The organism is Glutamicibacter sp. 363, assembly GCF_052379505.1.
Lineage (GTDB): Bacteria > Actinomycetota > Actinomycetes > Actinomycetales > Micrococcaceae > Glutamicibacter.
On sequence record NZ_JBQSYR010000031.1, the window covers coordinates 1 to 41,120 of the forward strand.

Annotated in this window: 34 protein-coding genes and 1 pseudogene; 9 read left to right on the plus strand and 26 right to left on the minus strand. The window is 60.1% G+C overall.

What is annotated here, in order from left to right; genetic code table 11:
• On the plus strand, window positions 1–340 hold a 340-nt coding region (locus tag ACT3UA_RS16060), incomplete at its 5' end, for an FxLYD domain-containing protein (RefSeq protein WP_444617318.1).
• Window positions 341–973: 633 nt separating this feature from the next.
• Window positions 974–1,351, plus strand: a pseudogene (locus ACT3UA_RS16065) (AMP-binding enzyme); the annotation flags it as partial.
• A gap of 1 nt (window position 1,352) precedes the next feature.
• Here ACT3UA_RS16065 and ACT3UA_RS16070 read toward each other — a convergent pair.
• Complete coding sequence (locus ACT3UA_RS16070) at window positions 1,353–2,369, minus strand: FecCD family ABC transporter permease (RefSeq protein ID WP_444617320.1); 1,017 nt, start codon at window positions 2,367–2,369, stop codon at window positions 1,353–1,355.
• Window positions 2,366–3,313: a FecCD family ABC transporter permease gene (locus ACT3UA_RS16075; protein WP_444617322.1), complete on the minus strand. Its 948-nt coding sequence runs from the start codon at window positions 3,311–3,313 to the stop codon at window positions 2,366–2,368. Before ACT3UA_RS16075 ends, ACT3UA_RS16070 begins: the two co-directional genes overlap by 4 nt.
• A gap of 221 nt (window positions 3,314–3,534) precedes the next feature.
• Between ACT3UA_RS16075 and ACT3UA_RS16080 the strand changes: the two genes are divergently transcribed.
• Window positions 3,535–4,521 carry an ABC transporter substrate-binding protein gene (locus ACT3UA_RS16080; RefSeq protein WP_444617324.1) on the plus strand — a complete coding sequence of 329 codons (987 nt, stop codon included), beginning with the start codon at window positions 3,535–3,537 and terminating at the stop codon, window positions 4,519–4,521.
• 125 nt (window positions 4,522–4,646) lie between these two features.
• Here ACT3UA_RS16080 and ACT3UA_RS16085 read toward each other — a convergent pair whose 3' ends face one another.
• Window positions 4,647–4,775, minus strand: a complete 129-nt coding sequence (locus tag ACT3UA_RS16085; RefSeq protein WP_255248498.1) for a hypothetical protein — start codon at window positions 4,773–4,775, stop codon at window positions 4,647–4,649.
• Between the two features lie 342 nt (window positions 4,776–5,117).
• Between ACT3UA_RS16085 and ACT3UA_RS16090 the strand changes: the two genes are divergently transcribed.
• The gene (locus tag ACT3UA_RS16090; protein WP_444617326.1) at window positions 5,118–5,327 is read left to right on the plus strand and encodes a hypothetical protein; all 210 of its coding nucleotides are present in this window, start codon (window positions 5,118–5,120) and stop codon (window positions 5,325–5,327) included.
• Window positions 5,328–5,486: 159 nt separating this feature from the next.
• Here ACT3UA_RS16090 and ACT3UA_RS16095 read toward each other — a convergent pair whose 3' ends face one another.
• The 13 genes from ACT3UA_RS16095 to ACT3UA_RS16155 all read right to left on the minus strand — a co-directional run bounded on the left by ACT3UA_RS16095 (window position 5,487) and on the right by ACT3UA_RS16155 (window position 17,389).
• Window positions 5,487–5,690 carry a hypothetical protein gene (locus tag ACT3UA_RS16095; RefSeq protein WP_444617328.1) on the minus strand — a complete coding sequence of 68 codons (204 nt, stop codon included), beginning with the start codon at window positions 5,688–5,690 and terminating at the stop codon, window positions 5,487–5,489.
• A 422-nt stretch (window positions 5,691–6,112) separates the two neighbouring features.
• Window positions 6,113–6,433: a hypothetical protein gene (locus ACT3UA_RS16100; protein ID WP_444617330.1), complete on the minus strand. Its 321-nt coding sequence runs from the start codon at window positions 6,431–6,433 to the stop codon at window positions 6,113–6,115.
• Window positions 6,434–6,547: 114 nt separating this feature from the next.
• On the minus strand, window positions 6,548–7,813 hold the full coding sequence (locus ACT3UA_RS16105) for a Fic family protein (protein WP_444617332.1): 1,266 nt from the start codon (window positions 7,811–7,813) through the stop codon (window positions 6,548–6,550).
• Window positions 7,814–7,906: 93 nt separating this feature from the next.
• Complete coding sequence (locus ACT3UA_RS16110) at window positions 7,907–8,554, minus strand: DUF6308 family protein (RefSeq protein WP_105554613.1); 648 nt, start codon at window positions 8,552–8,554, stop codon at window positions 7,907–7,909.
• A gap of 831 nt (window positions 8,555–9,385) precedes the next feature.
• The gene (locus ACT3UA_RS16115) at window positions 9,386–10,594 is read right to left on the minus strand and encodes a hypothetical protein (protein ID WP_444617334.1); all 1,209 of its coding nucleotides are present in this window, start codon (window positions 10,592–10,594) and stop codon (window positions 9,386–9,388) included.
• 252 nt (window positions 10,595–10,846) lie between these two features.
• Window positions 10,847–10,975, minus strand: coding sequence for a hypothetical protein (locus ACT3UA_RS16120; RefSeq protein WP_255248468.1), 129 nt, complete (start codon window positions 10,973–10,975; stop codon window positions 10,847–10,849).
• A 143-nt stretch (window positions 10,976–11,118) separates the two neighbouring features.
• Complete coding sequence (locus ACT3UA_RS16125) at window positions 11,119–11,301, minus strand: hypothetical protein (protein WP_444617337.1); 183 nt, start codon at window positions 11,299–11,301, stop codon at window positions 11,119–11,121.
• Complete coding sequence (locus ACT3UA_RS16130) at window positions 11,298–11,819, minus strand: RES family NAD+ phosphorylase (protein WP_444617339.1); 522 nt, start codon at window positions 11,817–11,819, stop codon at window positions 11,298–11,300. The genes ACT3UA_RS16125 and ACT3UA_RS16130 overlap by 4 nt, the downstream gene beginning before the upstream one ends.
• A gap of 95 nt (window positions 11,820–11,914) precedes the next feature.
• On the minus strand, window positions 11,915–12,709 hold the full coding sequence (locus tag ACT3UA_RS16135; RefSeq protein ID WP_444617341.1) for a hypothetical protein: 795 nt from the start codon (window positions 12,707–12,709) through the stop codon (window positions 11,915–11,917).
• A 154-nt stretch (window positions 12,710–12,863) separates the two neighbouring features.
• Entirely contained in the window at window positions 12,864–14,429 is a 1,566-nt protein-coding gene (ffh, locus tag ACT3UA_RS16140; RefSeq protein ID WP_444617343.1) for a signal recognition particle protein, read from the minus strand.
• Between the two features lie 161 nt (window positions 14,430–14,590).
• A complete protein-coding gene (locus ACT3UA_RS16145) occupies window positions 14,591–15,154 on the minus strand; it encodes an RloB family protein (protein WP_444617345.1) in 564 nt (187 codons plus the stop codon).
• Window positions 15,154–16,482 (minus strand): AAA family ATPase, encoded by a 1,329-nt coding sequence (locus tag ACT3UA_RS16150; protein ID WP_444617347.1) that lies wholly within the window; start codon window positions 16,480–16,482, stop codon window positions 15,154–15,156. The genes ACT3UA_RS16145 and ACT3UA_RS16150 overlap by 1 nt, the downstream gene beginning before the upstream one ends.
• 712 nt (window positions 16,483–17,194) lie before the next feature.
• On the minus strand, window positions 17,195–17,389 hold the full coding sequence (locus ACT3UA_RS16155) for a hypothetical protein (RefSeq protein WP_444617349.1): 195 nt from the start codon (window positions 17,387–17,389) through the stop codon (window positions 17,195–17,197).
• Window positions 17,390–17,579: 190 nt separating this feature from the next.
• On the opposite strand from ACT3UA_RS16155, the gene ACT3UA_RS16160 reads away from it, so the two are divergent.
• Window positions 17,580–18,737 (plus strand): hypothetical protein, encoded by a 1,158-nt coding sequence (locus ACT3UA_RS16160; RefSeq protein WP_444617351.1) that lies wholly within the window; start codon window positions 17,580–17,582, stop codon window positions 18,735–18,737.
• A gap of 137 nt (window positions 18,738–18,874) precedes the next feature.
• Here the strand turns inward: ACT3UA_RS16160 and ACT3UA_RS16165 are convergent, their stop codons facing one another.
• Window positions 18,875–20,095: an ammonium transporter gene (locus tag ACT3UA_RS16165; RefSeq protein ID WP_444617353.1), complete on the minus strand. Its 1,221-nt coding sequence runs from the start codon at window positions 20,093–20,095 to the stop codon at window positions 18,875–18,877.
• A 249-nt stretch (window positions 20,096–20,344) separates the two neighbouring features.
• Window positions 20,345–21,088 (minus strand): hypothetical protein, encoded by a 744-nt coding sequence (locus tag ACT3UA_RS16170; protein WP_444617355.1) that lies wholly within the window; start codon window positions 21,086–21,088, stop codon window positions 20,345–20,347.
• A 45-nt stretch (window positions 21,089–21,133) separates the two neighbouring features.
• On the opposite strand from ACT3UA_RS16170, the gene ACT3UA_RS16175 reads away from it, so the two are divergent.
• Window positions 21,134–21,790 (plus strand): DNA-3-methyladenine glycosylase, encoded by a 657-nt coding sequence (locus tag ACT3UA_RS16175; RefSeq protein ID WP_444617357.1) that lies wholly within the window; start codon window positions 21,134–21,136, stop codon window positions 21,788–21,790.
• A 7-nt stretch (window positions 21,791–21,797) separates the two neighbouring features.
• Here ACT3UA_RS16175 and ACT3UA_RS16180 read toward each other — a convergent pair whose 3' ends face one another.
• The 5 genes from ACT3UA_RS16180 to ftsY form a co-directional block, all read right to left on the minus strand.
• A complete protein-coding gene (locus tag ACT3UA_RS16180; protein WP_444617359.1) occupies window positions 21,798–23,264 on the minus strand; it encodes a peptidoglycan DD-metalloendopeptidase family protein in 1,467 nt (488 codons plus the stop codon).
• 204 nt (window positions 23,265–23,468) lie between these two features.
• Window positions 23,469–24,152, minus strand: a complete 684-nt coding sequence (locus ACT3UA_RS16185) for a hypothetical protein (protein WP_444617361.1) — start codon at window positions 24,150–24,152, stop codon at window positions 23,469–23,471.
• Window positions 24,153–24,169: 17 nt separating this feature from the next.
• Window positions 24,170–25,768, minus strand: a complete 1,599-nt coding sequence (locus tag ACT3UA_RS16190; RefSeq protein WP_444617363.1) for an SH3 domain-containing protein — start codon at window positions 25,766–25,768, stop codon at window positions 24,170–24,172.
• A 329-nt stretch (window positions 25,769–26,097) separates the two neighbouring features.
• A complete protein-coding gene (locus ACT3UA_RS16195; protein WP_444617365.1) occupies window positions 26,098–28,236 on the minus strand; it encodes an acyltransferase family protein in 2,139 nt (712 codons plus the stop codon).
• A 534-nt stretch (window positions 28,237–28,770) separates the two neighbouring features.
• Entirely contained in the window at window positions 28,771–29,961 is a 1,191-nt protein-coding gene (ftsY, locus tag ACT3UA_RS16200) for a signal recognition particle-docking protein FtsY (RefSeq protein WP_105554597.1), read from the minus strand.
• A gap of 186 nt (window positions 29,962–30,147) precedes the next feature.
• On the opposite strand from ftsY, the gene ACT3UA_RS16205 reads away from it, so the two are divergent.
• Window positions 30,148–31,401 (plus strand): MFS transporter, encoded by a 1,254-nt coding sequence (locus ACT3UA_RS16205; RefSeq protein WP_444617367.1) that lies wholly within the window; start codon window positions 30,148–30,150, stop codon window positions 31,399–31,401.
• A gap of 107 nt (window positions 31,402–31,508) precedes the next feature.
• On the plus strand, window positions 31,509–33,692 hold the full coding sequence (locus tag ACT3UA_RS16210; RefSeq protein ID WP_444617369.1) for a cell wall-binding repeat-containing protein: 2,184 nt from the start codon (window positions 31,509–31,511) through the stop codon (window positions 33,690–33,692).
• 38 nt (window positions 33,693–33,730) lie between these two features.
• On the opposite strand, the gene ACT3UA_RS16215 is transcribed toward ACT3UA_RS16210, so the two are convergent.
• Window positions 33,731–35,086: a glycosyltransferase family 2 protein gene (locus tag ACT3UA_RS16215; RefSeq protein ID WP_444617371.1), complete on the minus strand. Its 1,356-nt coding sequence runs from the start codon at window positions 35,084–35,086 to the stop codon at window positions 33,731–33,733.
• A gap of 154 nt (window positions 35,087–35,240) precedes the next feature.
• Complete coding sequence (gene smc, locus ACT3UA_RS16220) at window positions 35,241–38,813, minus strand: chromosome segregation protein SMC (RefSeq protein WP_444617373.1); 3,573 nt, start codon at window positions 38,811–38,813, stop codon at window positions 35,241–35,243.
• 150 nt (window positions 38,814–38,963) lie between these two features.
• Between smc and ACT3UA_RS16225 the strand changes: the two genes are divergently transcribed.
• Window positions 38,964–39,797, plus strand: a complete 834-nt coding sequence (locus ACT3UA_RS16225; protein ID WP_444617375.1) for a serine hydrolase domain-containing protein — start codon at window positions 38,964–38,966, stop codon at window positions 39,795–39,797.
• Here ACT3UA_RS16225 and ACT3UA_RS16230 read toward each other — a convergent pair.
• Window positions 39,790–40,707, minus strand: a complete 918-nt coding sequence (locus tag ACT3UA_RS16230) for a hypothetical protein (RefSeq protein ID WP_444617377.1) — start codon at window positions 40,705–40,707, stop codon at window positions 39,790–39,792. The two genes, ACT3UA_RS16225 and ACT3UA_RS16230, sit on opposite strands and share 8 nt — an antisense overlap.
• Window positions 40,708–41,120 lie beyond the last annotated feature (413 nt).

Sequence of the window (41,120 nt, forward strand, 5' to 3'; positions counted from 1 at the left end):
TGAAATCCCTGCTAGCGCCAAGATTGATTTCACCGTTGCTTCTCAGCCTCTACAAGGTGATCCCTACTTTCAAGATCTAACGATTGATGAGGCGAACCTAGTAGGTGATGTTATAACAGGGCAGGCGACAAATAATTCTTCGTTTACACTCAATGGTCCCTACGGTGTTGAAGTGACATGTTTCGACAAAGAGAACAAAATACTGAGTAAAACTGGGGATTTTGCCACACCAGATGCCGACTTAGCACCTGGTCAGAGTGTAACGTTTCAGGCCAACCTTTATGACAACTCGTGCCCAAAATTCTTGGTCGGAGCTAGCGGTTACGGTCCGTTGTTTTAGTACATTTGCCGATAGGTTGCCCGTACCTCAGATCTAAGTAAAAACATAGGCAAGGTACAGATTAAATATTAAAAACCCTTTGTGCGGGCCGAATTAGAATCGCCGTCGACGCAATTCAGATCCGGCCCGCTCTCCCCCTTGAGTAATTTCAATCCTCCTATGAGAAAACTCCTTCCGTCGGAATTGACTCGGTTTCGTACAACCTCGTCTAGAAGCGCTGAATATATAGTCAATTTTGCTGTCCTATACGCTTCATACCCTTCGTAGTAATAAAAAATTCAATCAACACGGATCATCAGCGTGCATTCAAGAAGTGCGCAAATCGCTTGGCTTGTGAACTGATATGTTACCTACGCGATGGCTGAAATGAGTTATGCCGATAAATTCCAAGTTGACATGGTTCTCCTGCTGTCCAGACGCACCACATTCTTGTGAGGGCAATTGGATATCTTCGTTTTGTCTTCGCCTGATTTAACAGATCAGCCCAAGATTCAGCCCTAGCCAACACTTCTACACTCATCCTGTCAGTATTCGGCGATTCGGGCAGTTGCGACGCAAGGCCTGAGCTTTAGACGAAAAGTTAGGATGGTCGAGATGCTCGGATCGATCACCCTCTGTTCAATTACGTTCGCATTCAAGTCCAGCGACTACAAGCTCAGCCCCTTCGAGCTGGAATCGGTGCTGATCGAGCACCCCGGCGTCGGCGAGGCGGCCGTGGTCCCGGCGCCCGATGACCTGCGCTTGACGGTGCCCAAGGCGTATATCGTCCCGGCGGCGGGCTATGAGCCCTCCCCCGAACTGGCGGAAAGCATTCTGTGCTTCTGCCGCGAGCATCTGGCGGCCTACAAGCGCATCCGGAGGATTGAATTCGCCGACCTGCCCAAGACGATCTCGGGCAAGATCCGCCGGGTCGAGCTGCGCCGGGCCGAGGAGGACCGGCACCGCACCGGCGTGGTCGCGGGCACCGAATTCCGTGATTCGGACTTCCCCGCGCTGCGTCCGCGCGCCTAGCTCAGGCGCTGCGCACCCGCGACTGGCGGATCACCAGATAGATCAGGTACGGCGCGCCAATCACCGCGGTGGCCACGCCCGCGGGAAGCACCACGGAGAACAGCCGGGCCGCGGCCAAATCCGCGAGCAGCACGAAGATCGCCCCCACCAGCGCGCTATGCGCAACCGGCGGCACGGTGCTGCGCGCAATCAAGCGCGAGGCGTGCCCGCTGGCCAGCGCAACGAAGGCCAGCGGCCCGGCAATCACCGTCGCGGCCACCGCCAGCGCTGTGGCCAGGCCCAGCATGATGATGCGGTCCCGGCCCAGATTCATGCCCAGCGCGCGGGAGGTATCGGAATCCAGGGCGAGCACTTCTCGCTGGTTGCGCAGCGCCGCGGCCAGCGCGACGCCTATGGCGATGACCAGCGGGGCGATGGCCAGATCCGCCCAGGAGACGCCGTTGACGGTGCCCGCCATCCAGGTCAGTGCCTGCTGGGCGTTGTACACGTCGCCCAGGGTCAGCATCCACGAGGTCAGTGCGGCGCAGAGCCCGCTCATGCCCAGTCCCACGAGCACCAGCCGGTTGCTCTCCAGCGAGCTATGCCAGACCAGCGAGAAGACCAGCGCCGAGACGAGCAGGCCGCCCAGCGTGGCGGCGATCGGCAGCCCGTAGGCGTGCAGGAACATCGGCAGCCCTTGCACCTGGCTGGTGAGCGCCAGCAGCGCGACGGCGCCGAGCGCCGCGCCGTTGGTCACCCCGAGGATATCCGGGCTGGCCAGCGGGTTGCGCGCCACGGTTTGGGTCAGCGCACCGGCCACGCCGAAGCCGATGCCGGCGAATAAGGCCGCGAGGCTGCGCGGCAGCCGGAATTCCCTAATGGCCAGCTCGGTGCGCGGATCCGGGGATATGCCGAGCAGGCTGCTGACCACGTCGGGCAGCGGAATCGGGGTGCCGCCGATGGAAAGATGCAGGCAGAGCACCGCCAGCGCGGCCAGGAGCAGCAGCAGCGCCGTCGGCGCGGTGCGCCGGGCGCTCATACCGTGACCGGCTTGCGTCGCCGGGCCACATAGATGAAGAAGGGCGCGCCGAGCATGGCCACCACCACGCCGACCGGAAGCTCGCCGGGACGGGCCAGCATGCGCCCGAGCACGTCGGCCAACACCAGCAGCAGCGCTCCGCTGACCGCGGAGCCCGGGATCACCCAGCGGTAGTCCGCCCCGAAGATACGCCGCGCCACATGCGGTACCAGGAGCCCTAAGAATGCGATGGGCCCGGCGAGGGTGACGGCCAGGCCGGAGAGCATCACGATCGCCGCCAAGCCGATGCCGCGCGCCCGGGGCGCGGTGATGCCCAGGGCCCGGGCCGAGTCTTCACCGAGGGTCAGCGCGTTGAGCCCGCGCGCATTGGCCAGGGCGAGTCCGGTCCCGGCCAGCAGCAGCGGCCAGAGCACCAGGAACGAGTCATAGCCTTGGACCACGGAACCGACCTGCCAGAAGCGCAGCGTCTCCAACGCCGCCTCGCTGAGCAGCACGATGGCCGAGACTACTCCGGCGCACAGCGCGGTCACCGCCGCTCCGACGAGCACCAGGGTGATCGGCGAGGCGCCGCGTCCATCCACCCGGCCGATGCCGAAAACGATCAGCGACGCCGCCAGTGCGCCGCCCAGCGCCAGCAATGCCTGCGGCCAGGGCTGCAGCGGGCCGGAGAAGACCGCCACCGAGACGATGGCCAGCGCGGCTCCCTGGTTGATGCCCAGCAGGCCCGGTTCGGCGATCGGGTTGCGCGTATGGCCCTGGATCAGGGTTCCGGCCATGCCCAGCGCGGCGCCGGCGGCCAGCGCGGTGACGGTACGCGGCCAGCGGATCTCCCGGATGGCGATGTCGCTGACGCGCTCATCGGGGCTGAAGAGCGCATGGCGCAGTTCGGCGATGCTCGAGGTGCTGCTGCCGATCCAGAGGCTCAGCAGCACCGCGGCGAGCACACCGAGGGAAAGGGCGAGCAGGCTGGCGGCCCGTGCTGTGCTACGTGAAATGACTCATGACCCTTCGTGCGACGCGGGATGTTGCCCAAGTGGGCCAGAACCATGCTACTGTACATTTCGCAGATTGAGTTTACCCTTACCTAAGCTCGCGTCTAATAATTAGACTATGCGCCAATAAGTAAATCATCTTCACGGAAAGCACTCGCATGCATACTTCGCGCTTGATCGGCCTCACTGCAGCCTTGGCCGCCGCAACCCTCACCCTCGCATCCTGCGGCGGCGCCGCCACCTCCGAGACCCCCGCCAAGGAAAATTCAGCCGATAATGCCGGGTTCCCGGTCACCATCGAGCACTTCCGCGGTCAGACCGAGCTGGCCGAACGCCCGCTGCGCGTGGCGGCGCTGGATCCGTCCTATGTGGACGCCACGCTGCTGCTTGGCGCCGAACTGGTGGCGTACACCGAGTACCGCAAGTCCGGCAATCCCTTCCCCGAATACCTGGGAGATGTCACCGAGCTGACCGACGACGCGGTGAACGTGGGCACCACCACCGAGCCGGATCTCGAAAAGCTGTTGGCCGCAGACCCGGATATCATCGTCTCCGCCGATGTGCGCCAGGGCGGCATGTATGACCAGCTGAACAAGATCGCCCCGACCGTCTTCTCCGAGTCCACCGGACCGACCTGGAAGGAGAACGTCGTACTGCTGGGCGAGACGCTGGGCAAGAAGAGCGAGGCGGAGCAGGCAGTAGCCGACTACGAAACCCGCGCGGCTGCCGTGGGCAAGGAAATCCTCGCCCAGCAGGCCGATACCACCTATTCGCTGGTGCGCTTCGCAGGCGAAGACACCGCCCGGCTCTACGCCACGGATTCCTTCATCGGTGAAATCATGGCGGATATGGACATTCCCCGCCCCAAGGACGCTCCGGACACCACCGAGTCCATCTTCGTGCCGTTGTCCTCCGAGGAGATCCTGAAGGCCGACGCCGAGGTCATCTTCCAGTCCACCTGGGCACCGGAAGGCGCCGAGGGCGACGCCTCGCGGGATCAGGAAAAGAAGTTCACCTCCAACCCGCTGTGGAAGAAGCTCACCGGCGAGGTGCTGTCGGTGGACGACTCGATCTTCCTTTCCTCGGTCTCGCTCCAGGGCGCCAATGAGGTCATCACCCAGGTGGCCGAGCACTTCGACGTGGATCCGCAGCTCCCCTAAGTCTGCTTGCCGCCAACCCTGGCGGCAGAACGCCATCGAGCCCCTGCCCGGCGATCATTCGCTGCGGTACAGGGGCTCGATTGGTGTTTAGTGCTTAGTGCACAGCGCTCATGGCTGGCTCTTGATTATTTGGCTGACTTCCGCACCGGCTCGGTGGCCGTGTCAGCATGCTTCAAGCGCTTTTCGGCGCGCTTTTCCTTAATGGACTTACCGGGCTTTTTCGCATCGCTCTTGCGTGGTGACTTGTTCGACATAATGTGCCGTCCTTGCCGGAAATGACGGGCATTTCCAAAAATGGGGAGGGTACCCCGTTAGCCCTAGCCTAGGATAAGCGGCAGTTTTTCTCTAGCTTTCGTCCGCCAGCGAAATGCGAATGTACGGTGTTGCAGCTGGATACCGGAAAAGCAGTCCGTAGAAAAATTCCCATCCGGGATTCGGGCTCGGACCTGCATCGGCGGATTCAACACAAGACGCTAGCGAGTTCTTTCGCCAGGGGGATCCAGAATTCTTCGAGACCGTCGGGAAGATATCCCTAAGTGATAACCGGTGGATCACTTTCTATCAGATAACCGGATAAGCGATAGAAGGTACGCCACGTGGTCGCGCGCAACATGTCAACTCCCGTTTCTGCCGGTCTTCTGGCGGACATCGGCGCCTACCACCGCTGCCTCGATGCGTACCGCGATGGCAATCCCGAGCCGATCATCACGCTCTGCTCGGAAGCCTCATTCCGGGCAATCAGGAACGGCACACAACTTGCCGAGGACGTCACATCGATTGCAGACTTCTGGAAAGCCGAGCCGTGATAAATGCCGCGGTTCTGGAAGCAGAGCTGGGACTCGACTACCTCAGGTCCAAACGGGGCAGATTCTGGCTCGCTCCCGAGATGCTCAATGCCCTGGAAGCCTTCGCAGAACGGGCAGACCGCCGGCAGCAGTCGGGTTCCGTCTAGAGCGCCTGCGCGCTCAAAAGGACTGCATGAGCTGCGGCCGGATGCTATCAACCAGCTGTTCCTCAACCGAGCAACCGAGTTCATTTTCTATCCCGCGGGCGCCCACGCTGGCGATCGCGAAGTCCACCACTTCGCGATTCGAGCCGCAAAACGAGGCAAAAGAAAGTTTGCCCTCATCCATATGGGCAAGGTCTGAAATGGCAACAACTGTGAGCACGAGGCTTTGCCATCAAGCCGCGCCGAGGAGTTCATCGCCTCGATCAGGTTTGAAAGAGATGAAGCTGTCCGTCAGTCTTTAAAGCTTGTCGATACGATCTCATTCAGCGGACGTACCTGGGTTGAGCGGCAGCAGAAGTTCGCCGCGATCTACTTTCGGTTGGAAAGTTCTGCCGTGAATAACAGTCGGCACCAACCTCGGCGAAGTGAAGCTGCCCCATGCTTCCTTGGATGGGTTGATGCAGGCTCGGTTTTGGGATGAATGGGTTTGAGAGAATCAGTTGGCTATCGCATAGCTGCAGGACTGCCCAATGGGACCCAACCAGGACCCCTCAACAATCGAGAGGCCCGTCTCCTGACAGATCCACTGGTTCAACCTACGTAGCCGTTCACGAAGGACTTAGCGGCTTCAGCCACGTCCTTCTACCGCTCTTCGCGAATGGCTTTCGGAGGCAACTCGTAATCGAGCTGCTCGTTAACCGAGGTCGGCCATGCGGCAGCGATCTCCCGCGATTGGTTCTGGGCAATGCATGAAGCTTGATCCAGGAGGAAGCGAAGCCGGGCAGCGGACGCCGCAGTGGGCTTCAGCGCCCCACTGCTCCACTTGCGTACCTGGCCTGGGTCTTTGACTCCTGCGCCGGAAGCGATCAGCACCATGGGCAGGAAGCCAGCGAGTGCTTCAACGACCTCTGATTCTGCAGCCCGGACCGAGTGGCCACGCGCTGAAGTTGGCATGATAGTCATTGGGAGCCTCCCTCACCTAGGTTCGTCTCTCCGTCATACGCCGTTTTCCTCCCGTATGACACTCCTATGACTGGAATATTCCTGCATAGTCACTGCTAGGAGTCCTTCTGCGCTTCAACCGCGCGCGCGTCGGCCAGCTCTGGAGGCAAAGTTGTCCAACGCCTCAATGACCTTCGGTGCGACCCATACCCGGTGTCCGTTGATATGTCCCGAAAGCTTCAGGGCTCCCAATTGTTCCAGGCGATCGATATTGCGGTATGCGGCGCTGGAGGACTGCCCTGCAGTGTCACTGAGCATCTGGGCGGTGATGGCCGGCTCGCGCACGATCAGCTCGATTGCCCACTTCAGCCCTTCACCTGGGGTGCGTCCGAACCCGGTGTAGATCTCTTGGCGAATGATGCGGATGTCCTCTGCCAGTTGCCGCCCATTGGCGGTGGCCCGGAAGGTGGATTCGGCGAACATCTCCACAATCGGTTCAATCTGCCCCTCGCGGAAAGCTCCCAACGCATCGAAGTACGCCTTGGTGTCGGTCAGCAGGCCAGAAGAGACGGGAATGGTGACCTTCTCGGTAACCCCCTTGTTCCTCAGCATGGACCCAACCAATGCGCGTCCGGTGCGTCCGTTGCCATCCGGAAAAGGATGGATGGTCTCAAATTGAGCGTGGGCGATCGCCGCTTGGGTCAGCGCCGGGATGTCATCGCGCTGCATGAAGCTGATCAGGTCCTCCATGTCCTGCGGAACTCGTTCATGGCTAGGAGGCACGAACATGGCTGCGTGCGGGGAGTTGCCGCCGATCCACACCGCTTCGGTGCGGTAGCGACCCGCCATTTCCGGTTCAGAGCCAGCCATCAAGGCGCGGTGCATGGCCAGGATGTTGGTTTCATCCAGGTTGTCGGCCAAGTCGACTGCGGCCACCATCGCGGAGATGTTCGAGGCCGCCAGAGCTGCGTTGCTGCTGGAGCGGTCTCCTAATTGGGCCAATGCGATGCGTTTAGCCCCGACGGTCAGGTTCTCGATTTGGGAGCTGGCTGCGGATTCGCTTCGCAGGAGCAGGGCTGCGAATGGTGCGGTGTCGTCACCCAAGTCGCGGTCGAAGCGGACCGTTTCGATGGTCGCTTCCTCCACCAGCGCTGCGGCCTGTCCGGAGATTGCCGGGTTGGCGTTGGCGATGTTGGGGACGATGGCAGCTTGGTAGGGACCTCGTGCTCTCAGTCGCTGTCGTCGCGACTGGGCCGGATCGTGCTGTGCTTCCCATTGCTTTTCCTCATAGGCAATGGATGGCCATTCGGCTGCCGGTAGGCTGACTCCTGGTTCGGAACGGTGACGCTGAGCGAACTGCGCTCCAGAGCTGATACCTCGTGGGACACGTGGTTGATCCAAGGAGTCTCCCCTTTCTCGGGTGGGAATGCCTAGGTTCTATATTCCCACATTGTCAGATATATGGGAATACGAGCGGTAGCGACTACCACTTAGCTACTGCCGCCGAGGAGTACCTAAGTCCCACCCGACGATATCGAGGGCGCGCAGCGGTGTGATGGAGACCGCGGGGTCGGCCATGGCTACGATTTCTTGCCACACGGACATTTGTTGCACCACATCCCTTTGCAGTTCCGGCAGCCAGGCGATGGCGAAGTCACGATGAGTCCGCGACCCGATCGGTGGCACCGGTGCCGCGCCGATCAGGCTGTAGCAACGGCGAATGTTCTCGTCGAAGAGCGGGATGAGCTCAGGACGTTTGCGATGCAAGACCTTCAGCAACTTCGTCTTGCCTACCTGCGTCGTTGGCTTAGCACCCAGGATCCCAAAGAAGTCAGTGATGGTCTCCAGAGTTTCTAGCGAAGCTTCGGCAAACGGCTCGTCTTTTGGGAGTCGTGCTAAGACTTCATTCATATCCGGTATGCGGGACTGCAACCCGTAATAAATCGGGATCGGTTTCTGACCGGCGTTCAAAAGGCAAATAGCCAGCAAGTCAGCATCACCTACCTGATCGCTGTCAGTGCCGGGATAAGCATCATAGGCCGGATAAGCATACCGCCCAATGCCCCTCAAATAGTCTGCAGCGTACTCGAGCACTTCATCTCGCGGCTTTTCGGCTCCGCCAACCTTCACCATTTCGCTCATCCGAGAATCTTGGCATGCTTGCGCGTATCGCCGAGCTTTGATGAGCCGCTCCCCATCGAATCCAGAGAACCCAGATTTGTATAGGTCCACTTGCAGATCTACGAAGTCTTCGCTGCTCCTTCGCCTGGCAGTCCATCACGCACGCTCAATGGGTCTCCGATGCGTTCCGCTCAGGGCCGGTGCCGAGGTGAAAATGTTAAAGTCTAATGGAACAGTCCTAAGGCCCAGTGGACATGACGAAGCGGATCACCCGAAGATAGCTCGCCTCGCGAATCGCCATGCATCAGGAGTTGGTGATGTAATTCGAATGCGCCACCCCTGACAGGGCCCGGTTGATGAACGGGCTCAGCGACCTGCTCATGGTCCTGAAGAAGCCAGGCCCCGTCATGCTTGAGTACAGGAAGCGGCCGACCGGTAGAGCATCAATAAGTCCAGGTTCAGGCTGTCCTTTCGCATCAGCCGCTTCGCTCTGGGACGATGGCTCCGCTCTCGTCTGCAGCGCCCGGATTCGCCAATCCCTATTCCCGGTGCCGCGGCTAGTCGCAGGTACGTGGTTGCCGACGACCGAATAGATCTGCAGACCAGACCCACCAGCAAGCAACCGAGGGGGACCCCCGGCTGCCCACACACCGATTCGGACCATGGGTTGACCGGCCGCGGCCGCTGGGCTCGTTGCAGTGGTGGTCGATTTCGAAGGAATTTTTCCAGTACCGGTGTGAGCGCCGATTTCGGGTCCCACTGACTGCAAATCTTGCCTTCCAGTACTCACAGCTTCGCCACCCTTCTACCGGTGGCTAAATCAGGCTGGGGTGCGACGTCGAGCTCGTCGAGTCAGGAAGACTTGGCTTTCTGCAGTTTCGGTTCCAACGCTTCCTTGACTCCCCTGGCCAGGTAATACAGACCGTCCGAGTACCAGAAGAACATGAGGCCCCGGCGCAGCGGCTGAGGCACTCGGGACAGCCTTGGCGAAGTCTTCATGGCACGGTTTGCCATGGCTCCGGCGGCCAGGACGGCCACGCTGGAGAAAATCAACGCCCGGGGGCTCCACCCGGTGCGGGAGAGCAAACCCATCAGGCCGGTGGCCTCGCGTTCAAACTCTTCGAAGGTGACGCGGATCGAGTCCAGTACCCCATGGACATGGATTTCTCTTGCATCTTCGGGAACCGGGGCGCCCGAGACGAAGTCGATGCTCCGCGGGTCATAACCATGAAGAGTCAGGAACCTTTTGAGATTGTTCGCCGAGCGTGGCGCGCGCAGGATCGATTTGGCTTCCTCCCGCGCGGGGCCGGCTGCCAGCAGCTGATCCACCAGCTCATAGTCGTCCGAGAAGACGGCGTTGTTCCACTCGTCCATTGCATTCAACAGCAGCTGCGCATCACTGCCGGGACTGGCCTGAAGAATCCGCATGCGTTCCAGATCGATCTGGTAGGACACGAGGTCCGGGAAGAGCTGCGGCCGCAGGGGGCCCTTGGAGTGGATCGCCGCGGTGAGCACACTGCCGCTGCGCGTCAGCTCCAGGTACGGGCGGCTGGACCGCGAGATGTTGGGCTCTTCCAACGGAATACGGGGCAGGACCGTCAGCCCGGCGAGATTTCTGAACACCGTGAAGGTATTGCCTTCGACGCTCGGGGAAAGTGTCAGATCCGAGACTTTCAAGGTAGCGCCCTGAAATAGCTGCACGTCCGGAGCGTACTGGCCGAGCTGTTCTTCTCCCGGGACCGGGCCATCCAGTTCTTCGCCGTTGATCAAGACGAAGCGCGCACCGCTTGCCGCCTTGAGGTTGTGGGCCAGCTCCGTCAGCCGCGGGCCTTGGACCAGCGCATCGTCCGGGCCGATCTGACACAGCACCGGGTCTCTGGCATCGTTCAATGTCGCCAGTTCGGCGAGCACCTCCGTGGCATGCTCCCGGGATCTCGCACCGTCGATAGAACCGACGAGCCGGTGTTCGGCGAGGACGGCGTGGACATCCGCGGCGGCTTCAGGCTTTGAACCTGCGAAGATGAATTCAAGGTTGGCAAAGCTGAACTCGTTTTCGTCCACGGACCAGGACCCCTTTTCAAACTTTGAGCAGTCGATTTCCCACTAGTTTAGACATGGACGGAAGGCAGACGAAATCCACTCAAACGCGGGCCTGCCCTTCGGCCGAACCGGGGTCTTACCGCGCTAAGTGCCTGAGAAAACCTTGGGATGCAGGAAAGCCTCTGCCCGACGGTGGCTAACCGCGAGGCAGAGGCTTGGCTGGGCGCTGTCGCTATGCTGCCGGTGCGCTGCTCAAAGTTCTGGCGCTAAGGCTTATTTGGCGTTCTTGCGCGCTGATTCGGTGAGCGAATCAGCACTCTTCAGCCGCTTCTCGGCGCGTTTTTCCTTGATGGATTTTGCGGGCTTCTTCGCTTCGCCCTTGCGTGGTGACTTGTCGGACATGATGTGCCGCCTAGCTGGAAATGCCGTGCACTTCCAAAATACGGGGAGAGTACCCCTGCCTTCCATCCTACGGCGCGTGAACCGGGGCCGAAACCAATGGCCGCGCAAACCAACGTAGCGCAAAGAAAACTGCGCCCCGCGAGTCATTGTTTAATCGAATGGCTACTTTTCAATGTTTCGGCTTCCTGAGATGAAGTTCCCTTAATATTTCGATCCGCAGTGAAGCTGATATACATGCTTATTTCTCGCTGCGAAGTAAGAGCAGCGGTGTTGCTGCTTGGAATATCGTGCCGCGTGAAGCTCGAAGCTTGTCCGCTGATACTCATGGAAGCATGATGTCGATTCCCAATCCGGCAAGGTAATTACCCAGCCAGTCGAAGTCTGGACCGGCCGCAAAAATACGACCCCGATCACCCAAAGCAGTTAGGTCTCCGGGGATGACGCGGTCGCCGAAAAAGACGTAAGCCCTGTCGCTATTGCGCCGGTTGCTCATCCAAACCAAGCCCTCGAATCCTGCTTCGTGTGCGGCTTCAGCCCAACGAACGGTGCGGCTGTACTGCGAAGACGAGGTGCCGGTAACGTGCTTGGCTTCGGTTTGGAGCTTCCGCGGGCCGTCGCCCATGAGCGAAACGAGCCGTAGTTTTCGAGTGGGTGCCAACGGGGCGCAGATCTTGTCGGCAATACTGTCGTACATGACCCGTCCGGGCCCTGGCGGAACGTCATGCAGGATGGTCTCGCAGACTGCAGCTTCCTCAGTCTGCGCTGCATAAAGGACAGGGACTGAGGGATCCCCGAAGAAAGCGAATCTGGTGGCGGACCCGAAACCGGGATTGGATTCCGTCACGCCACCCGTCCTGGCGTTGCTAAATACGCGGTAGAGCGGCGTGCCGGACTCCAGGATGTGCTCCTCCGGCTCAAACGGTTGTCCCGGAACGTACCTCACCATTGGATTTCGAATGACTGCCGAGCCGCTTCCACGACTTTGCCGGGTTGAGAAGAAAGGTAGTCAACTGGACGACTTCCATCAAGGTAGCCTGTGCGGGAGGTCATCCACAGCGCCAGGCTTGCCTCGGAACGCCCAGCGGTATCAGCGACACCGATCAGCTCAGCGATAACCGGCAGGATGAAGTGCTCCACGCGGTCGAACTGGAAGCCCGGATAGCGCAGCCCCCCGGGACGCTTAACTGCGATCAGCCTCCCCTTGGAGTGCTGTTCAGAGGCGTAGCTGCGGTTGGGCGACTTGGAGCCAACGAGCGCGGATACTTCAAGGCTAGTGAATAGGCCGAATTCGGCTTCCAGTTCCCGCCAGGCGTTCTCTGTCGCCGCCAAATTGCGGGCCAACTGCGGTGACACGGGCGTCACCATTTCGGCAAGGGCCGGCGCCAACGCCGCGATGCTCTGTTCCATGTTCTTGGCAATGGACGTCAATGGATGCACATCGGAAGGCGGCGCCAGCAGTGGATCTATTTGGTCGCGGATCTCGGTTACGGCCTTTCCCAGCGATACGCTCAGACTACCCGTCGTGCCGCGCACTAGCTGAGGGCCAATCGGCATGTTTGATCGACCAAGCTCGAGTAGTTTCTTAATCGCGACGACCCCAGAAGTCGCTTCCGCTTCCAGAGCCCGCAGCCGTTCCGGCGTCATTGACTCTACTTGCAGGTTACTGCCGGTCCGGGGTTGCGCTTCAGCAGCGATTTCTCGTGCTGGTTTCCGTGCCTTTTTACCCTTGGTCATGCTCTTCTCCCTGACGGTTCCTACTTTTATTTTACGCGTCTGGTTCGTCAAAAGATAGGATCCAAGCCGAACCCTGCGCCGTCACGGCACATAGAAAACTGCGCCCCGCGAACCGAAAAGGTCCACGAGGCGCAGTCTGGTAAAAACCGAAGAACTACTTGTTGCCCAGGTACTTCTCAAAACCTGCTGGCAGGTTCAGGCTCGACGGATCGAAGTCCTGCTGGGCGCCCTGGCCGAAGGCCGAACCGGCAGGTGCCGCGGACTTCTTGGTCTTGGCTTCCAGCTCGGCCTGCGCGGCCTTGGCCGGGTTGCCGAACTTCGCCTGCTTCTTGCCCTTGCCCTTGGCTTTCGCCTTGCGCGCGGCCCCCTTGCCGGCGCCGGGCATCCCCGGCATGCCGCCGCCGGCGGCCATCTTCTTCATCATCTTCTGCGCTTCGGTGAAACGCTCGAGCATCTGGTTGACCTCGGAAACCGCGACACCGGAGCCCTTGGCGATACGCGCGCGGCGCGAGCCGTTGATGATCTTCGGAGCCACGCGCTCGTGCTGGGTCATCGAGCGGACGATGGCTTCCACGCGGTCGATCTGGCGCTCGTCGAACTGCTCGAGCTGCTGGCGGGAGATCTGCGAGCCGGGCATCATGCCCAGCATCTTCTTCATCGAGCCCATCTTCTTGATCTGGGCCATCTGGGCGAGGAAGTCGTCCAGGGTGAAGTCTTCCTGGTCGGCGAACTTCTTCGCCATCCGCTCGGCTTCGCCCTTGTCCCAGTTCTTCTCGGCCTGTTCGATGAGCGTCATCACGTCGCCCATGTCCAGGATGCGCGAGGCCATGCGGTCCGGGTGGAAGATCTCGAAGTCGTCCAGGTTTTCGCCGGTGGAGGCGAACATGACCGGCTTGCCGGTGATCGAGGCGACCGAGAGGGCCGCGCCGCCGCGGGCGTCGCCGTCCAGCTTGGAGAGCACCACGCCGGTGAAGTCGACGCCTTCGTGGAAGGCCTGGGCGGTGTTGACCGCGTCCTGGCCGATCATCGCGTCGATGACGAACAGCACTTCATCCGGGTCGATGGCCGCGCGGATGTTCGCGGCCTGGGCCATCATCTCGGTGTCCACGCCCAAGCGGCCGGCGGTATCGACGATGACGATGTCGTGCAGCTTGGCCTTCGCCTCGGCAACGCCGTCGCGGGCTACGGTGACCGGATCCCCGGTGGCGGTGTCGAACTCCGAGGAGACGCCCGGGTGCGGGGCGTAGACCGGAACGCCTGCGCGCTCACCGTTGATCTGCAGCTGCTTGACCGCATTGGGGCGCTGCAGGTCGCAGGCCACCAGCATCGGGGTGTGGCCCTCGGACTTCAGGTGCTTGGCGAGCTTGCCTGCCAGGGTGGTCTTACCCGCGCCCTGCAGACCGGCGAGCATGATCACCGTTGGAGGATTCTTGGCCAGGTTCAGGCGGCGGGTTTCGCCGCCGAGGATGCCAACGAGTTCCTCGTTGACGATCTTCACAACCTGCTGTCCCGGGTTCAGCGACTCGGAAACCTCCAGGCCCAGTGCGCGTTCCTTCACCTGGGCTACGAAGGCGCGAACCACCGGTACGGCGACGTCGGCGTCCAGCAGGGCGCGGCGAATTTCGCGGGCGGTACCGTCAATGTCGGCCTCTGTCAGGCGACCCTTGCCGCGCAAGTTCTTGAAGGTCGCTGTCAGGCGATCGGAAAGTGAATTAAACACGTGCCGGGCACTTCTTTCGATAGGTCTTACGGTGCGCATAAAAAATCACACAGGACTCGATTACTTAGAATATCAAGAATCGGGCGCGCTCCAACATTACGGGAGATGGAGGTGATACATCCTACTGTGATAGCAAGCGGGAAGGCCGGGTTACTTTTCTCTTATTTTGAGGTAAGGATGTCAATTAGCCATGGCATGCCAGTCGATGAGTTAGGACCAATCTCCCCAGGTCCCAACTTCGGATCAGCTCGGCGTGCGATTTGGCATGCACGTTTATAATTCTCGACGGGGAATTTGGGCGATAACGATTTCTCCTTCTCGAAAATCTTTTGCTCACTCATCATCCGGTCCAGTTGCTTCGATTCGAAATGAGACACATTTTCAACTGCGTGCCAAAGCAACCAGACCTCAAACTTGAGATTGGATACAACAACGCTGATCTCGTTGCGAGCCGCCAGAGCCAGCGCTTCCTTCAACTTTGCATGCGTGTCTACATCTATCAGGCAAACTGCGATATCGAAGGGATCAATTGCCTTGTCTCGAACAGCCATGCATTTTTGCACGATCTTGACAGGATCTCGGCCTACACCAACAGTGCGAATCGTTACGGATCCTCCAGACGTTCCCAAAATCTGCTTCAACGAATCAATATACTGCGGCTCCGTTACCGTCCCTTCAGTGCAAATCAGAATCCGTTTCTTTTCAGACCTCTTACGGCGCGCCACTAGCTATCATCCGATCCGATCACTCTTGCCAGCAGGCTCGGAGCCGTACGTGGCACGGCGCCATATCGTCCCGCGAGATATCGACGTTCAAAGTTGGCGTCCTTCGGATGAGGGAAATCTGCTAGCGAATAAATCTCCGTTGCACCGTCTGCATCTTTATCTGCGAACCAAATTTGCTCGGCTTCAAGATCAAAACCAGATTCCGGAGACAGAAGATTTGTGTCATGACTTGTGAACAGGAGCTGAGCACCAAAGCGGTTGAGCCGGGGATTCAGAAAAAGGCTGATTACCAGCTCAACTAGATGCGAGTGGAGGCTGTTGTCAAGTTCGTCGACCACCAGCATTGTCCCGTATCGCAAAGCCTCTACTGCAGGAGTAATTAATGAAAGCCAGACGATAGTGCCTGCGCTTTCCTCGTTGACCCCGAAAGCCCGAGGGTCTTTTTTCCTGCCCTTATGCAAAAATTCCAGGGTTCGAACTACAGCATCGGATTCAAGGGGCTCGATATGAATCCGCTTCTCTTCACCAACAATCTTTTCGGCTTCAGAATCAACGAGTTCCGCAAATATTTTCACTAGTCGAACAGCTTCTGGAGGAGCTTGATCTTTCTTGACGGAAATCGACCGAACACCGATATCGGCAACTTGCAGAAGGGTCGTCAAGTCCTCAAAGCTCATCTCTTGCTGCAGCAATGAGTCGGTGATGCTTGCGAGTCGGCGTTCTCTATTCGTGTCACCAAATGGTGCGAGTTCGATCCCATCTAGCAATGATTTGCCGAGGCCAGTAAGCTCTTCGTGCTCCAGCAGAATTGCTCGCGAAAGGATCAGCTCACGTCGAGTTACAGCAACCAACCCATTCTTCTCCTTAAAGCGAACTTGGGTGGGCGACTCAGAACTACGGTCACGATCGATTAGCGTTCGCCAGCGGGTGCGAGGAAGATCAAGCAACCATTCTTTTTCGATTCCCTCCGGGGTAACTGTGAAACCATATTTATGACGTACGCCCTCGAATACCCAATCGAATTCATACGAACTAGGCCCCTTAGCTGACTCATCGTCAAGAGCGAACGGAACATGTACCATTTCCGGCCTCTGTTGCCAGAGTGTAGACGAGTGGTTAATCGCCGCTTGGGCGTACTTGAATGCGTCAATGAGCGTAGATTTACCGGAGGCGTTCGGGCCGAATACACCAACCACAGGATAAGTGACGGCAGGCCAATCGCTATCGGCGCCCGGCTTCAGCTTCTTAAAGCTGGGACGCATAAACTCCAAAGTGCACTCATCACGAATACTCTTATGGTTCGATACCGTAAAGTTGAGCAGCAACATACTCTAATCATGGCTTAGAGTCGAGAAATTTGACGATTACCGTCAAAATTTTATAGCTCAGATAACTCTCGATACGTGAGCTCGCTGAGAAAGCTCCGAAGGTACACGACTTGCTGAGTAAATTTCCCTTCTTCAAAGCGCACTTTACAAGCGCCACACAACCTCGCGAATCCGTTAAATACTACGTACGCTAACCCGTGAAACTCTCGCGAACTAAGGACTCCACTCTAACCAGAGCGGAGCCTGGAGGGCCCTGGTCGTATTTGGCCGACATTCCCCCTTCTGAAACTATCGCCCTCACGGAGTTACCAGCGTCCACACGCGTGCAATCCCCCATAGCGTTTCGTTCGCATCTCATTGCCCAAATAGCAGCTACGTTATCTCCCGACCTTCCCTAAACAGGGAGCTGACGGTATATGGCAGCTCAATATGACATGTTGGTTTTCTTGCGCGGCATAGGTCTGCTCTTTGCTTCGGCTTGAAAAAGTTGGCCACACCCAAGCAGGGCGTGTCTCGCTAGAGGATCGCCTAGCAAGAATCTAATTTCAGACGGACTACCAGGGCCACGAATAACCACTTGCACGGAAACTCCGCTGCGGCACGACAATAGCCCCGGCAAAATACTTCTTGTTTCATGGACCCTGCAGATATCTGTCCTCACCATAGATCAGATTCGAGTCCCGGCCGAAGATTCCGGTCGGGTTGCCAGTTATCACCGGCTTTCGTATTGATCATCGTCCGAGGCGTTCAGATCCGGGTCCTCTCCGATCGCTGGATCGTCTTCGTCGAATAAGCCGTCGTCCCCTGTGCCGTTGCGGGTTTCCTGCTCGATGTCCTCCTCTTCCGGCGGCTTCACCTTGCCGAGAAGGTTTCCAATCTTTTCCTTGGCCTCTTCGAAGAATGACATGATGCTCCTCTTCATTGCGCGCGGCGCCGATTCTGCCCTTGGCGGGATAATTGCGAGAATTCCACATCGACTCGGAGAGCGCAAGGAATTCCGGGCAAGGCGGAAGACTTTCTGGCTCTGCACTGCCTTGATTCTCCAAAAAGACTGAGATTGCTTGGCGATTGCCCCTGCAGTTCCTAGAGTGGGCATAGTGGCAGCCGCCGCCGAAAAATACCGTGCCGCACTTCGGAGGTCCATCATTCCAAAGCAACAGCCGGCAGTGCGCACCGTGGGATTGCTTGCCGACCCGGGGATCGCTCAGGTGCTGGCAGGCAAGGTGCGCGAACGCTTGGAAAACGCGTTGAATAGCGAGGAACAGGCTCAAGTGCGCTGGTCGGTCAAGGTCGGCCCGCTCACGCTCCCACTGGACGAATCCGGGCAAGTGATGCTCAATAAGCACGTCGGCGCGCTGCGCGAGAAGTTCGGCTGGGAATACATCATCTACCTCACCGATATTCCGCAGTACGGTCAGGGCAAGCCGGTGGGTCGAAGCATCAGCCAGCTCCACGGGGCCGCGACGCTCGTGGTGCCGAGCCTGGGGATGGCCCGTCCGCGCAACCTCACCAACTCGTTGGTTGACATCATGGGCGAACTGTCCAGCGATCGGAAGCCAATTATGCCCACGTCCCTGTCGGCTCGCGCCTTCTCGGTGAGCGGAAGCCTGGACGAGCCGAGCGAAGACGGCCGCTCATCAACAAGATACGTCAGCTTCAAGGGCCTGCGGGGACGGATTTTCCTGGTCTTCGGAATGGTGCGCAGTAACAGGCCCTGGCGGCTGGTCCCCCAGTTGTCCTCGGCCCTCGCCGGGGCGGCGGCCACCGGTGCCTTCGGCGTGTTCTATACCAGCATCTGGTCCATGGCCGACTACCTCAGCAGCCTCCGCCTGGCACTGATTACCGTCGTCAGCATCCTGCTCTTCGGGCTATGGCTGCTCTTCCACAACAGGCTCTGGGAACGTCCGCGCGGAAAGCACTACCGCGAGCGCCTGGTGCTCTACAACACCTCTACGGTGCTGACCGTGATGCTGGCGGCAGCCGCAATGTACGTGTTGCTCTTCATTGCGCTCTTGCTTGGTTCGCTGGTGGTCATCGATCACGGATTCCTCGCCTACCAGCTGCGCCATCCCGTGGGCTTCGCCGAGTACGTGAACCTTGCCTGGCTGGCGGCGTCGCTGGGAACCCTGGGCGGGGCCATCGGGTCGAGTTTCGACCAGGTCGAATCGATCCAGCAAGCGACCTTCAGCCAGCGCGAATACGAACGCCGGAATATGGATTTCGGTGTGGACGGCAGCGGAACACAGAATCCATGACTGGTGCCGGCCACAGGCCACGGAAAGGTTGCGGCAAACGCAGAGGAAGCCTGCCGCTGGCCCCATGAACCATTGGCAGGCTTCCTGCGGAACTGCCGAGTCGCCCCGGAGTTCTACCCCTTATTCATCCCTCAGTGCTATTTGCTGACCCAGTGGTACCCGCTTTCGTTGTGCTCGGAGACGTCAACGCCTTCGATCTCGGTTTCGGCCGAGACTCGCCACGGGGCGATCTTGTCGATGACCGTGGCGATGATCCAGGTCATGGCGGCCGAGAAGACGATCACGACGAGCAACGTCATGAACTGCGCAAGCAGCTGGCTCAGTCCGCCGCCGTAGAACAGGCCGCCGGCGTTCTCCTCGGTGGGCAGTGCGAAGAAGCCCAGGTACAGGGTGCCGATGATTCCGGCGACCAGGTGGACACCGACCACGTCGAGCGAATCGTCGTAGCCGAGCTTCCACTTCAGGTTGACCGCCCAGGCGGCACCGGCACCGGCAATCAGTCCAAGCAGCAGGGCAGCCCATGGGGACAGGTCGGCGCAGGATGGCGTGATGGCCACCAGGCCGGCGACCAGGCCGGAGGCGACGCCTACCGAGCTGGGGCGCTGTCCGCGCAGCTTCTCAACCAGGATCCAGCCAAGCACCGCGGCGGCCGGAGCACCCATGGTGTTGATCCAGATCAGCCCGGCCTGCTCGACGGTGGTGGCGGCACCGGCGTTGAAGCCGAACCAGCCGAACCAGAGCAGTGCTGCGCCCAGCATCACCAGCGGGGTGTTATGCGGCTGCGGACGGTCGTGGAAGTTGTGTCGCTGGCCAAGCTTCAAAGCCAGGACAAGGGCTGCGATACCTGCGTTGGTGTGGACCACGGCGCCGCCGGCGAAGTCGATGGCTTCACCGAAGAGCTGTCCGAGAACGCCGTCCTCGGAGAGCAGCCCGCCGCCCCAGATCCAGAAGGCCACCGGCGCGTAGACCAGCGAGACCCACAGCGGCACGAAGAGCAGCCACGGGGCGAAACGGCTGCGGTCGGCGATGGCGCCGGAGATAATCGCCACCGAGATCAGCGCGAAGGTGCCGGAGAACCCGGCCGCGAGCAATCCGCTGGGTTCGGTGTTCTGCATGGCGATGTCGCTGAACGGGTTGCCGATGACGCCGGCGATGGCCGGCTCCCCGGCCGAGAGCGAATAGCCCCAGAGTATCCAGACGATCGCGCTGAGCGCGGCCGCCGAGAAGCTCATCAGCATCATATTCACCACGCCGGTAGAGCGGGTCATTCCGCCGTAGAACAGGCCCAGTGCCGGTGTCATGAGTAGAACAAGCGCTGCGGCGATCATTATCCATAGGCTGGCTGTATCTAACTCCATGGGGTCCACATCTCCTCAAAGGTGTTAGGTGTATCGGTGAGTGAATCAAATACTTTCAAGTACTAATTCTTGGCCACCGATATTTCGCGGGCCTCCACCTTTGGTTTCGGGGATGTGACATTTCACCGGTTAGCGTGACGGTTTGTTCTCTTCGGTGTTTCCGGCAGGTTTCGCAGTTCTTATGCGCGCAGTTCGGCCCGGCAGCCGCGCGTGGCGGCTGCCGGGCCGAAGAACGAGTTCCTGGTGTGCTCAGAGCCGTTTGATCTTGACGATCTGGAACTGCGGGACGGTGGTGGAGCCGCCGATCTGCGTGTCGTAGCTCAGCGCACCGGAGACCGTGGCGGTGAGCTGAACGATGTCCTCGGCCAGCACATCATCGAGGATGGAGCAGTCGGCGATCCCGTCACCGGCCGTGAAGTATGAATTGTGCTCGAAATCGTACTTGCCCACGTGTGCATGAGCGACGTCGGCCCGGAAGGCACACAGCCCGGTGGCGGCATCGAATTGCGTGACACGGGCATAGATGATGACGTTCTTGTCCACATAAGAGTCCGGCTTCTTCACGATCTGCGCCAGTTCACGCTTGGAGATCTTCTTGGCCTTGTTGGCCTTCTCCTTTTCCGCCTTTTTCGCCGCTTCCTGCTTGGCTTTCTCCTCTTCCTGCTCGGCCTTTTCCTTGGCCTTGCGTTCTTCTTCGGCTTTCGCCTCGGCTTGGCGCTGCTCGTCGGCTTCACGCAGTTTCTTGGCTTCGGCTTCCGCGGCGTCCAGTTCGGCGGTGACGGTATCGAGTTGCGCTTGGAGTTCCTGCTTTTCGCTATCCAGCGCGGCGGAGGAAGCCTGAACCTCCTCGAATTGAGCCGCGGAGACTCCGCAGGCGGTCAGGGCAAAGAGCAGGGCGAGGAAAATGGCCGGAACGGCCATGAGCTTTTTCATCGTGATCCATTCCTTGGTGCGAATCACCGGACGCCCCATGCGTCCGGTAACAGGCATCATCACATCAACTACCGACAGTTAAGCGGTGCTTGGCATACTTGAATGATGGACCGAGATCTTTTCATCCCAGATGCGCTGCAGGTCGCACCGAGACTGCTCGGGGCGCTATGCTCGGTGGATTCGCCCGAGGGGACCGTGTCCCTGCGCATCACCGAGGTCGAAGCCTATCTGGGGCTGGGCAGCGCCGGCCCCTATGACCCGGGCAGCCATTCCAGGGATCGGCGCACCGAGCGGAACTCTTCGATGTTCCTGGGCCCCGGGCACGCGTACGTGTATTTCAGCTACGGAATGCATTTTGCAATCAACTTCGTCTGCTCCCCGGCAGGCATAGCCTCGGGAGTGCTGCTCAGGGCAGGCGAGGTAGTCGAAGGCGCGGATCTGGCGCGAACCCGCCGGCGTGCGCGGAGAACCGGCACGGGCATCAAGGATGCCCAACTGGCCCGCGGTCCCGGGAATGCGGCCCAAGCGCTGGGAATTACGCGCCCCGAGCACGATGGCCGTGACCTATACGCCGCCCCGTTCCGGCTGAGCGATCCCCCGCAGCCTCCCGCCCAGATATCCACCGGGCCGCGGGTGGGCGTGGCGGGAATGGCCGGTGGTCCCGAATTCCCGTGGCGCTTCTGGCTGCCCGGGGAACCCAGCGTCTCCGCGTTCAGGCGCGGGCCGAATGCCCCGTCGCCGGCCGGGGGAAGTTCGCGCTGAGGCCAGGTCATTCGCCGGTGGCTTCGGCCTCCGGCGGCTTCGTGGACTTCTCTTGAGCCGGGGAGCTTGGCTCCTTCGATTCAGCTAAATCCGGGGGCACCTTGGCGCTGGACTCCGGCAACTTGGGCATCGTTGCGCTGGGACCGAGCAGGGCGTCCGGGGACGGTTCTGGGGACTGGGTCGTCTTGGTGCTGGCGGACGGTGCGATGCTTGGCGTGGGTGAATTGCTCGGAGACTGCGGCGCCGTCGGAGCCGTGCTGGGTTCGGGTGATTTGCTCGGCTTCGGCGTAGCCGAGGGCACCACGGTTGGCGATCCGCTGGGGTTTTCGCTCGGCTCCGGCACTTCGCTCGGGCTTGGCGAGCGCGAGGGCTTGGCCGAGGGAGACTTCGAAGGCGCCGGCGAAGATTCGGACGTCGGAGATTTCGAGGGCTTTGCCGTAGGCGATGTTGAAGGCTTTTCCGTAGGTTTAGTCGTCGGTTTTGCCGTAGGCGAGGCCGAGGGCTTTGAGGAGGCGGATTGTGAGGGCGCAGGTGTCTTCTTAGGTGTTGGGTCCGGGGCAGGTTTCGGCACCGCCGGAGTGTTGTCCTTCGGAACGACCACGTCCGGATTCTGCTCTTTCTTCGAAGGACGCTCCGGCTGGCCTTTGGGCGCGCTTCGCGCGTCCACCGTCAGCCGCGTCGAGTCAATCAGCGCCGGCCCCTGGCCGGGGATCCGCGGCAGATACAACCGTGGGTCACTCCAGCGTCCATTGACCAGCACCTCGAAGTGCACGTGGCAGCCGGTTGAATTGCCGGTGGTTCCGGACAAGGCGATCACCTCGCCTTGCTGCACCCGCTGCCCGACGGCAACCAGCAGCTTCGAATTGTGGCTGTAGCCGGTCTGCACGTTGTGCCCGTGGTCCAGTGTCACGCGCATCCCCGAATGCCCGGCCCAGCGCGAGACGCTCACGGTGCCCGACTCGCTGGCGTGCACCGGTGAGCCGCAGGCAATGGGATAGTCCTGTCCGATATGGATCTGGTGGCCCGCCCCCGTGGGGTTGGCGCGCCACCCGTAGGGGCTTGAGATGCGCCGGGTGGCCACCGGATGCATGAGCTGCAGGTTGCCCGGCAGCCGGCCCACGGAGCCCACCGTCCCGAGCAACAATGCCCGCTGCGCAGAGCTCTCCGAACCGCGTGGCGGGTTCTGGCCGATGGCCGCCGCGGGGACGGACGGCGCACCTTGCTCTTCCGGGGCCACTAGCGGCAGGTCCACGGGGCGCCCGTCGATGGCCAATTCCTTGCCCGCTCCCCCGAAGGCCGCCAGCGGCGCATACTCGCTGACCGCTATCGGGTAGCTCTCAAGGGTTCCGCCATCCAGCGCAGCCAGTGCCGCCGCGCTCGTTCCGGCGCGGTTTTCGGCCGGCAGCGCGAGCAGCGGCCACGCCAACGCGCCGGTGAGGGTGGCCGCGGACAGCGCGGAAACAGTCCAGAGCACCAACGATTTTCTTCGCTGGATAATTTTGCGCCTGGGCAAAAAGTGGGTTGCATGATGACGGCGATTCACAAAAATTCGGTCCCCCCAAAGCACGAATTCCTTGCAGGACTCAAGGGTATGCCCAATTCCGGAGGGAATCTAGATGCGCGGGGAGATCAGCGGCAACCGATCCAGCTCGTGCGAGGTGCGCGGAGCGCGGCTTCGCTAGTAGTTCCAGGTCCAGCCGCCGGTTTTCTCCGGGTCGTAAACCACCTGCCCGGAGGCATCGGGGACATCTAGCATCAGCTTGCCGCGCACCTGGTCACCGGCTCCCACCGCGATATCCAGCGCGCCTTCTACCTCGCAGGAGTAGGCTGCGATCGTGTCCACGTCGTAGGACACCGCACGGTTGGCCCCGGGCGAGGTGCCGAAGACCGAGGCGTCCAGCGGCATCAGCGCGATCTCTTCCGCGACGGCCTCCGCGGCCGAGGCGGCAAGGCTGGCGCTGACCTCGAGCAGCAGGAAGGCACCGTTTTCCGGCGTGGTCCTTTCCCCGTAGCCACGCAGGATGCACGAATCCAAAACCTCCGCGCTGTGCACGGTGATCTCGAATGAGGGCTGGGTTTGCCCCTCAACGGTCAGCTTCCCCGCTTCGCCCAGGGCCTTGACGACCTGGGCCCGGGAATCGACCATCACCTTGTCTCCGGTCTGCGGATCGGTTTTCGCCACGTCGGCTAGCTGCTCCGCCCGCTCGTTTCCGGTCGTCTCGGCTTCGGCCGGGGAAGCGCATCCGGACAGGCCCGCGGCGCCCAGCGCGATCAGTGCCGCGGCGGCGGTGAAAGCCAGTTTCTTGGGGTTCGCACCGTGAATCATTGGGTTCTCCAGTTTCTGCCTCGCCGGGATGCTCATGAGTTGTCCGCCTGCGCCTAGGAACGCTTCAAGAAGTCGCCAGAGGAAATGTATCGGCCCGAATTCTTGACAACCTTTTCGGAAAAGGGAGTGGTCTTGTAGGTCCAGGACTGCGAGCCATCGGCCATTCTGACGTTCTGCCGCGTGTACATGGGCCTGCTCTGGTAGCGCAGCTGGCTTTCATAGATATCCAGTTTCCTGAGCATGCCCGGTCCCCTGGCATCCGAATACTGGAACTGTTCGGCCACCACCGTCTTGGGTCCGTTGGTCAAAAACGTCCAGTTCCGATTCCAGAGCTGGTAGAGCGATGACCGGGAGAATCGCTGATTCATCGCCTTCTGCTGGAATCCACCCATGACGTTATAGGCGGATTGGCCCGTGCGCAGCGTCCCGTAGACCGCCACCGAGTACGGCCCATGCAATCGCAGGTTGTCCTTTTCCTTGATGAAGCCGGAGAGCGAACCCACCTTGACCTTGACCCAGCCGCCCTCGGCCTTGTGGGTGACGGTGACCTTCATTCCCTTGTCGACGCGGCCTGCGGATGCCGCCTTGTAGCTGGGATCTTTGAGCAAGGACAGGGATTTGGTGGTGAAGCGGGCATAGTCGGAAACATTGCTGACCGGCGGGAGCGTGCCTGCGGGTTTTTGGCGGTTGGTCACGTCGGTCCAGACCCATTTGCCGTTGACCTTGATCTCGTCGCGACGGTTTGCGGAGTTCCATGTCGCCCACTGGACCTTGGTTCCGCGCCCGATGGTGCCGATCTTCTTGTCCCGCGTTTGATCCGCGCGGTCGTAGAGGTTCCCGTTCTTCTGTGCGTAGCGGTATTCGGTTCGCGGCGCCGTCCGGTTGGTGACCCCGGCCCAGGCCCAGCGGCCATTGAGCTTGATTTCGTCTCTGCGGGTCTTGGAATTCCATGCCCCGTACTGGACCTTGGTCCCGCGGCGGATGGTTCCGGTCACCTTGCCGCTGGCCGTGTAGACCGGACCGGTGCTTTGCGCATAGCGGTATTGCAAGGCCACTGGCCGGCGATCGGTCACCGCGGTCCAAACCCATTGGCCATCGACCAGGATTTCGTCGCGCCGGCTGCTGGCCGCCCAGCGGCGCACCTCGTATCTTTCGCCGAGGTGGATGCGCCCGAGGACCGTGGATTTCTTCGGATCCCAGTGCGAGTAAGTGGCTCCGCTTTGCTGCACGTAGCGATACTGCTTGGCCGCCGGGTTGCCGCGCAACAGGCTTTGAGGCTCCTGCGTAGCTTCGCCGCCAGTGTTCAGGTACCGGGTGGCAGACCAACCGGTCTTGGACCCCCAGGTGAGCTGGCTCCAGCGGCCTTGCACTTGGCCGGTGAGGCTCACGACGGTTCCCTTGTCCATGGTGCCCAGGGATGCGGAACTTATGTCGGGGCGCTCACGCAGTTTCAGATTGACCGTGGTGCTGGCCGCGCCGGCTTTCTTCCGGTCCGTCGGCGCAGCTGCTGGCTCGGCTTCCTGCCCGGTGACTTGGACCTGCACGGATCCGACCGGCGCAAGACCATGAGCCGGCGGTGCAAGAGGCACCGCCAACGCAAGGAAGCCAACGATTGCCATGAATCGTTGGCCGAGATTAGGTTGCTTGCGCATTGGACAGCACTCTCCACCCATCGCCCACCAAGGAACTGTTTTTTCCAACTCTCGATTACCTACCGGAATCGGCCACGATCCCGAGCATAGATAGCCCGGCGATGCCCCGCAAGCTTTTTATCGATTGTTTGTAATTTGTTCATCCTTGCAAGCAGTTCACTTGCCAAACTCCAACGCGGCTGGCCGCGCAACGGGGCCGGTCTGCAGGGACCGGCGGGCAAGCACCGGGCGCGGCATAGCTGTGGGGCACGTTCCGTCCACGAAACGTGCCCCACAGCTTTATTCGATTGCTTGCCGCCGAACCGCACTGGCAAGGCCTTGGATTGGGTTTACCCTTGGGAGGAGGCGAACAGCTTGTCGTTGTCGAGCGCCGATTTCAGTCGGGCATCCAGTGGTTTGGCCAGGTGCGCGGCCATGGTCTGCGACAGATGCGAGTGATCCCAAAAGGCGATCACCCCGCCAACCACACCGTGGCACCTCTCCTCCCGGCAGAATTTGTCATTCATGCTCAGCGAGACGATATTCGGATCTTGCAGGGAATTCACCGCGTCAACCTGTGGATCCATGGGAATCCACTCTTCGGCCGCACCGCTGCATTCGCCCAGGCGCTGCTCATTTTCGGCCACGCAATCGGGCAGGTTATCCATGGTGCTTCCGGGGAATGGGGTATCGCGGATGACCGCGACCTGTGCGCCGGTATCTTCCCAATCGCGCAGGGTCTTTTCGAATGCTCTTTTCGCTGGCTCTGCGGACCCTTGAAGATCTTGCCCGAGCACCGGCAACGACTGCCGGCTCGATGAGATGACCAAGTCGTAGTCCTCTTTCTCGATCTCGCCGGTAACCCACCCGGCGTACTCGGTGCAGCCATCGATGGAAGCCTGCTCGTCATAGTCCTGCGGCTCGCCCATCACGGCGCAGCGGCTGATCAGGTAGGTGTCTAGCGCCCAACCGCGTTTTTCTGCAATGGACTTCACTGCGGGGACCCACTGTCCGGCATGCGAGTTGCCGACGAGAGCAACCTTAATTTTCCCTTCACCAAAGCTGCACACGGGACGCTCGGCGTAGTTGTCCCCTTGGCCGGCAAAGCAGTCGTCCTTGTAGATATCGGGCTTGTCCTCCTTGGCCATAATGGGGGCCGGAGCCAATTGCTGATATCTGTCCGGAATGCCCTTTTTCGCCACACAATCATCCGTCAGCCCGTTGGACGCAAAGCAATCGACACCGACTTGGGCGCTAACCCGCTTGACGGACGCGGAGATGTCCTTGGACTCCTCCATGATGGCGCCGCTCATCGAATAGAACGCGCCGGCGGCCAAGGCCAAGGTCGCGGAGCCCGCAAGCAAGAAGCGCGGGGCGCTGAATCGCTTCGATACCTCAATGAACTTGCGGAAGCGGACTTCCACGAGCTTCTGCGTGAGTACCGACAGCACCAAGGTCAGAGCCAGCGCTCCGAGCTGGGCCGCGATTCCAAAGTCCGCCACCACGTAGGGGGCAAGGATCAGGATCGGCCAGTGCCATAGGTAGATGGCGTAGGAATTATCGCCGAAGAACCCCATGAAGCGGTTTGCCAGCAACTTGTTCGGAGACCACTTGTGTGTCGAATGAGCCAGCAGCAGCAAAGCGGTACCAAGGACGGGAAGGAGTGCAATGTATCCGGGGAATGGCATCTCGCCGTCGAAGCTCAGCGCACTGAACACGATGGCCGCTAGCCCCACCCAGGTGGCCAGCAAGCTCAGCACATTGTTTTTTGCGGCATAGGCGCGCTTGCCCAAGGCAGCGACCAACGCGCCGGCGGCAAATTCCCAGGCACGGGTGAAGGTCGAGAAATAGGCGGTGCCCGCATCAGTGGCCGTAGCGTACATGGAATACCCCAGCGACAAGGCGAAGATCAGGCCCACGCCGGCTAACGCAACGTTGCGCCGATTCCAGCCGAAGCGCACGGCTGCCATGATCAGCGCGCCAATGAGAATCGGCCACACCAGATAGAACTGCTCTTCGCCCGAGAGGGACCAGAAGTGTTGGAAGGGGCTTGGAGAATCCGCCTCGGCGAGGTAGTCGACCTTGGAGGTCGCCAGATACCAGTTCTGGAAATAGAAGGTGGCCGCGATGGCCTGGAATCCCCAGTCCTGCCAGAGGGTGATCGGCGCCAGCAGCCAAACTCCGAGCAGGGCGCTGAGGATCACCAGAAATGAGGCGGGAAGCAGGCGCTTGACGCGGCGCATCCAGAATTGCGCCACATCCTTGATGTTCTGCGGTGGACGTTTGATCAGGTGGGTGGTGATCAAGAATCCGGAGATCACGAAGAAGACGTCGACCCCGACAAATCCGCCGGGCAGGGCGGTGGGCCAGAAGTGGTAGAGCACCACGATTCCCACCGCGATAGCACGCAGTCCTTGGATATCCCCACGGAAAACCGCCGGTGTGGATTGTGGCGCGGACGCGACAGTCTTGGTTTGCTGCAGGCTCACGTGCGGCGGGATCCTTTGTCCGGGGATAGGTTCACAAGGCAAGGCGGGCATGCACGGCTTGCCAACGGAGAAACGGCCTCGAATACTCGAGGCCTGCTTTTCATGTCTATCGATCTAAGCTGAACAAAGACTGAACAGTTACCTCATCTTAGCTTGGCGCTGAGGTTGCTTGGCCTGCATCTATATATAAACTTCCCTACCCACCGTTGCATTCACGGCAATTGGTGTCCCGATGCATCGATCGCATTGTGACCCAACGCTCAGGAAACTTCGGTATTGGCAGGCACAGGGAATCGGCGGCGCGCGAGCGCGCTTGGCGCCGTGGGCATCCGTTGCTTGCTAAACGCGCATCGGAATCACGCAGCCCTTCTCCCCGGCCCGCGGATCGGTGGCCTTCGCTCGCGGAATCACCAAGCGCCGAGGCGGTACCACGAGGTCTGCGTTCTGCTGAAGGATCCCACGCCGGTAAATGCAAAAGGCACCTGGCGCTGTACCGAAGTACAGGGCCAGGTGCCTTTTGCCGACGTTCGAAGATTAGTCTTCGAGCAATGCGTCCACGAATGCTTCTGGATCAAAGGGCGCCAGATCATCCGGGCCCTCACCCAGACCCACGAGCTTCACCGGAACACCGAGCTGACGCTGGATGGCCACGACGATGCCACCCTTGGCGGTGCCGTCAAGCTTGGTCAGCACGATGCCGTTGACGTTGACGACCTCGGAGAACACCTTGGCCTGGGCCAAGCCGTTCTGACCGGTAGTGGCGTCCAGGACGAGCAGCACCTCATCGATGGTTGCCTTCTTTTCGACCACGCGCTTGATCTTGCCAAGTTCGTCCATCAGGCCAACCTTGTTCTGCAGGCGCCCGGCGGTGTCGATCATGACGATGTCGACTTCCTGGTCGATGCCGGCCGAGACCGCTTCGAAGGCTACGGATGCCGGATCCGCCCCGTCGATCTCCGAACGCACGGTAGGCACGCCCACCCGGTCACCCCAGGTAGCCAGCTGCTCTGCGGCTGCGGCACGGAAGGTATCCGCCGCTCCGAGCAGAACGTCCTTGTCCTCGGCAACCAGCACGCGGGCGAGCTTGCCGATGGTGGTCGTCTTGCCGACACCGTTGACGCCAACCACCATGATGATGCTTGGACGGTCCGGATGCGGGGCAGGCAGGTAGCTGCGGTCCAGAGAGGGGTCCACCAGCTTGAGCAGCTCTTCACGGAGCATTGCCTTCACCCGCTGCGGGTCGCGGCTGCCTTCAACCTTCACTCGCTCGCGCAGGGCGTCCACGAGTTCGAGGGCTGGTTCGGTGCCGAGATCCGCCAGCAACAGGGTCTCTTCAATCTCTTCCCAGACGTCCTCATCAATCGAGTCCTGGCTGAGCAGGGCCAGCAGGCCCTTGGAGAACATGTTGTTCGACTTGGTCAGGCGAGCGCGCAAGCGCGCCAGACGTCCCTGCACCGGCTCCGGAACATCCAGTGCCGGGGCGGCGGGAGCCGCCGGCTCAACGGGAGGTTCTTCGGTCAGTACTGCGCCAGCTGGGCTCTGCCCCTCTGCCGGGGTATCGCCTGGCTCGGCTGAGGACGCGCTGGTTGGCGTATCGTCTGCGTCGCGCTCGGAAGTGTACGGAGTCTTGGGCTTGCGCCCCTTGGCCACGAACGCGATGACACCAATGGCCACCACGGCGATGACCGCGACAATGATAATGGTAAATAATAGCTGATCGGTCACGAGTGAAATTCTCTCACAGTCTTGCCAAGCCGATGCGATTAGGACCCGCACGAGTCTTCGGTCACCAGTTGGACGCCGGCTCGCCAAGACGGCATAGACTTGCTGTGGCCTTACCGCCAGCAGTTTTCATTGTCCTCAAGAAAGGTCTCGCCACGCTGTCGTGATGACAGTTTGGAACCGGTCACCATGCCACGTCTACGATCGTCTAAGCCACGTCCGCCAATCCCCCGTGAAATCGGGATCCTCTTGGTCGCAGCCTTCATCATTGCTCTGGGCTTTGGGCTCATTGCACCGATCTTGCCGCAGTATGCGGTGAGCTTTGATGTCGGCGCAGCCGCCGCCAGCGTGATCGTCAGCATCTTTGCCTTTACCCGGCTGATCTTCGCACCGGTCGCGGGCGTGCTGGTGGGCAAGCTGGGCGAACCACGCATCTATGTCACCGGCGTCCTGCTGGTTGCGGTCTCCACGCTGCTGTGCGCGGTAGTCCAGGATTACACGCAGCTGCTGATAGCCCGTGGGCTCGGCGGCTTCGGCTCCACCATGTTCACCATCTCGGCCATGGCGCTCATTGCCCGGCTGGCACCGCAGGAATCGCGCGGCCGGATCTCCGGCATGTACGCCGGTTCTTTCTTGCTCGGCAACGTCATTGGCCCGGTGCTGGGCAGTCTCTTGGCCCCTTTTGGCATGCGCATCCCCTTCGTCATCTACGGCACCGCCCTGGTGATCGCCGCGGCCGTCGTCTATTTTGCCCTGGGCCGCCGGCGTGATCTGGACAAGGATCCGGCCAGGAACGGCGCCGCCTCGGCGGTCGAAGTGGTCACCACCCGCGAAGCATTGAGCTCTCCGGCCTACCGGGCTGCCCTGGCCTCGGGCTTCAGCTATGGATGGCTGGCTTTTGGCATTCGCACCAGCATGATTCCGCTGTTCGCGCTGGCGGTCTTCGGCGAGGACCTCGGCCCGAAGGTCGCCGGCATCTCGCTTGCCTTCTTTGCCGTCGGCAACGGAATCGCTCTGACCTTCTCGGGCAAGCTCACTGATCGTATCGGACGAAAAATCCCGATCCTGGTCGGTATGACGGTGCTGCTCGGCTCCATTGTGGCCATGGGCTACTTCACCTCGCTGGCCGGGTTCATCATCCTTTCGGTCTTGGCCGGTTTTGGCGGCGGCATCTTGGGCCCAGCCCAGCAGGCGGCCGTGGCAGATGTCATTGGCTCGGGACGCAACGGCGGCAAGGCACTGGCCGGATTCCAGATGTTCACGGACCTCGGAGCCATTATCGGCCCGCTGATCGCCGGGGCCATGGCGGACGCCATCAGCTACCAGGTGGCGTTGAGCGCCTCGGGAGCCGCTTGCCTCATCGGCGTGGTCGCGTGGCTGCTGGTTCCCAAAACCATTCGCCCGGTGGCCGTCGACACGGAGAACGCAACCCAAGGCAAATAACTGATGTTTCCCGTAGCCGCACGCGGAACAGGGCGACTTTTGTTTGCCGATTTTATAGACTGGGGGGAATCACCGCTTACGCACTCGCATTCCCTACAGGAGTCTTTATGCCTGAACACCGTTGGGCAGGCTCACGCCTGCTTGCATTATCCCTGGGGGCGGCACTGGTTTTGCCGCTGGCCGCCACAGCACCAGCCGTGGCTCAACCTGCCGCAGAAACCGCCCCTGCCGTATCGCCCTCCCCCACGCCCTCCCCCACGCCCTCGCCCTCGCCGAGCGTCTCCGCTAAGCCGACGAGCACCGAACCTTCGGCGCCAGCTAGCACCCCGAGCCTTGCCGGGTCCGCGGCCAAGGCCATCGAAGACGGTTTGGCCAAAAGCACCGAACTTTCGGCCGAGGAACGTATTTCGCTGGCTGATCTTGCCCTGGATAGCCTCGGCGAAGATTTCATCGACGCGAGGATGGGCCAGGGCCAGAAGCGTATCGATGAGTCCGGGGATCCAACCGCTCCGACGCTGGCAGAGCTCGCCGACCTAGCGCAAGAGGTCGCCGACGAAACCGGGCAGAAGGAAGAGCTGGACCTCGCGGTGCCGGGGTCGCTCGAAGAGTTGCGCACCTGGCGCCCGCCGGGAACGTTGGGAATCGATGTCTCCCACCACCAAGGGACCGTCGACTGGACGCAGGCCTATAAGAATGGTGCGCGCTTCGGCTACATCAAGGCCACCCAGTCATGGCCTTCCTCCCTCTTCAAAGATCCAAAGTTCAATGCGAACTATGCCGCTTCGCGAAACGCAGGAGTCATCCGCGGCGCCTACCACTTCGCCATGCCGGCCCACTCTTCGGGCGCAGCCCAAGCCAAGGAGTTCCTGGCCAATGGTGGCGGATGGTCTGCCGACGGCAAGACCATGCCTCCATTGCTGGACATCGAGTGGAATCCATACTCGGCCAAGGCCTACCCGCAGGGCAAGGGCGATATGTGCTACGGCATGACTCCGGCCCAGACGGTGAACTGGATCAAGAGCTTTGGCAGCACCATCAAGGCGAGCACCGGACGCCTGCCGATGATCTACACCGCCCAGTCCTGGTGGGATAAATGCACCGGCGATTCCGAGGCCTTCAAGTCCTGGCCGCTGCACGTCTCAGTGTTCCCGACTTCAGATACCTCGACCAAGAATCCACGCGAACTTCCCGAAGGATGGAAGACCTTCAACGTATGGCAGTATTCGTCAAACTCAAACCTTATTGGTAATTCAAAGAATGTTGATGCCAATGTGTGGAACGGCAACCTGACTTCGCTGAAGGATTTCGCGAAGAATACGCGCAGCACCCCATACAAAATGGTGACCTCTTACTTGGGCGATATGGACGTCTGGCCAACCCGGCTGGATCCCGTACGACTTTACGGACAGCGTTGGTTTGATACTCCGGTGGCGATTTCCAAGCGCACCTTCCCTTCTTCGGCTTCCACCGTGGTGATCACCTCCGGTGAACGCTTCCCCGACGCCCTTGCCGGATCGCCCCTTGCCTCGTTGAAAAATGCGCCGCTGCTCTTGACGCAGAAGAATTCTTTGCCCTCTTCAGTGGCCGCCGAGCTGAAGCGGCTGAAGCCAAAGAACATCATTGTCTTGGGCGGTCCGATTGCCATCAGCGACAGTACCGTCAAGAAGATTAAAGCCTATGGCCCAGTGACCCGAATATGGGGCAACAATCTCTACGACACCAGCGCCCTGATTTCCAAGAATTGGAAGACTTCGAACCAGGTGTTCCTGGCAACCGGCGAGCGATTCGAAGACGCAATGTCGCTGGCAGCCGTAGCTTCCGGACGCGAGGCTCCGATGCTGCTGACCAAGAAGGCCGCGGTTCCGGCGGCAACCATTCGCGAGCTCAAGCGCCTGAAGCCAACTCGCGTGTATCTGGCCGGCGGACCGCTCGCCATTTCCGCGAAGGCCGAACGCCAGGTACGCAATGCGGTTCCCAACGCGAAGGTGATTCGCTATGAGGGGGCCACGCGCTATGACACCAGTGCGCTGATTGCCAAGACCTTCTGGCCCAAGGGTTCACAGCGTCAGTTTGTGGCCACGGCCGACGATTTCCGTGACGGGCTCACCGGCGCCGTGATTGCTTCTTACAATGATGCGCCCTTGTTGCTGACCAAGAAGAGCTGCATGCCGTCTTCGGTGGCCGGCGCCATGCGGTCCATGAAGGGCTGGACCAATGTCTTGCTCGGCGGCCCGGTGGTGCTGGACGAGACCGTGGCCTATAAGAAAAATGGCCAGCAGAATATCTGCTGACCATTCTAGCTAGGCAGGACCGAGAGGCCCGGCGGGCGTTAGCCCCGCTGGGCCTTTCGTGTATCCACGCTCAAATAGCCGTAGGCGGTGCGGTAGACCCGAACACCGGCGTGGACCACCTCTCCGGATTCCTTCGGGAGGGTGATCCGGCGGCGGTCCTGCTCGGAGTAGTGGACCAGTGCATTGCCCAAGCGCGGGATCTGCGCGATCAACTCGTGGTGCGCGAACTTTGCGATGTACGTGTGAGAATCGGCGGCCACTAGTTCGGCTTGCACGGAGTTCTTCGACTCGCGGTCTTCGAATAGCAGGGCCTTGGGTACCGGGGCTCCGGCCGGTGAGGTCATAACGACCTCCAGAGTCGAATCGGCGGCGCGGATCTTCTCCACCACCGGGTTGGCGGCGGCCTCGATTTCGCCGGTGGCCAGGCGTTCCAGGGCTGCCAGGTCTCCGCGGGCAATGAGCTCGACCTTGACCAGCCGGGCAGGATTGAACACCGCCTCGCGGTCGGTGGCAATAAACTCGTCGAGGTATTTCCGGTGATGATCCACCCAGGCCTGGCGTGCCTCGGGCGTGTATTTCATGAAGCGCCGCCCTTCGTAGAAGGACAGAGCCTTGCGGGTGAATAGTCCTGCCAGCAGGCGCCGGGTATAGGCCGCATCCTGCTGGGTGTGGTTGCGTACGGTCCGGGCAATGTGGCTGAGCGAAGCGACGTAGCCGGCCGGGTCGATTTTCCCTACGCTGATATTCTGCCCATCGGAGCGCAGCCGAATCTCGTAGTAGTCGTAGTCGGCGAGGATGCTGATGCGTTCGGCCGCTACGTAGGCCTGCACCATTGCCATGCCGTCTTCCAGGCGCACCTTGTCTTCGCGGAAACGTATCTGGTGCTGCTCGATGAGCTGGCGGCGAATCATCTTTTGCGGGGACAAAGAGGCCAGCACGAATTCGAGGGAGACCTCCGGACGCGTCTTGGCGAAGAATCCTTGTTGGACGCGGCGCCCGCCGATTCCGACCATCCGCGGTATGAGGATGTCGAGGTCATGGGTGGTGGCGTAGCTGGTCATCCGCCGCAGAGATTCGGAGCCCAGACGGTCATCGGCGTCGCAGAAGAATACGTAGTCGCCCCGGGCATGGTCGATGCCGACGTTTCGCGGCTTGCCGGGCCAGCCGCTGTTTTCCTGATGGATGATTCGGAAGTTGGCGTTCCGCTTGGCGTAGATATCAAGAATTTCATCACCGAAGTCCGTAGATCCATCGTTCACTGCGATGACTTCGAACTTCTCGGCCGCCAGATCCTGGGTCTCCAGTGAATTCAGCAGCTCCGTGAGATAGGGCATCGAATTGTAGACCGGGATGATCACGCTGATCAGCGGCGCCGTGCCGGGTTCTGGTTCCACGCCAGCGTTTTTCGAACCGGGCGCAGCCGTAGGAACAACGGATTTATCCCGTTTACGATTACTGAACAATGCCATGGAACACCCGCATAATCATTTGTCACTGAATTCGACCAGATGGCCTATGGCCAGTATATCGACAGACGTGAAATAGATGCTAAACGGCCTGGGACCGGGCCATCTTCTGGCTGATCACCGTGGAGACTCCGTCACCGCGCATGGTCACCCCGTAGAGCGCGTCGGCAACTTCCATGGTCTTCTTCTGGTGCGTAATGACAATGAGCTGGGAAGCTTCCCGGAGCTCCTCGAAGACGGTGATCAGGCGCCCCAGATTCACGTCATCAAGTGCGGCCTCAACCTCGTCCATCACATAGAAAGGCGAGGGGCGCGCCTTGAAGATCGCCACCAGCAGCGCGACGGCGGTCAGTGAGCGTTCGCCGCCGGAGAGCAGGGAGAGCCGCTTGATCTTCTTGCCCGCGGGGCGCGCCTCGACCTCGATACCGGTGGTGAGCATGTTCTCCGGGTCGGTGAGCACCAGCTGGCCCTCTCCCCCGGGGAAAAGGCGCTCGAAGATTCTTTTGAACTGAATCGCGGTGTCGTTATAGGCCTCGGTGAAGACGCGTTCCACATGTGCGTCTACATCCTTGATGATCTGCTGCAGATCGATTCGCGACTTCTTCAGATCCTCCAACTGTCCGCTGAGGAATTTATGCCGCTCTTCAAGGGCCGCAAATTCCTCCAGCGCCAGCGGGTTGACCTTGCCCAGGGCCGCGAGGTCCCGCACGGCCTTTTTCAGCCGCTTTTCCTGCTCCGCCCGGTCAAAGGGCTTGGTCCCCATCAGATTGCCTTCTTCATCCACGTTTTGGCGAAGCTCGGCCCATTTGTCATCGGGATCCGCTTCTTCGGGAATCAGCTGGTCCGGGCCGAAGTTGGCGATCAGGTGATCCGGGGAGAGTCCCAGATCTTCCAAGGACTTGCTCTCCAGGGCCTCGATGCGCATGCGCAGTTCGGCGCGCGCCATTTCGTCGCGGTGCACCGCATCGGAAAGACGTGCGAGTTCCGCGGTCAATTGCTCGGCCTCGGCCCGCTGGCTGGAGAGCAGCTGGTCCAGCTCATGCTGCTTGCCGGTCAGCTCTTCACGTTCCTGGGCCGCCAGGCCCACCGAAACCTCGATGAACTGCAAGACGCGTTCGGCGGCTTGTGCCACGCGTTGCGCATTGGCCGCTTGCGCCCGGCGTTCCTCGGCACGGCGGGCGGCCACCTCACGGTGGGTACGTTCGGCTGCGGCGGTCCGGCGCAGACCTTCCACGCGCGAGCGCAGGGCGCTGACGCGTTCCTCGCTGCTGCGCAGGGCAAGGCGAGCTTCCAGTTCGCGCTGGCGGGCCGAGGAGGCGGCATCTGCCAAGGCTGCCCGCCCGGCATCATCTACGGCGTCTTCCTCTTGGTCTTCGGAAGCCATCTCCATGCGTTCGGTGATCTCTTCCAAGGACTCTTGCTCGAGTTCAAGCTTTTCCCGGGTCGCCAGAACTCGCTCGTGCAAGGTGCCCTTATCGGTGCGCGCGGTGCGAAGCTTCTGCCCCAGCTTGGCCAGGTAGCTGGAAATCTCATCGATGCTGGCATCCGACTCGGCCAGCGCACCTTGCGCGTCCTCGTAAGCCAGTTGCGCCTCGGAGAGCACCGGGGCCCGGGCTGCAAGGCTGGCTTCGCAGCCTTCCAGCTCACGCTGTGCGGTGGCCAGTTCGGAGGCCGTCTGCTCCACCAGGGCCTGTTGGGCAATGAGTGATGCTCCGGCCGAGTCCCCCACGGAGCTTCGCAACGCGGAGACCGTGGTGCCTTCCAGGGTGGTGAACTGAGCGCGTGGGTCGATATGCAGAAGTGCTGCGGCTTCGATGAGATCCTCCACGACAAAGTGGTGCGCAAACAGCGCGTCCAGGAGATTGCCGATCTCCGGTCCCGCAGCGACGACGTCCCGGGCGGCAATCGCGGCAGACACTGGTGCCTGCGTACTTATATGAGTTGCCGAGGCATGGACAAAGCTCGCATGCGTGGCTTCGTCCGAGCCGATCGCCTCAAGCAGTTGCAGCGCCGACTCTTGATCCCGGGCGACCAAGGATTCTGCCGAGTCGCGCAGGATTGCAGAAATTGCCTGCTCATATCCGGGAGTGACCGAAATAAGCTCGCCGAGGCGGCCCAAGATCGCCTCCGGCGCCTGCTGGATGATTCTTTCGGAATGATCGTCGCGTTTGGTGTTGAGCTGCAACGCATCAAGGCGAGCCTTCAGTCCGGAGATCTGGACCGAGAGTTCGCGTTCCTGCGTGGCGGCTTCGGATTGTGCGCTGGTGTGCAGGGAGTATTCCTTTTCCGCACGGTCGAATTCGTCGTTCAACGCGGATTCCCTGGCCAGGCGATGCTCTAGTTCCACCGAAAGCTCGGCGTGCGACTTCGCGTCCGCGTCGAGATCCGCGTCAAAGGAGCGCAGCCCGTCTTCCAGGCGCGCAATCTCCGCCCGCGTGACATCCACCCGGCTGCGCGCCGAGGCGACCTGGGACGCCAGGCGCGACATGCCTTCGCGGCGGTCGGCGGCCGCGCGCAGCAGCGCGGCCATCCGCTGTTGTTCGGCCCGCGATTGCTCCTCGGCCAATTCCTTGGCTTCGATTGCCTCGGCCAGGATTTCATGCCGGTCTTCAACCGATTCCTCGAGCTCTGCCAGCTCTTCGGCTAGGCGCTCCGCTTGGGATTCCAGCCGGTCCGGGTCGCGGCTCGAATCGAAGTGCGACTGGTTGCCTTCCAACAGCTTCCCGCGTTCTCGCGCCAAGGCGGCCAGGGAACGGAATCGCTCGGACTGGGTAGTCAGTGCCACCCATGAATCGTTGATCAGGCCGAGCCGTGGCGCCAGTAGTTCCATTTCGCCGGCCAGCTTGGCCACATGCTTCTTCACATGTTCCAGCTTGTGGTTGGTTTCTTGCTGGCGAGCTTGGATCTTGGTCTCGTCATCAATGTCCTGAGCCAACTTGTTATTCAGCGAGACCAGGTCATCGGCGAGAAGCCTGGCTTTGGCATCACGCACATCGAGCTGCACGCTCTGCGCGCGGCGCGCAATTTTTGCTTGGCGTCCCAGCGGCGCCAGCTGCCGGCGCACCTCCGAATTCAGATCCTCAAGACGGTCCAGGTTGCCCTGCATGCCCTGGAGCTTGCGGAGGGTTTTCTCCTTGCGCCTGCGGTGCTTGAGCACGCCCGCGGCTTCTTCGATGAATCCGCGGCGGTCCTCCGCCGTGGCGTGCAAAATTCTATCCAGCTGGCCCTGGCCGACAATGACGTGCATTTCACGGCCCAGGCCGGAATCTGAGAGCAGTTCTTGGATATCCAGCAGTCTGCACGAAGATCCATTGATGGCATATTCGGATCCGCCGGCGCGAAAGAGGGTTCGCGAAATGGTCACTTCCGCATAATCGATGGGAAGCTTGCCGTCAGCGTTGTCAATCGTCAGCGACACATGGGCGCGGCCCAAGGGGGCACGACCGGAGGTGCCTGCGAAGATGACGTCTTCCATCTTGCCGCCACGCAGGGTCTTGGCGCCTTGCTCCCCCATCACCCAAGCCAGCGCATCCACCACATTGGACTTGCCTGATCCGTTGGGGCCGACCACGGCGGTGACGCCCGGCTCGAATTCAAAGGTGGTTGCCGAGGCAAAAGACTTGAATCCGCGAACGGTGAGAGTCTTCAAATGCACGGCGTAAAGTTCCTATGTTTGGCGTTGTGTCGCTATGGTTGGCTAGGGGAATCCATCCAATCCTTGCTCGTAATTCTAGCGAAGCGATGCCTCGATTGGGTGTTTCCCGCTCGCTTTCACGAGAACGAATATTGAGGGATTGATCAAATCATGAGCGTCTTAGCCGAGATCGAACAATGGCCGGTAGATCACGCGGTATCGGTCGTGCTCAACGGAAACGGTGCGATATCCGCCCAGCACGGCGACGTTCAGCGCGTTTATCCATTAGCCTCCGTGACGAAACTTCTGAGCACCTATGCGTTCCTCATCGCTCTGGAAGAAGAAGCGATGACCTTGGAAGATCCAGCGGGCCCGGAAGGTTCCACAGTTCGCCATCTGCTGGCGCACACAGCCGGCTACGACTTCGACTCGACCACCATACGTTTCGCCGTGGGAACTAAACGAGGCTATTCGAACACCGGGTTTGAAGTGCTGGCGGAGCATTTGGAACGGGAAACTGGCATGCGCATGAGCGACTACGCTAGAGAAGCCGTGTTCGCGCCACTTGGAATGAGCAACACCGAGATAGCCGGAAGTTGTGCCAAGGACGGCAAGTCGACCGCGTCCGACCTTGCATTGTTCGCAGCAGAATTGCTCAATCCAACGTTGCTGGCACTTCAGACCATGGCCGATGCGACCAGCGTCCAATTCGAAAATCTGGCCGGCATCCTGCCCGGATATGGAAGGCAGAATCCGAATGATTGGGGCTTGGGCTTCGAAATCCGCTCCACCAAAAATCCGCACTGGACCGGCCCTAGCCACCCGGCGACGACCTTTGGCCACTTCGGGCAATCCGGCACATTCCTGTGGGTTGATCCCGAAAATCGGCTTGCTTGCGTGACTTTAACAGATAAACCATTCGGGCAATGGGCCGTGGATATTTGGTCAAAATACAACGAACAGATACTAAAATGCCCTAAAAGAGAAATTCTCGAAATCAACTAAAAGAAATATCATCAACCCTTTTCGAAGGATCCATTAACTGAGATATAGTTTTTTTAATCAAAACCTCAGATGGCGGCGCATGCCCCTCTGCGAATTGCTCAACGTAGATCAGAATATTTTTACCAATGTAATTTTTTCCTTCGCGCAAAGGAGACTTGGATAATTTGCTCCACAAAGGAGTTAAATGCTTAGAAAGATGCCAATCTTCGGTATTTTGTAAATATACAAACCTTTTAGAATCTGAACTCGACCCTTTAGTTATCAAAGAGGTCGTGCAATGCAAGTCAGTCCGACTGCGGCAAAATGATTTCCAATCGCTTCTCAATAACGATGCGTGGGAGAAATTAAAAATACTGCGTAAGTATTTCTTAACTATTGTTTCGTCATATTCATAAATATCAGTTTGTGGATTCCAGACCAGAACACTTGAGTCCCCATCAAAAGAGGCACTAGCCGCCAGCGCCGCGAACCCTCCGCCTGACCCACCCACGAAAAGAAGTTCACGACCCAACAATCGACTCAGAATTTCAAATAACGCCGCTAGATTTTGGGTTAAGTTATCGCTAGACCCTCCCGTGTACCATGCGAGGTTAATTTCATTGTTATTATCGACGCTAGGGTCAGAGATAGAAATTAACGGCAGACCTCCTCGCTTACAGAGTCCTATTCCTGAAAAAAACGGACCCGACTTTGTAGAACGCTTAGAGATTGCGGCGTTAAAAAAGATAGGCTGCACTGCACTGCCAGTCGAGGAAACACTGTCATTTACGTAAATATCAAGAGCTGGCTGTGTCGGCCCGAACGCTATCGAGTGGATCCCTTCTTGCTGATTCCACCCTTTTTCAAAATGATTTAAATCATCCCAAGTGTAGTGATGACAATTCCACTGGCTATAATTCTTATTCAACATAAACCTTAAAATATAAAGTGTCCAAAACTATAATTCCACATAGATAAATTGGAGCCAAATGCAGACCTATACCTTTCGCTAGCTTCATTGATAATAGCATTTCAATCAAACGGTAAGGGTTGACCAACGATCCCGCGTCCATAGTCCACTAAGGCAGATCAGTACCAGCCTTGCATTTTCTGTTTGGAACCCGCGCTAGAGTCTTAGCGTATCGGCTTCAAGCAACTACATCCAAGACCGTCAAAAGAAGCCTGTCTGGGGTCAACATCTCCGGCTATAGTGGACAGGTCTTGGCGAAGGAGTCTTTGTGGGAATTCGGCGAGAACCGGCTTTGACCGTCACCTTTATCATAGCCTAGGTGGCTGCCGAGCTCTGGTTTCAGTACGCGTTCAACTTGTTTCGTGCCAAAGCCT

Coding starts and splice junctions, on each gene's coding strand:
- ACT3UA_RS16150 (WP_444617347.1), bottom strand. CDS start 16,482: ATGTTGCTGCTCAACTTTACGGTATCGAACCATAAGAGTATTCGTGAT.
- ACT3UA_RS16185 (WP_444617361.1), bottom strand. CDS start 24,152: ATGAGCATCCCGGCGAGGCAGAAACTGGAGAACCCAATGATTCACGGT.
- ACT3UA_RS16155 (WP_444617349.1), bottom strand. CDS start 17,389: ATGTCATTCTTCGAAGAGGCCAAGGAAAAGATTGGAAACCTTCTCGGC.
- ACT3UA_RS16170 (WP_444617355.1), bottom strand. CDS start 21,088: ATGATGCCTGTTACCGGACGCATGGGGCGTCCGGTGATTCGCACCAAG.
- ACT3UA_RS16225 (WP_444617375.1), top strand. CDS start 38,964: ATGAGCGTCTTAGCCGAGATCGAACAATGGCCGGTAGATCACGCGGTA.
- ACT3UA_RS16110 (WP_105554613.1), bottom strand. CDS start 8,554: ATGAGCGAAATGGTGAAGGTTGGCGGAGCCGAAAAGCCGCGAGATGAA.
- ACT3UA_RS16085 (WP_255248498.1), bottom strand. CDS start 4,775: ATGTCGAACAAGTCACCACGCAAGAGCGATGCGAAAAAGCCCGGTAAG.
- ACT3UA_RS16190 (WP_444617363.1), bottom strand. CDS start 25,768: ATGCGCAAGCAACCTAATCTCGGCCAACGATTCATGGCAATCGTTGGC.
- ACT3UA_RS16205 (WP_444617367.1), top strand. CDS start 30,148: ATGCCACGTCTACGATCGTCTAAGCCACGTCCGCCAATCCCCCGTGAA.
- ACT3UA_RS16230 (WP_444617377.1), bottom strand. CDS start 40,707: ATGTTGAATAAGAATTATAGCCAGTGGAATTGTCATCACTACACTTGG.
- ACT3UA_RS16135 (WP_444617341.1), bottom strand. CDS start 12,709: ATGACCAAGGGTAAAAAGGCACGGAAACCAGCACGAGAAATCGCTGCT.
- ACT3UA_RS16100 (WP_444617330.1), bottom strand. CDS start 6,433: ATGACTATCATGCCAACTTCAGCGCGTGGCCACTCGGTCCGGGCTGCA.
- ACT3UA_RS16070 (WP_444617320.1), bottom strand. CDS start 2,369: ATGAGCGCCCGGCGCACCGCGCCGACGGCGCTGCTGCTGCTCCTGGCC.
- ACT3UA_RS16175 (WP_444617357.1), top strand. CDS start 21,134: ATGGACCGAGATCTTTTCATCCCAGATGCGCTGCAGGTCGCACCGAGA.
- ACT3UA_RS16120 (WP_255248468.1), bottom strand. CDS start 10,975: ATGTCCGACAAGTCACCACGCAAGGGCGAAGCGAAGAAGCCCGCAAAA.
- ACT3UA_RS16165 (WP_444617353.1), bottom strand. CDS start 20,095: ATGGAGTTAGATACAGCCAGCCTATGGATAATGATCGCCGCAGCGCTT.
- ACT3UA_RS16210 (WP_444617369.1), top strand. CDS start 31,509: ATGCCTGAACACCGTTGGGCAGGCTCACGCCTGCTTGCATTATCCCTG.
- ACT3UA_RS16125 (WP_444617337.1), bottom strand. CDS start 11,301: ATGAGTATCAGCGGACAAGCTTCGAGCTTCACGCGGCACGATATTCCA.